General features: G+C 41.1%; 55 protein-coding genes (2 of these 55 only partly in view). 27 read left to right on the forward strand and 28 right to left on the reverse strand.

The window, feature by feature from the left end; translation table 11 throughout:
• The 7 genes from hutG to hutC all read right to left on the reverse strand — a co-directional run.
• Positions 1-832 carry the 5' portion of a formimidoylglutamase gene (gene hutG / locus AC1PJ9_RS05740; protein WP_311087288.1) on the reverse strand. It extends 89 nt beyond the left edge of the window, so 832 of the gene's 921 nt are visible here — the first part of the coding sequence; its start codon is at positions 830-832; the stop codon falls past the left edge of the window.
• A 10-nt stretch (positions 833-842) separates the two neighbouring features.
• Positions 843-2,045 (reverse strand): imidazolonepropionase, encoded by a 1,203-nt coding sequence (gene hutI / locus AC1PJ9_RS05745; protein ID WP_311087289.1) that lies wholly within the window; start codon positions 2,043-2,045, stop codon positions 843-845.
• 51 nt (positions 2,046-2,096) lie between these two features.
• Positions 2,097-3,509, reverse strand: coding sequence for an amino acid permease (locus AC1PJ9_RS05750; protein ID WP_263614874.1), 1,413 nt, complete (start codon positions 3,507-3,509; stop codon positions 2,097-2,099).
• A 64-nt stretch (positions 3,510-3,573) separates the two neighbouring features.
• Positions 3,574-5,112 carry a histidine ammonia-lyase gene (hutH, locus tag AC1PJ9_RS05755; protein ID WP_004704779.1) on the reverse strand — a complete coding sequence of 513 codons (1,539 nt, stop codon included), beginning with the start codon at positions 5,110-5,112 and terminating at the stop codon, positions 3,574-3,576.
• Between the two features lie 87 nt (positions 5,113-5,199).
• Positions 5,200-6,876, reverse strand: a complete 1,677-nt coding sequence (gene hutU / locus AC1PJ9_RS05760; RefSeq protein WP_002054061.1) for a urocanate hydratase — start codon at positions 6,874-6,876, stop codon at positions 5,200-5,202.
• Positions 6,877-7,127: 251 nt separating this feature from the next.
• Positions 7,128-7,703 (reverse strand): HutD/Ves family protein, encoded by a 576-nt coding sequence (locus tag AC1PJ9_RS05765; RefSeq protein WP_311087290.1) that lies wholly within the window; start codon positions 7,701-7,703, stop codon positions 7,128-7,130.
• Positions 7,700-8,452: a histidine utilization repressor gene (gene hutC / locus AC1PJ9_RS05770; protein WP_005066641.1), complete on the reverse strand. Its 753-nt coding sequence runs from the start codon at positions 8,450-8,452 to the stop codon at positions 7,700-7,702. Before hutC ends, AC1PJ9_RS05765 begins: the two co-directional genes overlap by 4 nt.
• Before the next feature lie 352 nt (positions 8,453-8,804).
• On the opposite strand from hutC, the gene AC1PJ9_RS05775 reads away from it, so the two are divergent.
• Entirely contained in the window at positions 8,805-9,917 is a 1,113-nt protein-coding gene (locus AC1PJ9_RS05775; protein ID WP_311087291.1) for an acyltransferase family protein, read from the forward strand.
• A 33-nt stretch (positions 9,918-9,950) separates the two neighbouring features.
• Here AC1PJ9_RS05775 and zigA read toward each other — a convergent pair whose 3' ends face one another.
• From zigA to AC1PJ9_RS05790, 3 genes are all read right to left on the reverse strand, one after another.
• Positions 9,951-11,216 carry a zinc metallochaperone GTPase ZigA gene (gene zigA / locus AC1PJ9_RS05780; protein WP_200000550.1) on the reverse strand — a complete coding sequence of 422 codons (1,266 nt, stop codon included), beginning with the start codon at positions 11,214-11,216 and terminating at the stop codon, positions 9,951-9,953.
• Positions 11,217-11,364: 148 nt separating this feature from the next.
• On the reverse strand, positions 11,365-12,045 hold the full coding sequence (gene zrlA / locus AC1PJ9_RS05785; protein ID WP_200000548.1) for a D-Ala-D-Ala carboxypeptidase ZrlA: 681 nt from the start codon (positions 12,043-12,045) through the stop codon (positions 11,365-11,367).
• A 158-nt stretch (positions 12,046-12,203) separates the two neighbouring features.
• Positions 12,204-13,592: an amino acid permease gene (locus AC1PJ9_RS05790; RefSeq protein ID WP_311087292.1), complete on the reverse strand. Its 1,389-nt coding sequence runs from the start codon at positions 13,590-13,592 to the stop codon at positions 12,204-12,206.
• 359 nt (positions 13,593-13,951) lie between these two features.
• Between AC1PJ9_RS05790 and fahA the strand changes: the two genes are divergently transcribed.
• The 4 genes from fahA (at position 13,952) to AC1PJ9_RS05810 (ending at position 17,521) form a co-directional block, all read left to right on the forward strand.
• Complete coding sequence (gene fahA, locus AC1PJ9_RS05795) at positions 13,952-15,259, forward strand: fumarylacetoacetase (protein WP_311087293.1); 1,308 nt, start codon at positions 13,952-13,954, stop codon at positions 15,257-15,259.
• Positions 15,246-15,878, forward strand: coding sequence for a maleylacetoacetate isomerase (gene maiA, locus AC1PJ9_RS05800; RefSeq protein ID WP_311087294.1), 633 nt, complete (start codon positions 15,246-15,248; stop codon positions 15,876-15,878). The genes fahA and maiA overlap by 14 nt, the downstream gene beginning before the upstream one ends.
• A gap of 16 nt (positions 15,879-15,894) precedes the next feature.
• Positions 15,895-16,443 (forward strand): VOC family protein, encoded by a 549-nt coding sequence (locus tag AC1PJ9_RS05805; protein WP_209045337.1) that lies wholly within the window; start codon positions 15,895-15,897, stop codon positions 16,441-16,443.
• Positions 16,444-16,741: 298 nt separating this feature from the next.
• Positions 16,742-17,521, forward strand: a complete 780-nt coding sequence (locus AC1PJ9_RS05810; RefSeq protein ID WP_151739225.1) for an IclR family transcriptional regulator — start codon at positions 16,742-16,744, stop codon at positions 17,519-17,521.
• A 65-nt stretch (positions 17,522-17,586) separates the two neighbouring features.
• On the opposite strand, the gene hppD is transcribed toward AC1PJ9_RS05810, so the two are convergent.
• Positions 17,587-18,642 (reverse strand): 4-hydroxyphenylpyruvate dioxygenase, encoded by a 1,056-nt coding sequence (gene hppD / locus AC1PJ9_RS05815; RefSeq protein WP_261470667.1) that lies wholly within the window; start codon positions 18,640-18,642, stop codon positions 17,587-17,589.
• 522 nt (positions 18,643-19,164) lie between these two features.
• On the opposite strand from hppD, the gene AC1PJ9_RS05820 reads away from it, so the two are divergent.
• Positions 19,165-19,638 carry a 2-thiouracil desulfurase family protein gene (locus tag AC1PJ9_RS05820; protein WP_311087295.1) on the forward strand — a complete coding sequence of 158 codons (474 nt, stop codon included), beginning with the start codon at positions 19,165-19,167 and terminating at the stop codon, positions 19,636-19,638.
• Positions 19,639-19,647: 9 nt separating this feature from the next.
• Here the strand turns inward: AC1PJ9_RS05820 and AC1PJ9_RS05825 are convergent, their stop codons facing one another.
• The 3 genes from AC1PJ9_RS05825 to pncA all read right to left on the reverse strand — a co-directional run bounded on the left by AC1PJ9_RS05825 (position 19,648) and on the right by pncA (position 22,807).
• Positions 19,648-20,991 (reverse strand): MATE family efflux transporter, encoded by a 1,344-nt coding sequence (locus AC1PJ9_RS05825; RefSeq protein WP_311087296.1) that lies wholly within the window; start codon positions 20,989-20,991, stop codon positions 19,648-19,650.
• 178 nt (positions 20,992-21,169) lie between these two features.
• Positions 21,170-22,108, reverse strand: a complete 939-nt coding sequence (locus AC1PJ9_RS05830; RefSeq protein ID WP_077163765.1) for a bile acid:sodium symporter family protein — start codon at positions 22,106-22,108, stop codon at positions 21,170-21,172.
• A gap of 54 nt (positions 22,109-22,162) precedes the next feature.
• Positions 22,163-22,807 (reverse strand): bifunctional nicotinamidase/pyrazinamidase, encoded by a 645-nt coding sequence (gene pncA, locus AC1PJ9_RS05835; protein WP_311087297.1) that lies wholly within the window; start codon positions 22,805-22,807, stop codon positions 22,163-22,165.
• A 329-nt stretch (positions 22,808-23,136) separates the two neighbouring features.
• Between pncA and dapA the strand changes: the two genes are divergently transcribed.
• The 5 genes from dapA to AC1PJ9_RS05860 all read left to right on the forward strand — a co-directional run bounded on the left by dapA (position 23,137) and on the right by AC1PJ9_RS05860 (position 26,963).
• Complete coding sequence (gene dapA / locus AC1PJ9_RS05840; RefSeq protein ID WP_004704743.1) at positions 23,137-24,030, forward strand: 4-hydroxy-tetrahydrodipicolinate synthase; 894 nt, start codon at positions 23,137-23,139, stop codon at positions 24,028-24,030.
• A gap of 15 nt (positions 24,031-24,045) precedes the next feature.
• Positions 24,046-24,645, forward strand: coding sequence for a lipoprotein-34 precursor (NlpB) (locus AC1PJ9_RS05845; RefSeq protein ID WP_077165362.1), 600 nt, complete (start codon positions 24,046-24,048; stop codon positions 24,643-24,645).
• Between the two features lie 36 nt (positions 24,646-24,681).
• The gene (purC, locus tag AC1PJ9_RS05850; RefSeq protein ID WP_002119240.1) at positions 24,682-25,401 is read left to right on the forward strand and encodes a phosphoribosylaminoimidazolesuccinocarboxamide synthase; all 720 of its coding nucleotides are present in this window, start codon (positions 24,682-24,684) and stop codon (positions 25,399-25,401) included.
• Between the two features lie 191 nt (positions 25,402-25,592).
• Complete coding sequence (locus AC1PJ9_RS05855; RefSeq protein WP_019458601.1) at positions 25,593-25,796, forward strand: hypothetical protein; 204 nt, start codon at positions 25,593-25,595, stop codon at positions 25,794-25,796.
• A gap of 327 nt (positions 25,797-26,123) precedes the next feature.
• Positions 26,124-26,963, forward strand: coding sequence for a formate/nitrite transporter family protein (locus tag AC1PJ9_RS05860; protein ID WP_311087298.1), 840 nt, complete (start codon positions 26,124-26,126; stop codon positions 26,961-26,963).
• 15 nt (positions 26,964-26,978) lie between these two features.
• Here the strand turns inward: AC1PJ9_RS05860 and AC1PJ9_RS05865 are convergent, their stop codons facing one another.
• From AC1PJ9_RS05865 to AC1PJ9_RS05875, 3 genes are all read right to left on the reverse strand, one after another.
• On the reverse strand, positions 26,979-28,244 hold the full coding sequence (locus AC1PJ9_RS05865) for a replication-associated recombination protein A (RefSeq protein WP_311087299.1): 1,266 nt from the start codon (positions 28,242-28,244) through the stop codon (positions 26,979-26,981).
• 105 nt (positions 28,245-28,349) lie between these two features.
• A complete protein-coding gene (locus AC1PJ9_RS05870) occupies positions 28,350-29,522 on the reverse strand; it encodes a PQQ-dependent sugar dehydrogenase (protein ID WP_311087300.1) in 1,173 nt (390 codons plus the stop codon).
• 108 nt (positions 29,523-29,630) lie between these two features.
• The gene (locus AC1PJ9_RS05875; RefSeq protein WP_311087301.1) at positions 29,631-30,089 is read right to left on the reverse strand and encodes a YcgN family cysteine cluster protein; all 459 of its coding nucleotides are present in this window, start codon (positions 30,087-30,089) and stop codon (positions 29,631-29,633) included.
• Between the two features lie 194 nt (positions 30,090-30,283).
• On the opposite strand from AC1PJ9_RS05875, the gene AC1PJ9_RS05880 reads away from it, so the two are divergent.
• The 8 genes from AC1PJ9_RS05880 (at position 30,284) to ahr (ending at position 35,571) form a co-directional block, all read left to right on the forward strand.
• The gene (locus tag AC1PJ9_RS05880; RefSeq protein ID WP_000490267.1) at positions 30,284-30,442 is read left to right on the forward strand and encodes a DUF1328 domain-containing protein; all 159 of its coding nucleotides are present in this window, start codon (positions 30,284-30,286) and stop codon (positions 30,440-30,442) included.
• A gap of 170 nt (positions 30,443-30,612) precedes the next feature.
• Positions 30,613-31,350, forward strand: coding sequence for a dienelactone hydrolase family protein (locus AC1PJ9_RS05885; protein ID WP_311087302.1), 738 nt, complete (start codon positions 30,613-30,615; stop codon positions 31,348-31,350).
• Between the two features lie 187 nt (positions 31,351-31,537).
• Positions 31,538-31,900 carry an HIT family protein gene (locus AC1PJ9_RS05890; protein WP_311087303.1) on the forward strand — a complete coding sequence of 121 codons (363 nt, stop codon included), beginning with the start codon at positions 31,538-31,540 and terminating at the stop codon, positions 31,898-31,900.
• 139 nt (positions 31,901-32,039) lie between these two features.
• Positions 32,040-33,074 (forward strand): A/G-specific adenine glycosylase, encoded by a 1,035-nt coding sequence (gene mutY / locus AC1PJ9_RS05895; protein WP_311087304.1) that lies wholly within the window; start codon positions 32,040-32,042, stop codon positions 33,072-33,074.
• 47 nt (positions 33,075-33,121) lie between these two features.
• Positions 33,122-33,658, forward strand: a complete 537-nt coding sequence (locus tag AC1PJ9_RS05900) for a M23 family metallopeptidase (protein ID WP_311087305.1) — start codon at positions 33,122-33,124, stop codon at positions 33,656-33,658.
• A gap of 9 nt (positions 33,659-33,667) precedes the next feature.
• Entirely contained in the window at positions 33,668-33,913 is a 246-nt protein-coding gene (locus AC1PJ9_RS05905) for a hypothetical protein (protein ID WP_001287364.1), read from the forward strand.
• A gap of 30 nt (positions 33,914-33,943) precedes the next feature.
• Positions 33,944-34,504 (forward strand): DNA-3-methyladenine glycosylase I, encoded by a 561-nt coding sequence (locus AC1PJ9_RS05910; RefSeq protein WP_263614895.1) that lies wholly within the window; start codon positions 33,944-33,946, stop codon positions 34,502-34,504.
• Between the two features lie 38 nt (positions 34,505-34,542).
• Positions 34,543-35,571 carry an NADPH-dependent aldehyde reductase Ahr gene (gene ahr, locus AC1PJ9_RS05915; protein ID WP_111855314.1) on the forward strand — a complete coding sequence of 343 codons (1,029 nt, stop codon included), beginning with the start codon at positions 34,543-34,545 and terminating at the stop codon, positions 35,569-35,571.
• A 2-nt stretch (positions 35,572-35,573) separates the two neighbouring features.
• Here ahr and AC1PJ9_RS05920 read toward each other — a convergent pair whose 3' ends face one another.
• Positions 35,574-36,998, reverse strand: a complete 1,425-nt coding sequence (locus AC1PJ9_RS05920; RefSeq protein ID WP_263614896.1) for an aminotransferase-like domain-containing protein — start codon at positions 36,996-36,998, stop codon at positions 35,574-35,576.
• Positions 36,999-37,088: 90 nt separating this feature from the next.
• Between AC1PJ9_RS05920 and AC1PJ9_RS05925 the strand changes: the two genes are divergently transcribed.
• A complete protein-coding gene (locus AC1PJ9_RS05925) occupies positions 37,089-37,463 on the forward strand; it encodes a hypothetical protein (RefSeq protein WP_263614897.1) in 375 nt (124 codons plus the stop codon).
• On the opposite strand, the gene AC1PJ9_RS05930 is transcribed toward AC1PJ9_RS05925, so the two are convergent.
• On the reverse strand, positions 37,447-38,349 hold the full coding sequence (locus AC1PJ9_RS05930) for a LysR family transcriptional regulator (protein WP_263614898.1): 903 nt from the start codon (positions 38,347-38,349) through the stop codon (positions 37,447-37,449). The two genes, AC1PJ9_RS05925 and AC1PJ9_RS05930, sit on opposite strands and share 17 nt — an antisense overlap.
• A 120-nt stretch (positions 38,350-38,469) precedes the next feature.
• Here AC1PJ9_RS05930 and dkgB point away from each other — a divergent pair, with 120 nt between their 5' ends.
• On the forward strand, positions 38,470-39,273 hold the full coding sequence (dkgB, locus tag AC1PJ9_RS05935; protein ID WP_263614899.1) for a 2,5-didehydrogluconate reductase DkgB: 804 nt from the start codon (positions 38,470-38,472) through the stop codon (positions 39,271-39,273).
• Positions 39,274-39,277: 4 nt separating this feature from the next.
• Positions 39,278-40,468: an MFS transporter gene (locus AC1PJ9_RS05940; RefSeq protein WP_263614900.1), complete on the forward strand. Its 1,191-nt coding sequence runs from the start codon at positions 39,278-39,280 to the stop codon at positions 40,466-40,468.
• A 41-nt stretch (positions 40,469-40,509) separates the two neighbouring features.
• On the opposite strand, the gene AC1PJ9_RS05945 is transcribed toward AC1PJ9_RS05940, so the two are convergent.
• Both AC1PJ9_RS05945 and dapB read right to left on the reverse strand, forming a co-directional pair.
• Positions 40,510-41,163 carry an START domain-containing protein gene (locus AC1PJ9_RS05945; protein WP_263612595.1) on the reverse strand — a complete coding sequence of 218 codons (654 nt, stop codon included), beginning with the start codon at positions 41,161-41,163 and terminating at the stop codon, positions 40,510-40,512.
• A 51-nt stretch (positions 41,164-41,214) separates the two neighbouring features.
• Positions 41,215-42,036 carry a 4-hydroxy-tetrahydrodipicolinate reductase gene (dapB, locus tag AC1PJ9_RS05950; RefSeq protein WP_002053870.1) on the reverse strand — a complete coding sequence of 274 codons (822 nt, stop codon included), beginning with the start codon at positions 42,034-42,036 and terminating at the stop codon, positions 41,215-41,217.
• Between the two features lie 184 nt (positions 42,037-42,220).
• On the opposite strand from dapB, the gene AC1PJ9_RS05955 reads away from it, so the two are divergent.
• The gene (locus AC1PJ9_RS05955) at positions 42,221-42,586 is read left to right on the forward strand and encodes a hypothetical protein (protein ID WP_263612596.1); all 366 of its coding nucleotides are present in this window, start codon (positions 42,221-42,223) and stop codon (positions 42,584-42,586) included.
• Positions 42,587-42,700: 114 nt separating this feature from the next.
• Here AC1PJ9_RS05955 and dnaJ read toward each other — a convergent pair whose 3' ends face one another.
• The 4 genes from dnaJ to AC1PJ9_RS05975 all read right to left on the reverse strand — a co-directional run bounded on the left by dnaJ (position 42,701) and on the right by AC1PJ9_RS05975 (position 48,663).
• Positions 42,701-43,813: a molecular chaperone DnaJ gene (gene dnaJ / locus AC1PJ9_RS05960; RefSeq protein ID WP_263612597.1), complete on the reverse strand. Its 1,113-nt coding sequence runs from the start codon at positions 43,811-43,813 to the stop codon at positions 42,701-42,703.
• 104 nt (positions 43,814-43,917) lie between these two features.
• Entirely contained in the window at positions 43,918-44,295 is a 378-nt protein-coding gene (locus AC1PJ9_RS05965) for a hypothetical protein (protein ID WP_002053984.1), read from the reverse strand.
• 139 nt (positions 44,296-44,434) lie between these two features.
• Complete coding sequence (locus AC1PJ9_RS05970) at positions 44,435-47,560, reverse strand: efflux RND transporter permease subunit (RefSeq protein ID WP_263612598.1); 3,126 nt, start codon at positions 47,558-47,560, stop codon at positions 44,435-44,437.
• A complete protein-coding gene (locus AC1PJ9_RS05975) occupies positions 47,557-48,663 on the reverse strand; it encodes an efflux RND transporter periplasmic adaptor subunit (protein WP_311087306.1) in 1,107 nt (368 codons plus the stop codon). Before AC1PJ9_RS05975 ends, AC1PJ9_RS05970 begins: the two co-directional genes overlap by 4 nt.
• 149 nt (positions 48,664-48,812) lie before the next feature.
• On the opposite strand from AC1PJ9_RS05975, the gene AC1PJ9_RS05980 reads away from it, so the two are divergent.
• The 4 genes from AC1PJ9_RS05980 (at position 48,813) to AC1PJ9_RS05995 (ending at position 54,855) form a co-directional block, all read left to right on the forward strand.
• The gene (locus AC1PJ9_RS05980; protein ID WP_209045381.1) at positions 48,813-49,436 is read left to right on the forward strand and encodes a TetR/AcrR family transcriptional regulator; all 624 of its coding nucleotides are present in this window, start codon (positions 48,813-48,815) and stop codon (positions 49,434-49,436) included.
• Positions 49,437-49,607: 171 nt separating this feature from the next.
• On the forward strand, positions 49,608-52,292 hold the full coding sequence (gene ppc, locus AC1PJ9_RS05985; protein WP_311087307.1) for a phosphoenolpyruvate carboxylase: 2,685 nt from the start codon (positions 49,608-49,610) through the stop codon (positions 52,290-52,292).
• A gap of 297 nt (positions 52,293-52,589) precedes the next feature.
• Positions 52,590-53,885 carry a solute carrier family 23 protein gene (locus AC1PJ9_RS05990; protein ID WP_068933368.1) on the forward strand — a complete coding sequence of 432 codons (1,296 nt, stop codon included), beginning with the start codon at positions 52,590-52,592 and terminating at the stop codon, positions 53,883-53,885.
• Positions 53,886-53,964: 79 nt separating this feature from the next.
• Positions 53,965-54,855 carry a LysR family transcriptional regulator gene (locus tag AC1PJ9_RS05995; RefSeq protein ID WP_151750262.1) on the forward strand — a complete coding sequence of 297 codons (891 nt, stop codon included), beginning with the start codon at positions 53,965-53,967 and terminating at the stop codon, positions 54,853-54,855.
• 9 nt (positions 54,856-54,864) lie between these two features.
• On the opposite strand, the gene AC1PJ9_RS06000 is transcribed toward AC1PJ9_RS05995, so the two are convergent.
• The 3 genes from AC1PJ9_RS06000 to ilvD all read right to left on the reverse strand — a co-directional run.
• Positions 54,865-55,596, reverse strand: coding sequence for a sulfite exporter TauE/SafE family protein (locus AC1PJ9_RS06000; RefSeq protein ID WP_049066739.1), 732 nt, complete (start codon positions 55,594-55,596; stop codon positions 54,865-54,867).
• A gap of 78 nt (positions 55,597-55,674) precedes the next feature.
• Positions 55,675-56,964, reverse strand: a complete 1,290-nt coding sequence (locus AC1PJ9_RS06005) for a hypothetical protein (protein ID WP_151750261.1) — start codon at positions 56,962-56,964, stop codon at positions 55,675-55,677.
• 313 nt (positions 56,965-57,277) lie between these two features.
• Positions 57,278-57,671, reverse strand: the end of a protein-coding gene (ilvD, locus tag AC1PJ9_RS06010; RefSeq protein WP_019458622.1) for a dihydroxy-acid dehydratase. The gene runs 1,436 nt beyond the window's last position; 394 of the gene's 1,830 nt are visible here — the last part of the coding sequence; its start codon lies beyond the right edge, outside the window; it ends in the stop codon at positions 57,278-57,280.

Raw genomic sequence — 57,671 nt, forward strand, 5'->3', positions numbered from 1 at the left:
CCAAAAGTTTGATTTTGCCAGTCTCTTGAATATGCTTAAAAATTGCTTCGAAAGTGGCTAAATCAATTCCTTTTACAGCTGGTGCACTGACCCCCGGTGCAACCGCAGCCGCGAAGACATCTAAATCAATCGTAACGTACAAACAGTCTACTTTTTCAATAAAAGCATCAACCGCTGCAAGCACGTTTGGTAGGTTAAAAATATTAACCTCATGATCGCGTAAATATGAACAATTCAGCGCATCGGCTGTATCAAACAAAACTTTAGTATTGGCATGGTTGGCAACCCCAATACATAAATAATTAAATTGTTTTTGATGCTGTTCTGAAAGTCGCGCTGCCTGTAAAAATGGTGTTCCAGAGGTGGCATGCTCAGCTTCACGCAAATCAAAATGGGCATCGAAATTAATAATGCCTATTTTTTTATCTGGTGCGTGGGCTTGTACATATTGGAACAGACCGCTAAAGCTACCAAATGCGACTTCGTGTCCACCGCCCAATACAATCGGTTTTAAACCATTTTGTAGGCTAGTTGCGACTTGCTCAGCCAACTCGGTTTGGGCTTGCTCTAAATTGCCATATTCGCAGGTCACTGTACCTAAATCGACCAGACTCACTGGGCGATGAACTGGTAAGTTAGCCAGTTGTATACGAATCGCATCTGGCGCATCGGCAGCACCAACTCGGCCTTTGTTACGCTTCACACCTTCATCAGAACTAAAACCAATCAGGGCAAATTCGGCATGTTGGGTTTTATTCATAATATGGTGAATACGTTGATGTGCTTCACCCTCGCCATCATGTCGGCCTTGCCATTTAAATGTGTGATTCATGTGACACCGTTTAAAAAATAACTTCTTGTCCATGCTGAACGACTCGCTTAGGCAAATCTCCGCCCAGCCAGTAAACAATTTCAGATGGATGCTCAATATCCCAAGCCACAAAGTCAGCGACTTTACCCTGCTCCAAACTACCGTGCGTTTGCTCTAAACCGAGCGCTTGGGCAGCATGAATGGTGACACCAGCTAAGGCTTGCTCTGGGGTTAAACGGAAGAGCGTACTGCCCATGTTTAGCATTAAACGTACAGAAAGTGCTGGAGATGTACCCGGATTTAAATCACTCGATAGCGCAATACGCACACCATGTTTAATCAGGCTTTCAATTGGTGGGTATTGTGTTTCACGCAATAAATAAAAGGCGCCCGGTAGTAACACAGCAACCGTACCCGACTCTGCCATAGCTTTGACATCATCTTCGGTCATGTACTCTAAATGGTCAGCCGACAATGCATGATAACGTGCTGCCAAACTTGAGCCACCTAGCGATGAAAGCTGCTCTGCATGAAGCTTAACGGGTAGACCCAATGATTGTGCCGTTTTAAAAACACGTTCAACCTGAGCAGGTGAAAAGGCTAAATGCTCGCAAAACGCATCTACTGCATCGACTAAACCTTCAGCATGTAGTTTAGGCAGCATTTCTGTACAAATATGCTCGATATAAGCATCGCTTTGGTCTTTATACTCTGGCGGTAACGCATGGGCAGCCAAACAGGTACTTTTGACCGTCATCGGTAAAGCTTCACCAATTTGACGGATCACACGCAGCATTTTGCGCTCGTTTTCGTAGTTGAGTCCGTAGCCAGACTTAATTTCGATGGTCGTTACACCATCTTGTTGCATGCAACGAATACGTTTTAGGGCTGATTTCAGTAATTGTTCTTCGCTGGCTTCTCGCGTTGCGCGTACTGTACTGGCAATACCGCCACCACTTGCAGCAATTTCAGCATAACTTACGCCTTGTAAGCGCTTTTCAAACTCAACGCTACGGTTACCACCAAATACACTATGCGTATGACAGTCGATGAAACCTGGGGTTACCCAAGCGCCATTTAAGTCAACTGTTTCGGAGTAAGTGTCGGCAGGAAGTTGTTGTTTTCCAATCCAATGGATGAGATGCCCTTCGGTAACAATTGCAGCATCTTCGATATAAGAATATTGCCCATTTTGCATGGTCGCAATATGGCAGTTCTGCCAAAGTTTTTTCATTAGCCTATCCTCGAAACTGCCCAACAGTAAAACCATTGGGCAGTTGATTTGTTAGCTTTCCATTTCTATGTTTTGCTGGACAGGCTTACTTTCCTTTCCCAAGCTTTGCTCCGGCTTTACCCAAATGCGATACGCAATGGTTAACAGAGCAAGCCATGCCGCACCTACATAAATTGCAGGACGCGAGTCTGGGAAGTAGCCCATCATCACTAAAATGAACACCATAAACCCGATTGCAAAAGCAGGTGCATATGGCCAGCCGAATACAGGGAAATCCAGTGCCTTAATTTCAGCAGTAGATAATTTACGGCGCATCGCCACTTGCGAAAGCAAGATCATGAGCCATACCCAAACTGTTGCAAACGTTGCAATTGATGCAATGATGACAAATACATTTTCAGGAATCAGGTAGTTCAGTACCACACCAATTAACAGCACGCCAGCCATAACCACAACAGTCATCCAAGGCACACCATTACGTGAAAGTTTCTTGAACACTTGCGGTGCTTGACCACGATTTGCCATACCGTACAACATACGGCCTGCACCAAATACATCACTGTTAATTGCTGAAATTGCAGCGGTTACCACTACAACGTTTAAAATATTTGCAGCAGATTTAATGCCTAAGTTTTCAAAAATTTGTACAAACGGGCTACCTTGGCTACCAATCTGGTTCCATGGGAAAATCGACATCAGTACAAAAATAGTGAGTACATAGAACAGTAAAATACGGACTGGAACAGCATTAATTGCTTTTGGTAAGGTGGTTTTCGGGTCTTGTGACTCACCTGCGGTTAAACCAATAATTTCGATACCACCAAAGGCAAACACGACTACAGATAAACATGCCACTAAACCTGCAATACCATGCGGCATGAAACCATCATAAATCCATAGGTTTTGAAGCCCCGGTACAACATTGCTGTGATCAACATGGAAGCCATAAAACATAAGGCCTAAACCACCGATAATCATGGCAACAATGGCACTGACTTTGACAATTGAAAGCCAAAATTCGAGTTCACCAAAGACTTTTACATGAATAAGGTTAATTGCACCTAGGAACATGATGAGAGACAAAATCCAGATCCACCGTGGTACATCGGGATACCAGAACCCCATATAAATACCAAACGCAGTGACATCGGCAATTGCAACAATCACCATCTCAAAAACGTAAGTCCACCCAGTCGTAAAACCTGCCAATGGACCAATGTACTGAGATGCATAGTGGCTGAATGAGCCAGAGACAGGGTTATGGACAGCCATTTCACCCAGTGCGCGCATAACGATATAAATTGCAATCCCTGCAACGATATACGCAAGTAATACTGAAGGCCCTGCCATTTTGATGGCAGTTGCCGAACCATAGAAAAGCCCAGTTCCAATTGCTGAGCCCAATGCCAAGAAACGAATATGGCGGGTGTTCAAACCCCGCTGTAGTGTGGAGTTTTGTGACATTTTAATCTCCAATCCTTGAGGAAATTTAGTTGGATTCGGCCACTCCATGTGACCGTTTTATCAATCACACTTCAGATAAACTAGGGAGCAGTTTTGGAATGAGTAACTTGTTTAGGCAACCACTCGCAAGCAATTCGCTAGCTTGTTCGATATCCGGAGCAAAGAAACGATCTTCGCTGTAGTAAGGAACTTGATCGCGCAAGATTTTACGAGCTTGTTCAAGTTTAGGCGAGCTTTTTAAACCTTCACGGAAGTCTAAACCCTGACAAGCGCCTAACCATTCAACAGCTAAAATGCCACGAACGTTGTCAGCCATGTACCAAAGACGCTTACCGGCATTCGGAGCCATCGATACGTGGTCTTCCTGATTGGCAGAAGTTGGTAAACTATCAACACTTGCAGGATGTGCTAATGCCTTATTATCGCTCGCAAGTGCAGCAGCTGTCACTTGTGCAATCATAAAGCCTGAGTTAACACCGCCATTTGCAACCAAGAATGGTGGAAGTTGTGACATGTGGCGGTCCATCATCATCGAAATACGACGTTCTGACAGTGAGCCAATTTCAGCGATCGCCAATGCTAAATTATCTGCCGCCATTGCAACAGGTTCTGCATGGAAATTACCACCAGAAATCACGTCACCTTGTTCAGCAAAAACAAGCGGGTTATCCGATACAGCATTTGCTTCAATTTCTAATACTTCAGCAGCCTGACGGATTTGCGTCAAACATGCACCCATCACCTGTGGTTGGCAACGTAAAGAGTACGGGTCTTGAACTTTGCTACAGTCTTCATGTGAATGTGCAATTTCACTCGAATCCGTCAATAAGTCACGATAAGCCGCAGCTACATCAATTTGACCACGTTGGCCACGTACTTCGTGAATACGAGCATCGAATGGGGCACGTGAACCCAACATTGCTTCAACACTTAAGCCACCACAAACCGTTGCAGCAGCAAACAAGTCTTCAGCTTCAAACAAGCCACGTAATGCATAAGCAGTTGACACTTGTGTACCGTTTAAAAGTGCCAAACCTTCTTTAGCAGCTAAAGAAATAGGTTCTAAACCTGCAACTTTTAAAGCTTCAACGGCTGGTAACCATTCACCCTTATAACGCGCCTTACCTTCACCAAGTAACACTAAAGACATGTGTGCAAGTGGTGCCAAGTCACCTGAAGCACCTACTGAACCTTTTAGTGGAATGTGTGGGTAAACTTCGGCATTAATTAAAGCCAACAAAGCATCAATTACTTTACGACGAATACCAGAGAAGCCACGCGCCAAGCTATTTGCTTTCAATAGAATAATTAAACGAACCATTGCATCATCAAGTGCTTCACCTACACCTGCTGCATGCGAAAGAACCAATGAACGTTGTAACTTTTCTAAATCTTCAGGAGCGATTTTGGTTGACGCGAGTAAGCCAAAGCCCGTGTTAATACCGTAAGCTGTACGCCCTTCATTTACAATTTTCTCAACACAAGCCACGCTTGCATCAATTGCAGATGAAGCACTTTCATCCAATTTAACTTTGATCGGGTTAAGGTACGCTTGACGTAAATCGGCTAAGGTCAATTTTCCCGGTTGGATAAGTAATTCCATGTTGGCTTCCTAATTTTTTGCACTATATTCTGCTGAGACGGTGCTTTTCACAATTGCAAAAAGCACCGCTAGTTCTTCCATGTATTTTTATTGCGTGATCATTGGCAAGTGTAAGCCTTGCTCTTTCGCACAGTTAATCGCAATTTCATAACCTGCATCGGCATGACGCATAACACCTGTTGCAGGGTCATTGGTCAGTACGCGAGCAATACGTGCAGCAGCTTCATCTGTACCATCACACACAATCACAACGCCTGAGTGTTGAGAGAAGCCCATACCTACACCACCACCGTGATGTAAAGACACCCAAGTTGCGCCGCCTGCTGTATTGAGCAACGCATTTAATAAAGGCCAGTCTGATACTGCGTCTGAACCGTCTTGCATTGCTTCAGTTTCACGGTTTGGACTTGCAACCGAACCTGAGTCTAAGTGGTCACGACCAATCACAACTGGTGCAGACAATTCACCGCTACGAACCATTTCGTTAAATGCCAAACCAAGTTTTGCACGTAAGCCTAAACCAACCCAGCAAATACGCGCTGGTAAGCCTTGGAAGCTAATGCGTTCACGAGCCATGTCTAACCAGTGATGTAAATGTTCATCATCAGGAATTAATTCTTTAACTTTGGCATCTGTTTTATAAATGTCTTCTGGGTCACCAGAAAGCGCTGCCCAACGGAATGGACCAATACCACGGCAGAACAATGGACGGATGTAAGCAGGTACGAAGCCTGGGAAATCAAAAGCGTTTGCTACGCCTTCATCTTTCGCCATTTGACGGATGTTATTACCATAGTCAAATGTTGGAACACCCATTTTTTGGAAATCGAGCATCGCTTGTACGTGTTTCGCCATCGACTGTTTTGCAGCTTTTACAACAGCTTCCGGTTCAGTTTTCGCACGTTCACGGTATTCATCCCAAGTCCAACCTACTGGTAAGTAGCCATTGAGTGGATCGTGTGCACTTGTTTGGTCAGTCACCATGTCTGGACGTACACCACGGCGAACAAGCTCAGGTAAAATTTCAGCAGCGTTACCATGAAGCGCAATTGAAATTGCTTTACCTTCTTTTGTATAGCGGTCAATACGCGCTAAAGCGTCGTCTAAATCAGTCGCTTGTTCGTCTACATAACGGGTACGTAAACGGAAATCGATACTTGCTTGTTGGCATTCAATATTTAAAGAACACGCACCTGCAAGTGTTGCAGCTAGAGGCTGAGCGCCACCCATACCACCTAAACCAGCGGTAAGAACCCAACGACCTTTTAAATCACCGTTGTAGTGTTGGCGGCCTGCCTCAACGAAAGTTTCATAAGTACCTTGTACAATGCCTTGGCTACCAATGTAGATCCATGAACCTGCTGTCATTTGACCGTACATTGCAAGTGCTTTTGCGTCTAACTCGTTGAAGTGTTCCCAGTTTGCCCAGTGCGGTACAAGGTTTGAGTTTGCAATTAAAACGCGTGGTGCATCTTTATGAGTTTTAAATACACCTACTGGTTTGCCTGATTGAACCAATAAAGTTTCGTCAGTTTCAAGATTTTTTAACGTATCTACAATTTTGTCGAAACATTCCCAGTTTCGTGCTGCACGACCAATACCGCCGTATACAACTAACTCTTTCGGGTTTTCTGCAACGTCCGGATCAAGGTTATTCATCAACATACGTAATGGGGCTTCAGTTAACCAACTCTTAGCCGTTAATTCAGTGCCGCGTGGTGCACGAATTTCTACATCACGAAATTTTGTTGTCGTTGTTGTCACAGTCGGACTCCTTCCTTTGAGCTTACATCAGCAGAACATCACTTGTCTCTGCATTTGTATAGTAATGTATTAACTTGTATATACATCCATATACTACACAAATATTTTTCGGCGTGAAGAGGGTGATCCATATTTTTTTAAAAAAATTGAATAAGCTTATGAATTAAATTAATTTATTTTTATATTAGGCATAAAAAAAGCACATATCTTTTAAATCGACATGTGCTTTTTAAGTCGTAAATGATGTCTTTTTATCGTTGAATTAACTCAATGACATAGCAGCTTTTGAGTTGTTTTTTGGGAAAACTGATTGATGTCACGCCAGCGTTTTTCCCAATTTTTAGCGTCTCGTGAGCAGCAAGCTGAACGGAATGATCATCCACATTTACTTGTGTTTCACCACCCTGATTAAAAATAAAAATCAGGTCTGCCGAGCTAATAAATGCCTGCTCCGCTGCATCATTCAACCACTGAAAACGAGCATGAAACTTTGCAGGGTCATAAATTAAATTTAAATCTCGAATTGCACCGTCGACCAGTTCACTTTGAACCTGACTCTCACCATGAAAAGCAAAAATATCGCCTTGGTTCAGCGTTTTGGCAGGAAGATCATCGACATGCAATACCATGCCCTGTCCATCAAGTACAGTAATAATTCGCTGCTTATTTGGGAACAAGGAAAATGGCCCAGAAGTGGTCACATCAGCCATCGAAATGCGCCACTCAAAGTCAGCCTCACCTTGGCTTCGCGCAATCTCTAAAGTAAAGCCCGCACCGTTTTTCCAAAGCATTTTTGTATATTGATCGGCCCTGATCAATTCAATCATGGGTTAAATTTCCCTTCGAGATAATAGCGGCTACCCGGATAAATCAAACGCGCACTTGAAATGAGTTGTTTGTTTGACCATGTACGGCGACGGATCAGTAAGCATGGTTCAGCTTTGGTAATCTTCAACCATTTACACTCTTGCGGTGATGCTAAAACTGCCTCAACAATATGTTCACCCTCTGACACAGGTGCTTTCGCCATGAGGTAAGCATTAGGCGTAATGGTTTTAAAATCTTGTTGTAGATAATCTGGAATAAGCGCTGCATCAACCAAACGATCTTCGACCTGAACAGGTACATCATTTTCATAATGCACAATAATCGAGTGAAATAATCTTTGCCCTTCGCGAGTCTGCATTAACACGCTTTGCTCTGCATTTGCATAAATTTGTTCTAAGACTAAAACTTCAGCGTGGTGCTTATGGTTTCGTGCAATAATCTCATCGGCAATATTATTAATTTGAAAAAGTGCAGTTCGGCCTTGCCCTTCAGCAACGAACGAACCAACGCCTTGAATTCGAACCAACAACCCTTCAGTCGTTAATTCACGAAGCGCACGGTTTACCGTCATACGGCTACAGCCAAGTTGATTGACCAACTCACTTTCCGAAGGAATTTTTTTATTTACAGCCCATGAACCTTCATAAATTTTTTGTGAAATCAGTTGTTTTACGCGTTGATATAAAGGAACTGGACTATCAGCTTCAATCGAAAGCTCAGCATGTTCTTGTTTTGATGTTCTGGGCATAACAAATACTCAAAAAGGCGGCAGGCAAAACAGTATTTTATTTGACATGCTATGTATATACAACCACATACAACATGTTAATTGATGAATTAAATAGATTTTAAAAAGTTTAAAAAATAAACATAGCTCGACAAGAGCTAATTTAAAGTTTTATGTAGAGAAATTCAAATATATAAAGGCTTTATAAATATTTATTTAATAATTATTTCTGCTATGCCTTGGCTCAATTCAAAGAAGCAAAAATATGGTCTTTTCTGGTTTACGAAATGATGCTTAAAATTTTTATTTAAAATAACTGATCGATAGTATTCTTCTGCCACACAGTATATTAATAAAGCTGGAAGCACATCGAATGCGTAATTATAAAATAGATATTCTGCGTGGAATGTCTATCCTGTTGGTTCTTTTACATCATTTTAATATTCCTTATAAACTTAAAGATACATGGTTAGGTTTTGATTTTTTAGGTGAAGCATTTAGCACAGTCATCGCAAGAAACGGAAATTATGGCGTCACCATGTTTTTTGTGATTTCGGGTTTTTTAATTACCCATCACACTTTAAAACGAGACAAACAATTTTCCGCAATTAACCTCAAGCATTTTTATATCCGACGGGCAGCGCGTATTTTGCCGTGTCTGATATTACTCATTTTAGGTGTAAGCATACTTGGTTCATTTGACTTAAAACCCTTTATGAACCAAGCACCCAATGGCATTGAGGTCTCTTATCCCTTAACCATATTTGCAGCTTTAACCTTCTGGATGAATATCCTGATTATTAAATTCGGTTGGGTAAACTATGCTTTGGGCGTGTTGTGGTCGCTCTCTGTAGAAGAAGTTTTTTACTTTGTTTTTCCATTATTGTGCCTGTTCACGCGAAGTAATAAGGTCTTTATTGCTGTGCTCATTGGAGTCATTTTATACGGGCCTTATTTTAGATCTCTGCATTTTGGAGAAGAAAGCGGCGCTTATTTATATCATTATTTTTCGAGTTTTGATGGCATAGCGATTGGCTGTTTAACGGCGATTTTTTCTCATACATATCGACCAAACTGGACTTATAAAAAACCTTTTTCTTGGTTGCTTATTTTGAGCATGAGCGCGCTATATTTATATGCGCCAATTAAAGAAGTCAGCACATGGGGTATTAGCTTATTTGCTCTTGCCACAGGCTTACTGATTTTGTGTTTTCAGGATCCTTCCGAAACACAGGCGCATAACCTATTTACCAAAGTGATGGTCTGGTTGGGGCAACGAAGTTATGAGACTTATCTGTTCCATCTGGTAGTACTAGGCCTTATAAAGGTTGCGTTTATTCCAGCTCAAACCGACGCTAGCATCAAAATTATGCTTTTAATTGGCTATTTGGTCCTGACTTTCATCATTAGCGCTGCTATTGAAAAATATTATTCGACACCGCTTAACAGCTATATTCGAAGGATTTTTATTAAAGACAAGTCATAAAAATAAGCCCCTTTAAAATAGGGGCTTTTTTAATTAAGCGATCAACATGGTTTCATCATCTTGCTTAAAAGGGTTCGACCAGTTCTGCCAAGCTTGTGGCCCTAAAGCCATTTCTTCATCACTTAACAGGCAACGGTCTAAGCGTTGTATTAAAGCTTGCTCATCCATTTGCATACCAATTAAAACCAGTTCCTGACGCGCATCACCTGTTTGAGCGTCCCAAACCTTTTTAATTTGTTCGATGCTGTCTAAGTCACTTGGCCAGTCTTCTTCTGCTACAGCCGCCCACCAATAACCTGCTAGGCCGTGTCGAGCCATTGCACCCGCTTGCGACCATGAATAAGCCAAGGTCGGTTCGGCAGCCAACCAGAAAAAGCCTTTAGAACGCACGACTCCCGGCCATTCAGCTTGCACCAAATCATAAAAACGCTCTGGATGGAAAGGTCGGCGCGCGCGGTAAACAAAGCTACTAATGCCATACTCTTCAGTCTCTGGCGTATGCTCGCCGCGTAACTCTTTTAACCAGCCCGGTGCTTGCGCGGCTTCATCAAAGTCAAATAACTGTGTATTTAAAATTTTATCCAAAGCGATCTTTCCAAACTGAGCAATTTCAATTCGGGCACGCGGGTTTAACGTTTTTAAAATTGCGATGAGCTGGTCTTGCTGGGCTTGGTCAATCAAATCAATTTTATTCAGCACAATCACATCACAAAACTCAATCTGATCGATAAGAAGGTCAACCACAGTTCGCTCATCTTGTTCGCCTAGTGACTCACCACGTTGTTGCAGGGAGTCGATTGAACCGTAATCTTTAAGAAAGTTAAAAGCATCGACTACCGTGACCATGGTGTCGAGTCGAGCGAATTCATTGAGAGAGTTTCCATCTTCATCTTCAAAGGTAAAGGTTTCTGCAACAGGCAGTGGTTCTGAAATACCTGTTGACTCAATCACCAATTGGTCAAAGCGCCCTTCATCGGCTAAGCGTCTCACCTCAACCAGCAAATCTTCTCGTAACGTACAGCAGATACAGCCATTGCTCATTTCAACCAGTTTTTCATCAGTTCTTGAAAGCTCAGCCCCACCTTCGCGTACTAATGCCGCATCAATATTCACCTCAGACATATCATTAACAATCACAGCAATACGGCGGCCTTCGCGATTATTTAAAATATGGTTGAGCAATGTGGTCTTTCCTGCACCTAAAAAGCCCGATAAAACAGTGACGGGAAGCTTGGCAAATGAGTTGGCGATTGCAGTGTGCATGGCTTGATCTCTTTGAATAATATTTAAACTGATCATGGCTGGCCATTGAAATATGGCCAGATCACAGGCGTAATCTATTTCTAAACCACAATAATGTTATGTTATAACATAACTATTGATCAAGTTTTTATTCGAGTTTTATTCAAGCCAATACACTTAGACTTTGAAAAAATTGCTTTTATAGTCACTGACAAATCGAGGTTCTATAGTGATGGTCAGGTCCCCATGAACGAAACCCTTGGCTATCAATATGGATTTGTCCCGAAGCATAAACACCCAGACCCATGTTAAGTGCTTGCCCTTTAGTTTCCCAGAACTGACAAAGCTTGGTTTTGGTTTGTTGAATATTAAACTGGTCTAAATCGGTAGGCTGTTCTGGCCCAATTCGAAAATCAAGCGCTGCATTAAAGACATGTCGGGAAGCATCAGCCCCACCTGCACAGCGGTTTAAAGATAAAGCTCGATAAGCCGATGTCACTTCAAAATCGTTAATTACACCATCGTCAACTAGTGCTTTTAAAATGCTAAGCGTCGGAACAATGTTGGACCAAACCTCTCTCGGCGGCACCGCATAAGGCTCCACTCCACATTTTTGCCAGTCTCGAGCTGAACGTAATAACTCATAATCTGGCACTAAATTGGCAAGTCCTTTCTGCTTAAGAAATTGCTTATAAGCCTGCACAGAATGTGCGTGATCTGCGGTTGCAATCCAAGCAATATAATCTTCAGGTTGTTGTTTTATTCTTACCACCGTTTTAGATGGCTGAGGCAAAGAGTGTGGATGCTTAGAAACCGTTGGCTTAGGTGTTTGAGTCGTACACGCGGTAAGAGAAAGTAAGATTAAACCTAAATAGGAATATTTCATAAATATGTTGTTCCTCCCTGAACATCGGGAAGCCTTAGTTATTCATTTAAGATATGTTATAATATAACAATTATAAAGTCCTTTAATTTCTGTTGTAAATTTTAAAAATAAAAAAGGACGCATTAATACGTCCTTTTTAATTTCTAACTCAGACCTGATTACATATCTGCTTCTAAAGCATGTACAGGCTGCTCAGCTTTTAACTTACGGCGTTTAAATTGATAAGCCACCATTAAGCACAAAATCCAACCCGGAATCATCATCACCGCCACACGCATATCTGGTGTTAGTGACATGACAACTAAAATTCCAAGCATGAACACGATGCAAAGATAGTTGCTAAATGGATACATGAAACTTGGGAATTTAGTGGTTTGACCTTGGCGGATCATGAATTTACGGAATTTTAAATGTGTCCATGAAATGACTACCCAGTTAATCACAATCGCTGCAACCACGAGCATCATGAGTAAACCAAATGCTTTTTCAGGGAAAATGTAATTTAACAATACACATAAAATAGTGACTGCCGCAGAAAGGATCACTGCATTGGTTGGAATACCGCGTTTATTAATACGTGCAAATAACTTTGGTGCATTTCCTTGCTGAGCAAGACCGAGCAACATACGGCTACTGCAATAGCTTGTACCGTTATAAACTGAAACCGCAGCAGTCAAAATAACGAAGTTAAGTAAAGTCGCAACACCTTGGCTGTCTAAAGAAGCAAATACCATTACAAAAGGACTGCCACCTTGTGCCATTTGATTCCAAGGAAATAATGAGAATAAAACAAGAAGCGTCGCAATATAGAAAATCAAAATACGATAGATAATCTGATTTACCGCTTTAGGTAAGGTTTTATCTGGGTCACGTGCTTCAGCCGCAGTAATACCGAAAAGCTCGATACCACCAAAAGCAAAAATAATGACTGCCATAGCCATCACCAAGCCTTTAATACCATATGGGAAGAAACCACCCAATGCCCAAAGGTTAGAAATGCTGGCTTGTGGCCCTGCCGTACCGGTTGCAAGTAAATACGAACCGAAACCGATCATGGCTAAAATGGCTAAGATTTTGACAATGGAAAACCAAAATTCCATTTCGCCAAAAAACTTAACATGCAATAAATTAATACCATTAATGAGAATAAAGAACGTTAGAGCGGATGCCCACGTTGGGATTTGCGGCCACCAATATTGAATATAAAGACCAATTGCACTTAGCTCCGCCATACATACCAGTACGTTGAGTACCCAGTAGTTCCATCCTGACATGAAGCCTGCAAAAGGTCCCCAATATTTGTAAGCAAAATGACTGAAAGAACCACTTACTGGCTCTTCTACCACCATTTCACCGAGCTGGCGCATCATTAAAAAAGCAATAAATCCTGCAATCGCATAACCCAAGATTACCGACGGACCTGCCAATTTAATCGATTGTGATATACCAAGAAACAGCCCTGTACCAATCGCTCCACCCAATGCAATCAGCTGGATGTGACGATTACTCAAACCGTGTTTCAGGTTTCCTTGCTCTTGTGTTGACATATGATTATTCTCATCCTTGTCACGTAATTTTTTTCCAATAAATTACGTATATCATAAATTGATCAGATTTTCATAGAGATTGGTGAAAAAATAATTGCGTTACTTTTCTCACAACCGCGCATGTAAGCAGAAAATGCAAGAAATAACAATTATTATGCAATGTGTAATTAAATTATGTATTGCGTAATTTGATGAATTCAGTATTATAAGAACCATGAAGCAATTGGTTGTTCTCGGTCTATATCAAACTCATAAGTAAAAAGATGATCTCACTAAAGGTTAAAACTTATATGAGTAGCTCAGTCCCTAGACCGAACTTTTATTTGTATAAGACGCGAGATGAAGACAAGGAAGCGAAAATGGAACAAAAACTAAACTCTTTTATTGAAGTTTCACCTCAATCTGATTTCACTATTCATAATTTGCCTTATGGTATTTTTAGTAGAACAGCCGAAGGCGAGCGTCAGGTCGGTGTAGCTATCGGTGATTGGGTCATTGATCTCGCTGCTCTTGAAAAGCATGGTCTTTTAAAACTTTCAGATCAAGACACATACTTTAACCAGCCTACACTGAATAAATTTATTGAATCGGGCAAAGCCAACTGGTCTAAAGTTCGTAAAACATTACAGTCTCTTCTTTCAGTTGAAAATTTAACACTTCAAGAAAACGAAGCATTACGTCAGGAAGTTCTAGTTAAGCAAGACAGCGTAACTTTACATTTACCTGTTCGCGTACCTGGCTATACCGATTTCTATTCTTCTAAAGAACACGCGACCAATGTCGGCTGTATGTTCCGCGACCCTAAAAATGCCTTGCTGCCAAACTGGACCGAATTACCTGTAGGTTATAACGGTCGTGCTAGCTCTGTTGTAGTGAGCGGAACTCAAGTGGTACGCCCATCAGGTCAAATCAAACTTCCAAATGAAGAACGTCCAGTTTTCTCAGCAACTCGTAAACTCGATTTCGAACTTGAAACAGCATTTATTGTAGGTAAACCAACGGCGCTTGGTCAGCCGATCTCGATTGAGAATGCTTGGGACCATATTTTTGGAATGGTTCTGTTAAACGACTGGTCAGCACGTGATATCCAGCAATGGGAATACGTTCCTCTAGGTCCATTCAACTCAAAATCATTTGCTAGCGCTATTTCACCTTGGGTGGTAACGCTTGAAGCACTTGAACCATTTAAAGTTGAAGGCCCGAAACAAGAACCGAAACCACTGGCTTATTTACAAGAAAATATCGCCAACAGTTACGACATTAATTTGAGTGTTGAGATTCAAACACCAAAATCAGCACAAACTGATGTGATCTGTAAAACCAACTTCAAATATATGTATTGGTCTATGGCTCAGCAGCTGACTCACCACACCATTGGAGGCTGTAACGTTCAGGTCGGTGACTTAATGGGTTCAGGTACCATTTCAGGTTCTACACCTGACTCTTATGGCAGCTTGCTTGAGCTAACTTGGAACACCACTAAACCATTAACACTTGCCAATGGTGAAACTCGTGGTTTCTTACAAGACGGCGATACGCTCATCATGAAAGGTCACTGTGAGAAAAATGGTATCCGTATTGGCTTTGGTGAAGTTCGAAACACTGTACTTCCTGCATTAGATTTTGATTTTGCAGAAACTTCGGAGCCAGATTATGAAGCTGTATAGTTACTTTCGTAGCTCTGCAGCTTACAGAGTACGGATTGGACTCAACCTTAAAAATCTCGCTTATGAAACTGCACCAGTTCATTTGGTTAAAAATGAGCAGCAAAGTGAAGACTATTTAAAGTTAAATCGCAGTGCCTTAGTGCCAACTTTAGTGGACGGCGATTTAACCTTGTCACAGTCATTAAGTATTTTGGAATATCTAGATGAACAATATCCGGAAACCAAACTACTTCCAAATGATGTGAAAGAGAGAGCCAAAATCCGTGCTTTTGCCCAAGCAATCGCTTGTGATATTCACCCGTTAAACAACTTACGCGTTCTGAAATATTTAAAAAATGATTTAAACGTTTCAGACGAACAAAAAAATTATTGGTATCAGCACTGGATTATTGAAGGCTTTCAAAGTCTCGAACAGCAACTTCAAGATTCAAACGGACAGTTTTGCTTTGGACAACAAGCAACGATTGCCGATTGCTGCCTCATTCCACAAGTCTACAACGCGAAACGCTTCAAAATCGATTTATCTGCGTTTCCAAAAATTGAATCAATTTATCAACATTGTTTGTCTATCCCAGCCTTCTATAACGCGGCGCCAGAACAACAACCAGATTGGGAATAGTAAAAGGAGTTTCAACATGACATTTGCCATTAAAAAAATACATCACGTTGCATATCGCTGTAAGGATGCGAAAGAGACTGTTGAGTGGTATAAAAAAATGCTCAACATGGACTTTATCTTAGCTTTTGCTGAAGACCATGTGCCTTCAACCAAAGCCTTTGATCCTTATATGCATTTATTCCTAGATGCTGGTCAAGGCAACGTTTTGGCATTTTTTGAATTGCCAACCCAACCAGAAATGGGCCGAGATGAAAACACGCCTCAATGGGTACAACATATCGCCTTTGAAGTTGAAGATTTAAATGCCCTGTTAGCTGCCAAAAAACATTTGGAAGAAAATGGCGTTAAAGTACTAGGCATTACCAACCACGGTATCTTCCACTCAATTTATTTCTTTGATCCAAATGGACACCGTTTAGAACTGACATATAACGATATCCATGCGGAAGAAAAAATTGCAAAAATTACTGAAGAAATGAAAACTGAAATGTTGGATGAATGGAGCAAAACTAAACGTGCTCCACACCATACTCATTTCTTACATGAAGAAGAATTAGGCGCATAATTCTTTCAAAGCAATCGTTTCAAAAGTCGGCATTGGTGGGAATAGTTTGAATGAACTGTTCTATATCAATGCCGATTTATATTGTTTAAATCTACTAAACTTCTCTCAATTTACGCTATAAATAAAAGATGAAGGTCATTGTAAGAATTGTTGATTATTAAACATGTGAATTTTGCTAATAGAAAAAGGTGATTTCTATTTTTCTATAGGCTCAGGCATGATGTAAAACGCATCAATTCCAATTTATGTTTATACATAACTGTTTAACTGCTGAAGTAAATCGATTAAGGGTATTTAAATGATTGAAGAAAAAGTATCTGGGGGGGTTCAATCACTTGAAGTTGGTTTATCCGTACTAAATGCCCTGTTAGAGCACAATCAACCGATTATTCTCAAAGACTTGTCCAGTAAGCTTGAGATGCATCCTGCCAAAGTACACCGTTATTTGGTGAGCTTAATTCGCATGGATTACGCCAAACAACTTGAAGATGGGCAATATGCCCTAGGCGATCAGGCATGGCGTTTAGGCTTAAACTGCATTCAGCACAGTGACACTTTACAGCTGGTACAGCATCTAATTTACGACTTACAAAGCAAAATTGGCTGTGGTATTCAAATTAGTAAGTGGTCACCGAAAGGCCCTGTTGTGGTTCAGTCTATTGAATCTAACCACCCTATTTCGATTGTGACAAAAGTTGGCTCGATTATGCCTTTAGTCAATTCTGCTGCGGGACGTTTATTTGCCTCTTACCTTCCTGAGCATTTTATTCGTCCTTTATTAGAAGCTGAATGGCAAAAGCATCAGGAACTGGGACTAAACATTGCCCCACACAACTGGCAAGAGTTTTTAGAACTTAAAGATACGATCCGCCAGCAACAAATGTCGGCAGCTAAAGGTGATTTACTCACAGGTATTAACGCAGTCGGTCTACCAGTATTTAACTCAAATCAAGGAATTGAGTTTTGTATTGTGGCACTTGATAGCGAAATGTTTTTACCCGTCGACCCACAAAGTAAAATTATCGAAACGCTTAAAAATGAGATTAATTTAATTAATCAATATATTAAAAGCCGCTAGACATTAGCCATAAAAAAACCAAGAGCACTGCTCTTGGTTTTTTTAGATTAGAGACAAAGCAAAACTTATTTTGCTTCTAGAACACCACGGCGAATTTGGTCACGTTCAATCGATTCAAACAGTGCCTTGAAGTTACCTTCACCAAAACCGTCGTCATCTTTACGTTGAATGAATTCGAAGAAAACTGGCCCAATCATGTTTTGAGAGAAGATTTGCAATAAAAGCTTCTTCTGACCATCTTTAGTATTACCGTCAAGCAAAATACCGCGCTGCTGTAATTCATCAGTCGGTTCGCCATGCTCAGGTAAACGATCTTCCAACATTTCATAATAAGTGTTTGGTGGTGGAGTCATAAATTGCAGACCCAAGCCTTTTAACTTATCCCAAGTCGAAATTAAGTCATCACAAATAAACGCGATATGCTGAATACCTTCGCCATTAAAATCAGCTAAGAATTCTGCAATTTGACCGTTACCTTTGTCTGAGTCTTCATTTAAAGGGATACGGATCATGCCATCTGGAGCAGTTAACGCTTTAGATGTTAAACCTGTATATTCGCCTTTAATGTCGAAGTAACGAATTTCTTGGAAGTTAAAAATCTTCTCATAGAAGTTTGCCCAATACTCCATACGGCCTTTGTAGACGTTATGAGTTAAGTGGTCAATTTCTTTTAAACCAGCGCCTTCAGGGTTACGCTGTGCATCATCAAAGAAAATAAAGTCATTTTCATAAATGTCACGGTCAACCAAGAAGATTGGCATGCCACCAATACCTTTAATTGCCGGAATGTTAAGCTCCATCGGCCCAACACTAGACTGCATTGGTTCTGCACCTAGCTCAACAGCCTTTTTAAAAGCTTTTGCCGCATCGCGTGTTTTGAATCCCATTGCGCAAGCAGATGGGCCATGCTCATTGAAAAAGAATGAAGCATAAGATTCTGGCTGATAATTCAGGATAATATTGATATTTCCTTGACGCCATAAGTACGCTTTTTTCGATTTATGCTTGGCTACTTTTGAAAAGCCGATGGTTTCAAAAATTGGATCTAATTCATTTTCTTTTGAAACAAACTCAATAAATGCAAAACCGCATAGTTCTAATGGGTTCTCTAAAATATCCATCTAGTTTCCCTCTGGTGATTACCTGATCCGTTTATTTCTCATGCTGATCTGGTCAGCTCCTTTCTCTATAGAATACGCATTTGCTGGGAGTGTGTTTGAACCGTCAAAATGCCTTAGCCCAACGCATCCTATGAGAAAAAAACCAATAATTAAAACGATGATTGAGTGAGCACGAAGCCGATGATTAATTTCCCTTCTATATGGTATTTATTTTCCATACACACAGTCCTTTCTTATCTAAAAGTACGATTGAGATTTTTCAATAAACCTTTAAAAATCGCCTTTTCCTAAAGTCATTCCTAGATTTATGGAGGCCAACATCCTTGTTGGACCTCCAATGGCCATTTACCTTAAAACAGATGCTACTAAAAACAATTAAATTATGCAATACATAATTTAATTATGAATTGTGTAATTTATTAATCAATTTACTTGGTTTGTTTGCGCCCGTTTTTGATTTCATATTTTATAAATCATTGGGTACACTCACATGGCTTTTAAAGTTCTAACGGCGGAAAACTCATGCTTTTAATCAGTGCTTGTTTAATTGGTGAACCTGTACGTTATGACGGCCGTTCTTGCTTGCACACTACGCTTCAGCAGTTATTTTTAAATAAAAAAGCCCATGCACTTTGCCCAGAGTTATTAGGCGGTTTTAGCACGCCTCGTTTACCCGCAGAAATAGCGGGAGGAACAGGTCAAGATGTGCTTGATGGGAAGGCAAAAATTACTGATTCATCTGGTTTAGATGTAACAGACTTATATTTAAAAGGCGCTTACCGCACTCTAGAAATTGCACAGCAAATAAAAGCAAGTTGTGTGGTTTTAAAAGAAAATAGCCCATCTTGTGGCAGTCAAAAAATTTATAACGGAACTTTTCAAGACGAGAAGATTACGGGTGTTGGGATTACCACAGCACTGTTACAGCGCCATGGTTTTAATGTCATTTCTGAAAACGAAATTGAAGATTGGTTAGCTACCAATCCTCAAGCCTAGCCTATTCAATCAAAGTCCTCTTAATTGCTTTCTAAAACGGAAACAGAAAGCACTCATTAGACAAGCCACTAAATAACTTATGGCAGCCATACTCCAGAAACCATAAATTCCCATTGCAGAAATCGAATGACTCCCCCAATACAGCCCTTTATAGGCCATCCACCAGCCACCACCCAATCCGAAGCATAGCACCACAACTAAAAAAATCAGCATGGGTAAAATTGAGACATCCCAACAGCGTAGCAAAGAAGTGAGTAACGTCATTAAGCCATCGAGAAAATGAGACATACATACAATCAACAGCAGTGATGCTGCCAAAATCTGTACAGCCAAATCATCTGAATAGAACGTGACAATTAAGTCCCGCTCCAACCATAAACCTAGGGACAGACTGCCACTTACTGCCATAATTACCCATATACTTTGTCTGGCAATTTTGTTGGCTTCTTCCATGTTCCCGCTGCCCATAGATCTCGACACCAAAATGCTATAAGCCGAGGCAATTGAGGAAGGAAAAATAAACATGAAGCCGCCCGTGCTCGCGACAATTTGATGGGCTGCCGACACTACACTCCCAAAAGGCAAAATCAGAATAGCAACCGAACAAAATGCAACGACGTCCATCAACGCCATGATCGCCGTGGGTATACCTATTTTTAAAATCATACGCAGACTTTGTCGGCTATCTTCGACCGACCGTTTTGGTTGCTCAATAAAAATGTAGCTTTTCTCTAGAAAAAACAGGTAATAAACAGCTAACATAAACCATCGTACAATGAGAGTGGCTAATAAAGCCCCTATGGCACCGAGTGGCGGAATTGAAAATAAAGCGACACCATAAATCAAAAGATAGGACAAAATAATTTTAAGAATGAAAAAAATGCTATCTGATAGTAAAACCTTATGCGCATTTTCAGTGACCTGAGACAAAGCTGTACATAGGCGCATCAGTAAATGCACAGGTAAAATAAATACCAAGACCCAAATACAGTTTTTAGTAATTGAAACCACATGTTCAGATGCACCAAATAATTTTGGTAAATCACGAAACAAGTAAAGCAAGCCAATACTCACCAATGCCGAACATAACATCAGCCAAATGCCTTGAATAAAGATTTGACGAATATGGGGTATGTCATGGCAACCATAAGCTTCCGAGAGCTTGAGGATCACACCTTGCAAAATTCCCATCCCAATGACATAAATCACTGTATATAAAGATAAGGTTACCGATAATGCGGCGACATGGTCATTACTAAAATGCCCTACATAAGCAATATCAATCAATCCACTTAAAACTAGAATTAAATTGCTTGAGAGCATGGGAATAAATAATTTAAAAATCTGGTTCATCAAAAAAAGCCTTATTTTTTTCTTTGCGATTTATGTTGATATTCACGTTATTTTTAGTGCATCAATCCAAAGCAAAAGACATACCAGTTCTAAATTCAGCTTCCCCTAAAATGTTCTTTAAATAAAAAAAGCCAAACTATTCGTTTGGCCTTCTTTTGTAATGTATATTTTTCTACAGTTATTCTTGTTTGTGTTTACTTGCCCAATAAGTCGCAAGCGCAGGACCAGAAATATTATGCCAAAGACTGAAAATCGCGCTTGGTACTGCTGTAATCGGAGAAGCAGCAAAATGTACTGCTGCAAGTGCCACACCTAAACCTGAGTTTTGCATCCCGACTTCTACCGCAATTGCTTTACTGTCTGCATAAGGCAATTTAAAGAAACGAGCTGCGGTAAAACCTAATAAATAACCAAACCCATTATGCAATATCACTACCGCCAAAATGAGCAAACCCGACTGTAAAATAGCTGCTTTGCTCCCACCAATAATGGCTGCCACAATCGCGACAATTGCAATAACTGAAACTAACGGCATAACTTGAATATAGGATTCGACCTGACGTTTAAGCCATGTTCGCAAAATCAGACCAATCACAATAGGCAGTAGCACCACCTGTAAAATTGAAATAAACATCGAAGCTGCATCAATCTTTAACCATTGGCTGGCCAGCAGATAGAAAATTGCAGGAGTTAATACAGGTGCTAAAAGTGTTGATACCGATGTGCAGGCGACCGATAAAGCCACATTACCTTTAGCCATATAGGTAATCACGTTTGAAGCTGTTCCGCCTGGGCAACACCCCACTAAAATAACGCCGACTGCAATTTCAGGCGGTAAATTAAATAATTTACATAGAACATATGCTAAACCGGGCATCACCACAAACTGGGCAACCACCCCAATCAACACCGCTTTAGGGCTTTGCAATACCCCTTTAAAGTCATCTACGGTCATGGTCATTCCCATACCGAGCATAATAATCCCTAAGATCCATGGGATATACGCTTTAAGCCAGACAAAAAACTCAGGTTGCCATAGCGCTAGAGCCGCAAAAACGATGACCCATAAAGCAAACGTTTTTTGAACAAATTGAGTAAAACGTAATAATGCAGACATGCTGTTCATCCATATCAAATCGCAATTAAAGCCCAAACAACATGAGCACTCTCTCTAACATTCACTCAACAAATCAGTCGATTGAATACGGACAACACCCTGTTGCTGCATCGCTTGCCATGCCTGTTCTAAAGAGCCGTTCAGATTAATACCCTTACAGGCATCTTCAATCACTAAAGTTTTAAAGCCGAGTTGAACTGCATCTAAAGCAGTCCATGCGACACAAAAGTCCGTAGCAATTCCGACCACATAAACCGTATCAATGCCGCGCTCTTTTAAGTAACCCGTTAAACCCGTCATTGTGCTGTGGTCTGCTTCCATAAAAGCCGAGTAGCTATCAATATGAGCATGAAAGCCTTTTCGGATAATCAGCTGGGCCGTTGGGATATTCAAATCTGGATGAAATTCGGCATCATGGCTACCTCGTACACAATGTTTAGGCCAAAGCACTTGCGGTCCATAATCGAGCTCAATGATTTCAAATGGCTGTTTACCCAAATGGTTGGTGGCAAAAGAAATATGATTATCTGGATGCCAATCTTGTGTCAGAACGACATTTTCAAAACAACGCGCCAATTGGTTAATGGTTGGAATAATTGTATCGGCATCGGCAACTGCTAAATTTCCACCCGGTGTAAAACCATTTTGTACATCAACTACGACTAAAGCCGAATTTTGTGGTTGTTTCTTCATTTTCATGCCATCTTAAGTCCCATTCGGGAAAAATATGCATTTTATCTTGCCATAAAAAAGACCGTAGCAAGTAAGGATTCGCAGAATTGAACCATATTGTCATATTTACTGTCTTTTACTTGAAATGATCAAATTGGCATTCTATGTTTTGCTCAAGTTTACATAGGGTTTATCAGTTAAGCATATTGTTCTTATGCGTCTGATCAGTCATAATTTGCATAATTGTCATTCAACAATCTGTTATTGTTAGAACTGGACAATCAAAATACTGCAACCATCCCACATTTTGTTTTTCTTACCTCAGATTCGGATGGATAAATAGGATATTTTTTAAAATGACTCAGCAAGCACAGACCATTCAAGGCTCAATCGTCGCAATTGTCACTCCCATGTTGAAAGATGGCGGTGTAGATTGGAAGGGTCTTGAGAAGCTGGTTGAGTGGCACATAGAACAAGGTACAAACAGTATTGTAGCCGTCGGTACAACCGGCGAAGCCTCAACATTGAGCATGGAAGAGCACACACAGGTTATTAAAGAAATTATTCGTGTAGCCAATAAACGTATTCCAATTATTGCCGGTACTGGTGCAAACTCAACCCGCGAAGCAATCGAATTAACTAAAGCAGCTAAAGACCTCGGTGCTGATGCCGCTTTACTTGTAACACCATACTATAACAAACCAACCCAAGAAGGCCTTTTCCAACACTATAAAGCGGTTGCCGAAGCTGTTGAATTACCTCTTATTCTTTATAACGTACCGGGTCGTACAGGCGTAGACTTGTCAAACGATACAGCGGTACGTTTAGCAGAAATTCCTAACATTGTAGGTATTAAAGACGCAACAGGCGATGTGCCTCGTGGTAAAGCTTTAATCGATGCTTTAAACGGCAAAATGGCTGTTTACTCAGGTGACGATGAAACTGCATGGGAACTTATGCTTCTTGGCGCAGATGGTAATATCTCGGTTACTGCAAACATTGCACCTAAGGCAATGAGCGAAGTATGTGCGGTTGCAATTGCTAAAGATGAGCCACAAGCGAAGACGCTTAACAATAAGATTGCAAATTTACACAATATTCTATTTTGCGAATCAAACCCAATTCCTGTGAAATGGGCACTACATGAGATGGGACTGATTGATACTGGTATTCGTTTACCACTCACTCCTCTCGCTGAGCAATATCGCGAACCTCTCCGCAATGCCCTAAAAGATGCGGGAATTATTTAATAAGAGCAATTTATGATGCAATTACGTCTTGGTTTAGTCCTTGCAGTTTCAGCCTTAAGTTTAGCTGGCTGTGGTCGCTTCGCACTCAATAATCACTCTTTAGATTATAAAAAAGCAAAGCAACTTGCCCCGCTTGAGTATCCTGCCGATGCAACTGTACGACCAGCGACGCCTTTGTATCCTGCACCAACAGTAGACCAGCTCGCTATCGATCACGCACCGAAGTTTGAAAACAAGCGTGGCAATCGTTTTGCATTGCCTCGCCCTGAACAAACTCAAGGTGATACAGCAGATACATCTGCTCAATCAGGTAGCGCGCTTAGTCGCCCTCAACTTGTAACAGATGGTAATAAAAACCCACTGTTAAAAATTGATGGAAGTACCGCTGAAATTTGGCAATACACCAAAGCAACCCTAAGCACGTTAAATTACAACATCATCGCTCAAGGTAGTAATCAAGCGACGATTAAAGTAAATGACAAAACTTATGTGCTTAAACTGACTGGTGTTGGCTCTAGTCATAGCCTTGCTCTCTTTAATCCAGACAACACTTTTGCAAGCCCTGAAGTTGCGGCAGAAGTGTTAAACCAGATTTACCAAAATTGGCCAGCCTAGTCGTTTACTAGGCATTTTTTTTTAAAAGGTTCCCTCATGTTAAAACAAACCTTGCTCTATACTGGTAAAGCAAAATCTGTATATGAAACAGACAATGCCGACCATCTGATTTTAGTCTTTCGTGATGATGCCTCTGCGTTCAATGGCGAAAAAATCGAACAACTAGATCGTAAAGGCAAGGTGAACAACCGTTTTAACGCCTTCATCATGGAAAAACTTGCTGCTGCGGGTATTGAAACGCATTTTGAAAAATTGCTTTCTCCAACTGAAGTTCTTGTTAAAAAACTTCAAATGATTCCTGTTGAATGCGTAATTCGTAACTACGCAGCTGGTTCTCTATGCCGTCGTTTAGGTGTAGAAGAGGGTAAAGAACTTACTCCTCCTACATTTGAATTGTTCTACAAAGATGATGGCCTAGGCGATCCAATGGTTAACGAATCTCAAGCGATTGCTTTAGGTTGGGCGACTGCTGAACAGTTAGAACAAATGAAAGTGTTAACTTATAAAGTAAATGATGTATTAAAAGCATTATTTGCTGAAGGCAACATGATATTGGTGGACTTCAAACTTGAATTTGGTGTTTTCCATGACCGTATCGTACTTGGTGACGAATTCTCTCCAGACGGTTGCCGTTTATGGGACAAAGACTCTAAGAAGAAACTCGACAAAGACCGTTTCCGTCAAGGTTTAGGCGGTGTTGTTGAAGCTTATGAAGAAGTTGCAGCTCGTTTAGGCGTAGATTTATCTGACATCTAATTAGCCAGACTTTATAAGAAACCGAGCTGAATTGCTCGGTTTTTTATTTTCTAGGCACTAAAATTCAGGAAAAGTAGACAGATTTGTATATTTAATTAAATTATTACTTGCACAATATAAAAGCAAAGCACTAAAATCTAAAAAAACATTAATTACATCACAATAATTAAATTTAAAGTATGGTGAACCCTATGGAACTACTTAAGCCTGAAAAGAGATTAATGAATCACTCAATACATTTTGGTGAAAATCCATTAGTGATTTTATCTAATTTTAGCGACTCTGCTTTGAAACAAGGTTGGAGCGAAGCTGAAGTGGAAACCGTCATTTCTGAAGCTTCTCAAGGTGACTATATGAAACTCATACGGACTTTGAGAACATATACCTTACTTTAATTATTGTTACTGCTGTTATCTGATTTGCTGTAAATCTTTAGCGTCAACCCTATACTGATTTCTGACTTCTTCATCATAATTGCTCCCCTTTGACTCAGGCGGCAATTCGTCTTGTCATCCAAAGTTTTATCGACCTCTTCTTATATTTAGCTGTCCTATCTGGTTAATTGCTTTTATTCGCATAGTATTTTGCTTAGCGTCGTATCTTTCAATTTATAAAAAGATACATAAAGCTGTTATGAATCAACTAGATTTATTCTGAATGCTGCCTTAACAATAAACAAAAATAATAAGTAGAAAATATTTATTCTATGAGGAGTAGGCAGGATGGACCATGAAATAGAGGAAAAAAAGGTCGAGCAAACCTTAAGCTGGCGTGAAAAAATGGCAGTTGAAGAACATGAAAAACTGTCACCCCGTTTAGTCTATGAAATTATCCGCCGTGATGGTGCTGAAGAGCTGGATCGGCCAACGGCTGCACTGGTCTTTTCAGGAATTGCGGCAGGTCTAGTCATCAGTTTTTCTTTTGTGTTTAAGGCGATTATCGCTTCTTATCTTCCAGCTGATGCTGTCTGGACCGATTTAATCACCAATGTTGGTTATACCATTGGGTTCCTGATCGCTATTTTGGGCCATATGCAACTCTTTACCGAAAATACCATCACCACAGTTGTACCTCTATTCAAGCCCTTTACTCTCGAAAAATTACAAGCTGTAGGCCGATTATGGGGAATTGTGATTTTATGCAACCTCATTGGAACAGCTTTATCGAGTTTATTTTTCTTAACTACTCACCTGTTTACACCCGATATTGACAAGGCACTAGACGAGCTAGCACATCATGTTGCGTCTTTTTCTGCGACCGAAAACTTGCTGAAAGGTATTATGTCAGGGCTGTTAATTGCTGCACTAGTCTGGATGCTGCCTTCAGTTAGCAATAAATTCCTACTCATCTTTTTCATGACATATTTGATAGGACTCGGTGACTTTACCCATGTAGTAGTAGGTTCTACCGAAATTTCTTATCTAGTTTGGCAAGGAGATGCCTCTATTAGTGAATATATTTTTAATTTCCTGATTCCAACGACTATTGGAAATATTATTGGTGGTACAGGCGTGTTTACCCTCCTGATTTATGGTCAGGTTACTGAGGAATTGGAACAATAGCAGGACTCAATAAAACTATTGTTCCTGCTGCCATCTGCGTTGCTGTAAGCGTTCGCCTTCAACCTCACGCTTATTTCTCGCGGACTCGTAGAGTTTGGTTCCCTTCAACTCAGGTGGCAAATAGTCTTGCAACACAAAATGCTCTGGGTAATCATGAGGATAGAGATAATTGATGCCATAGCCTTGCTGTTTCATCAGCTTGGTTGGTGCATTTCTCAAGTGTAAAGGCACTGGTAAATTTGCCGTTTTATCGGCAAGTTCCAATGCTTTGTTAATTGCTAAATAAGTACTATTACTTTTTGCACTTGTTGCTAAATAAACCGCGGTTTGGCCCAAAATAATTCGACCTTCAGGCATACCCACTGCTTGAACAGAGCGGAAACATTCACCTGCAAGCAAAAGCGCATTTGGATTCGAGTTTCCAATGTCTTCTGAGGCTGCAATCAACATGCGTCTTGCAATAAAAACTGGATCTTCTCCTCCTTTAAGCATACGAGCCATCCAGTACAGAGCTGCATCTGGATCACTACCACGAATCGATTTAATAAATGCAGAAACGAGGTCGTAATGCTGCTCACCCGATTTGTCATAACGTGCAATGTTTTGCTGGGCAACTTTTACCACCACAGCATTGGTAATGGTATTTTCAACTTCTGGCTCAAATGTACTTGCAATTAAGTCTAGTAAATTAAGTGCTTTACGGGCATCACCTGCCGCAAACTGTAAAAGAGCATCGTACTCTTCAATGTGAATGTAGCGTTCTTTTAAGAATTTATCGGCTTGGAGAGCATTGTTGAGTAACGTCTGAATTGCTTCGCTGTCTAAACTGTTTAAGGTATAGACCTGACAACGTGATAAAAGTGCACTATTGACTTCAAAAGACGGGTTTTCTGTGGTCGCACCTATTAAGGTAATTTTTCCTTTTTCTACAGCCCCTAGTAGTGCATCTTGCTGTGATTTATTAAAGCGATGGATTTCATCAATAAAAACTACAGGTGTCAGTAAATCCCCACTTTCTGCAATCACTTCACGTAATTCTTTTACGCCCGTGTTCAGAGCAGACAAACTCACAAATGGGCGGTCTATTGCTTGCGCCAAAAGCAAAGCAATTGTTGTTTTACCAACGCCTGGCGGTCCCCAAAAAATAATAGAAGGTAAATGCCCCTGATCAATCATTTGACGCAGTGGTGCGTGTTCACCTAACAAATGATCTTGCCCAATAATTTCAGACAAATCTCTCGGGCGCAGGCGTTCAGGAAGTGGAATATGGGTGTCTGACATCTCAAATAGCTTTATCGTCTTTTCACTATAGTCTATTGTGTCTCACAGAAATCTACAATTTGAATCTATGAGACACATCCTTTATTTATAGGCTAACTCGAGGCCTTAAACGAGTTTCTTACTCAGCTTCAATAGACGGGCTTTTGGACCGTCTTCAATTACCCAAATTGAACCGTCTTGTGCTTCATGTAACCCACGAATACGTTGCTTCATTTCTAATCTCTGCACTTCTTTTACGGGCTTATGCTCTAAATCTACAACAACAATTGCTTCTGAAGATAACCCGCCAATTAAAGCTTTATTTTGCCATGCGGGAAATTGTTGTCCGCGATAAATAATTAAGCTCGACGGTGAGATTACAGGAGTCCAGTCAATTTCTGGCGCTTTAAACTCTGGGTGCGTGTGATGATCTGGAATAGGCTGACCGGAATAATGATCTCCATTTGAGACAATTGGATAACCATAATTTTCACCTTTGGTAATAATATTAAGCTCATCGCCACCTTTAGGCCCCATCTCAACCACCCAGAGCTGTCCTTGGCGATCAAAAGCCATACCTAAGGGATTACGGTGTCCCAGTGACCATATTTCCGCAGTGACGCCGCCTTGCTGATAAAAAGGGTTACCTACGGCGGCTGAACCGTCATCATTTAAACGCAGAATTTTACCCAAGTTACTTTTCATGTTTTGAGCAGGGTCAAACTTTTGGCGCTCACCTGAACTCACCCAAAGCTTACCATCTGCGTCAAAAAGCATACGATGCCCATAATGGCCTTGCCCTGAGACTTTAGGTACTTGCTGCCAAATTTGCTTTATATCGGTGAGTTTTGGTTGATTGGGGTTAGATAAATCTAATTTTGCATGTGAAATCACTGCACCAGATCCGCCTTGCCCTTTGGCTGCATAACTGAGATATATCCAGTGATTTTTGGCAAAGTCTGAGTGTAGAGCAACATCCCCTAAACCACCCTGTCCGCCATAGTTCACCGCTGGAACACCCTGAACATCTAGCACTTGTCTATTTTGGGGATTAAAAATTTTTAATTTGCCTTGTCGTTCAGTGACGAGTAAACGTTGGTCCGGCAAGCTCGTAATCGCCCAAGGTTCATTAAAATGTGCAACTGCCTCTATCTGATAAGTTTGTTTGGCAACACTGGATTGCTCTGTTTTTGCAGTTGTATTTTGTTCAGGATTTTTTGAATTAGTATTATTGGAGCCACAGGCCATTAACAATAAGAAGCTACTGCATAACAAGGGGGCTGCTAGTCGTCTCATCATTTTTATCTCCTTTTGCTTTTATTTTTATATAACGGAGATCATTAAAAAATTTACGATAAAAGTGTTACTTTATTATACGCTGTAATTAAAATGCCCATCGGGAGCGTATTAACGCACCCAACGCACTACATAATCTTCTAAATCATCTTCATGTACATCAGTTTCAGGAATACAACGTCCTGCAACCGACTTTTTCGCCTTAACGACGCTTTGTCTCGTACCCGTATTTAAATAGTGCCAAGAAGGTAAATTCTTGCCTTCATTCAAACGTTTATAAGCACAGCTCGATGGTAACCAGTGAATGTTTTTTAAGCTTTCTGGCGTCAGTTGCAAACAGTCAGGTACTTGCTGCTGACGGTTTGAATAATCCGAGCAACGTCCTGTGCTGCAATCGAGTAACTTACACGCTACCTTGGTGTAAGCAACTTCATGGGTATCTTCGTCTTCTAGCTTAACCAAACAGCATAAACCACACCCATCACACAAAGCTTCCCACTCAGCCTGTGTCAGCTGCTCTAGCGTGTAATTTTTCCAAAACATTGGACGAAGTGAGGTCTCAGTAGACATAAGTTTTTAACAGCTATATAGATAAAGCAAAGTGAGATTATAGCATTGAACTACACTGGGCTTAAGAAAATAAGCCGTATTTTTGGCATCACAAAATGATTGTTTAATATACATTTCAACCACATAAACGACACATTTCGTGCAAAAAACACGCTATATAGTAAAAAGACAATGAAAAATAAGGAGGACAGCATATGTTCCGTTGGGCAATAATTTTTGCAGTGATTGCACTCATTGCCAGTCTATTAGGGTTTGGTGGTGTTGCAGGGTTATCTAAAGACTTTGCCGTGATTTTATTAGTGATCGCTGTAATTCTCGCTGTTATTGGTTTTATTTCGCGAGGCCGAACCTAATTTAATTATGACCATATCAAAAAGAAGGAACTCGTTCCTTCTTTTTTATTGGCTGATTATTTCTATGTTTTTCTTTTGATGTAGATTTTTACATAGTTATTCATATGACTTTTATTTTTTATGCTTTAATCAAGCGTATTTAAATCAAGTTAAATTTCAGGATTAATGTCATGAGTACAGCAATTAAAACCCGTGAAATTCAATATACTGCACCAGATGGCAGCCATTTAATTGGTTACTTTGCAGCTCCAGAGAGTGAAAGCCCTGTAGCTGGTGTCATTATTGGTCCTGAGTGGTGGGGTCGTAACGAATACACTGAACAACGTGCGCGTGAACTTGCTGAACACGGTTATGCTGCGCTTGCAATCGATATGTATGGCGATAAAAAAGTGACTACGACTGCAGCTCAAGCTTACGAATGGATGATGCAGACATTTGAAGAGTTAGACACGGTGACTGACCGCGCTAATGCAGGGCTTCAAACTTTAGCTGCTCAACCAGAAGTGAATAGTGAAAAACTTGCAGCGGTAGGGTTTTGCTATGGTGGCAAAGTAGTACTCGATCTAGCTCGCTCAGGTGCTCCTCTCAAAGCAATTGCGACATTCCATGGCACATTAACACCTAAGGCTCCTGCTCAAAAAGGCAACATTCAAGGTGAAGTTTTAGTTCTACATGGTGAACTAGACAGCATGGTCACCTTAGAAGATGTTGCTAATTTTGAAAAAGAGATGCAAGCTGCTGAGGTTAAACATGAAGTAGTGGTTTTAAAGGATGCTAAACATGGCTTTAGTAACCCGCTTGCAGATGAAAGAGCTAAAGCGAATGGTGTCGACCTTGGCTACAACAGCGAAGCGGAAAAACAAGGCCTTGCTAAAATGTACGCTTTATTAGAACGTACTTTAAAATAAAAGAAGCAAATTTGGAGCAAATGGTTCTTTTTTCGCATTTGCTCCCTTAAATCTTTATGACTTTGCAATATTTTTCCTGTATTTTTTAAACCATACTTCAATAAATATACTCCCGTTGAGCTAGAGCAAAGCCTAGTCTTATTTCCCGCACTCGGGGTTTAATGGAATAACATGAGAGGATACAACAATGACTGACAAGAAATGTCCGTATTGCAATTTTGATGAATATGACATCATTGATAAGAATGAATTTGCTGTAATTTTACCTGACCCAAATCCGTTGTCTAAAGGCCATTGTGTTGTAACGCCACTACGCCATGTAAGCTCGTTTTTTGACATTACCTCTAAAGAACATGAAAGCTTACTGACACTTCTTGAAATTGCCCGTCATGAAACACAGCTTCGTCATCAACCAGCTGGTTTCCATATTGGCTTTAATGATGGTGAAGTATTTGGCCAGACTTCCGACCACTTCCACATTCATGTCATTCCTTACTATAAAAACCAACCGTTGAAACTTGATCAACGTTGGGGCGTAAAAGCGGATTAATCCTTTTTATGCTGGACAGAGACTACTCGTTTTAAAGTAGTCTCTGTTTGAACAGGCTCGTTCTGATTGCTTGCTTTAAACAAAACTTCTCCCCAATTTCAGCTATAATTTAGCCCTTACTTTTCTTCTATAGCTGTTCATGCCTGAATTTTCTTTTTCTGATGCCCTCTTAAACTGGTTCGATCAACATGGTCGTCATGATTTGCCTTGGCAAGTCGCAGATGATCCATACAAAGTTTGGGTTTCTGAAATTATGCTACAGCAGACTCAGGTAAAAACAGTTCTGCAATATTTTGACCGCTTTATGGAGCGCTTTCCAACGGTAGACGCTTTAGGTCATGCAACTTGGGATGAAGTCGCCCCTTATTGGGCAGGTCTTGGCTATTACGCTCGTGCCCGCAATTTGCATAAAGCCGCTGGTCTTGTAGCACAGCAAGGTAAATTTCCTGAAACCCTAGAAGAATGGATTGCACTACCTGGCATTGGTCGCTCGACCGCCGGCGCGCTCATGTCTTTAGGTTTACGTCAGTACGGCGTGATTATGGATGGCAACGTGAAACGTGTTTTAGCTCGCTTCTTTGCTATTGAAGATGACTTAAGCAAACCACAACATGAACGTGAAATGTGGAAACTCGCTGAAGAGCTTTGCCCGACACATCGCAACCATGACTACACGCAAGCGATTATGGACTTGGGCGCAACCATCTGTACGCCTAAAAAGCCTCTTTGTTTATATTGTCCAATGCAAGCTCATTGTCAGGCTTACCAGCAAGGTTTAGAACAAGAATTACCTTTTAAAAAACCGAAAAAAACACCTCCTGTAAAAACAGCAGATGTTCTTATTATTCAGTGTGAAGATGAGTGGTTCTGGCAACAACGCCCAGCTCATGGCCTATGGGGTGGTTTATTCTGTTTACCTATTTTAGAAAATGAACATGAACGACTGAACATAAGCCAGCAATTTAAACTACAGCCTCAAGCTCAAACTTTTCAGATCAGCCATAGCTTCACTCACTTTACATGGTTACTTAATGCTCATGTGTTCCACGTGGAACCTGATCAAAAAGAACATCTGGCGATTGAACTTGAAGGCCAATGGCTGAGTCCAGAACAGGCCATTGCCAAAGGTGTACCAACTGCTATGAAAAAATTGATCTCGACAAGCCGTTCATGACATAGTGGTCAAAATAATTTTGATATAACTATGACAGGGAGTATTTTGTGCGACGTTTTGTTTCTCATTTCTCACTTGGCTTTCTTATTATTCTATTGGCTGCCTGTGCCAGCGCACCTAAAAAACCTACACCACTGTCAGCCGCTCAAATTAGTAAGCTCGAGAGTATGCAGCTTCCAAATCGACTTCCAGTTCCGGTAAAAGGTGTCGATCGAGACGAACTAAAAGACACGTGGGGAGCTGCTCGGAGTCAGGGCCGTAGCCACGAAGGCATTGATATTTTGGCTCCACGTGGAACCAAAGTGTATAGCACAACCGAAGGACTAGTTGCCGATCTTCGTAATAACAACTTGGGTGGCAAAGTCATCTGGATTTTAGGCCCAGCGGGAACATGGCATTATTATGCTCATCTTGATGGTCACAAGCGTGGCTTAAGTGTTGGTGACTATGTCAAAAAAGGCGATTTAATTGGCTATGTCGGCAATACGGGCAATGCACGTTATACTTCACCTCATCTCCACTATGGTCTTTATCTAAATGGTAAAGGACGTGGTGCTGTTAACCCTTATTCATATTTACGCTAGGAACATTTTATGTCGGAAGCGCTGATCAATCGCTTAGTAGAGTTTGCCGAATCTGGCAACCAGCAAAAGATCATTTTAAATGGCAATAGCTATCAAGGCTGGATCATGGAAATCAGCGATGATGCCCTACTGATCAGTACCGGTTTTTCAGATAAAGTTGGCAAAGATTTTTGGCTAAAGTTTGAAGACTTAACTCAAGCCGAACTGTATTATTGGGATACTCGCCCAAATGAATGGGTGCTATTTAAACTTTAAAATTCCAAGATAAATATAAGGAGCATCATCATGAAAACTCAACGCTGCGGATGGTGTTCCGATGATCCACTCTATATTGCTTACCATGATGAAGAATGGGGTAAACCCGAACACGACGAAGCACGTTTATTTGAAATGCTTTGCCTCGAAGGTCAGCAAGCTGGTTTATCTTGGATTACCGTACTAAAAAAAAGAGAAAGCTACCGTCAGCATTTCTTTAATCATCCGATTGCAGAAATTGCTTCATTCACTGATGATTTTTTAGAACTAAAATTATCAGATGCAGGTTTAATTCGTCACTTAGGTAAACTTAAAGCCATTCGTGACAATGCGATTGCTTGGCAAGCGCTCAAAGCACAAGTCGGTGATGTCCCTACATGGCTTTGGCAGTTTGTAGATGCAGTTCCTCAACATAATGATGTTGTAGATTATCGTAAGGCCCCTGCTCAAACTGAACTGAGCGTAAAACTTTCTAAAACGCTTAAAAAGAATGGTTTCAAATTTGTCGGCCCAACCACCTGTTATGCTTTTATGCAAGCAGTAGGTATGGTCGATGATCATGAAAACGATTGTCAATTTAAAGCTTCATAACCCACCAGAACGGTTCAAAGCCGCTTAAGGAGTTTCCGATGAGCAATAATACGATTCAGGCTTATGCTGCAATGCAGGCAGGTGAAAAACTGGTTCCTTACCAATTTGATGCAGGTGAATTACAGCCGCATCAGGTTGAGGTAAAAGTTGAATACTGTGGTTTATGTCATTCTGATATTTCTGTTTTAAACAATGAATGGCGTTCGACCGTCTACCCTGTGGTTGCGGGTCATGAAATTATTGGACGAATTGTTGCTTTAGGTTCAGAAGCCAAAGGTCTACAAATCGGGCAACGTGTCGGCATTGGCTGGACTGCTGAAAGTTGCCAAGCCTGTGATGAATGTATTGGTGGTCAGCAAGTACTTTGTACAGGCGGAAGTGTTGCAACAATCGTGGGGCATGCTGGTGGTTTTGCCGATAAAGTCCGTGCAGGTTGGCAGTGGGCTATTCCCCTCCCTGACGATTTAGACGCTGAAAGTGCTGGTCCTTTACTTTGTGGCGGAATTACCGTTTTTGACCCGTTGCTTAAACATAAAATTCAAGCAACACATCATGTCGGTGTGATTGGTATTGGCGGTTTAGGTCATATCGCCATTAAGCTCCTTAAAGCTTGGGGCTGTGAAATTACTGCTTTTAGTTCTAATCCAGATAAAACTGAAGAACTTAAAGCAATGGGAGCAGATCATGTCGTGAATAGCCGCGATACAGACGCGGTAACAGCACAAAAAGGGAAATTTGATTTATTGCTCAGCACAGTAAACGTGACGCTAAACTGGCGTGCTTTCATTTCTACGCTAGCACCCAATGGTTCTTTGCACTTCTTGGGTCTCACCCTAGAACCTGTTCCTGTTTCTGTAGGTTCACTTATTAGCGGTGCTAAATCAGTAACTGGCTCACCTACAGGCTCACCTGCTGCACTACGTCAACTTTTGAAGTTTGCTGCACGCAAAAAAATTGCGCCTCAAATTGAGCTGTTTCCAATGTCACAGCTTAATGAAGCAATTGAACGTCTACACTCAGGTCAAGCACGCTACCGTATTGTGCTTAAAGCAGACTTCGCAGAATAAAACTAACTCAACCCTTTCATCTGTTGTCGTGACCAGTTCGCCAAGTCTTTAATTGCTTGGCGGACATCTGCTGTTAACTCATGCCCTGCATTTAAACGAATGAAGTGCCGATAGCGTTCATCCTCACCAAAAACATGGCCTGGTACCACGGTAATTCCTTGAGCTTGTGCAGTGTAATAGAGCGCCAAGCTATCTACACTTTTAGGCAACTGTATCCATAATGCATAGCCACCTTCGGGCTGGCTCAATGCGATTGGAATGCCTTCAAAGGCTTTTAAAATACAGCTACGGTATTCTTCAACTTGTCGCATTAAATTTGGTCTTAACTGTTCTAAATGCTCTCTGTAAGCACGACTATAAATAAAATCAGCTAGGCCTAATTGTAGTGGTGTATTCACCCCGATATTACTTACTAGCAGCTCAAGCTTTAAATTTTCTAACTTTGTAGTTAAACAAAACCACCCTACCCGATACGCACTCGACAAAGACTTAGAAACTGAACCACACCAAACCACATACCCTTCGCGATCCCAATATCGAATAGGCAATAGTCGCTCACTACTGTAGCCACATTCACCAAAAATATCGTCTTCAATAATAAAACATTGATACTTTGCAGCTAATTCAGCAATCTTCTTTTTCTCTGTATTGCTAAAACAATATCCTAAAGGGTTCTGGTAGTTCGCAGTCATTAAGCAAACTTTAGCCAAACCTTGCTGCATTAAGGACTCTAAACGCTCAAGATCAATGCCACGATGATCGGCAGGAATCTCAACAATCTGTCGTTTTAAACTTGCTAATAACTGTAAATGACCATTATAGGTAGGTGTAGGAATAAGAATACTATCGCCCACTTCAGTGAGCTTCTGAATCACTAAAGACAAAGCAGGCATACAGCCATTGGTAATAAAAATATCTTCCGGCGCGATATAAATACCATCTTCACGCCAATGATCAGAAAGTGCTTTTCTTAATTGCTCGTGCCCTTGTTTATTACAATAAAGAAAGTCTTGTGGCTGACAATTTTTTAAAGCACGTTGAATAGAACGACGTAAACCCTCTATCGGAATAAAGTGCGGCGTTAACTGAATCGAACCCAACGGTACAAGATGACTTTGTAAAGCAGCTTCCTGAATCTGGTTATGCAACTCCAGATTTGAGACATGTCGAGGCAAAGATAAAAAATCCGGGCTATCCGGAATAGGACTAGATTGGGTACGAGCAACCACAAAGTAACCCGACTTCGGCTTTACATAAATAAGTCCCCTCGCCTCAAGCAATTCATAGCAACTTTTTGCCGTACTTAAGCTAATGCTGTGCTGACGAGCGAAATCTCGTAAAGAAATAAGCTTCTGATGAGGTTTAAGCTCATCTTGATAAATACGATGTGCTAATTGATTGGCAAGAACCTGATATTGAAAAGTCATTCTGTGCTGCTTTTTTAAAAATTTCTGTATCTGTACTGGTTTATAGAACACCTTTAGGCTATGGAAATCAACTCAAAGAGTAGTAAAGCCATGAAATTAAAAGCTATATTATTATTTACTATTGTTTTAGCGGGTTGCCAACCACAGCCCAAAAATGAGCAGCACAGACACACGGTTTGCCAAAGCCTCATAGAAGGTTATTTAAAAATGACCAACCAACAGGACTATAAATTAGAACAGCGCACTGATAATGAGACCTATACGATTTCTCATTATGAATATAAACGTAATAGCTCAAACGAAGTTGTCATGGTGAATTCGGTCTATTCAAAATTATATTTTAGTTGCCGAGAACAACAACAAAGCTATTTCTTATCTCAACATTCATCACAAGGACAAACGACTCCAATTTTAGAAGTTCATTTTCCAAGTGATGCTTACGGTAGGTTTAGAGACAGGTTTTAAAACCATCTTTTAATTGATCTGCCAAAAACTCAATAAATAAACGGATTCGTTTTGGTAGATGCTCTTGTTGATAATACACAGCATGGATGCTTTGATATTGATGTTCTATTTGATCTTCAAATAACGCAATCAATCGCCCTTCTTGAATATCTTTCCAAATTTCAAATTCAGATAGCCGTGCAATACCATGTCCTCTAATTGTGAGCTGGCGTACAGTCTCACCACTTGAAGCTTTAATGTTTGCTTGTGCGAAAAAATATTCATTACCAACTTTAATTGGCCAGCTATTAATATAGTCAGGTCTGGTAAAACCAATTAAATCATGATGTTCAAGTTGTTCAGGTTGTGTCGGTGTCCCCTTAATCGCTAAATACTCTGGACTTGCCACAATATATAAACGACTCTTGCACACTAACTTGGCATGAAGACTCGAATCATTGAGTTCCCCAAATCGAAATGCCACATCGGTCTTATGTTGTAATAGATCAATCACCTGATCATTACTATTTATTTCGATTTCAATGTCGGGATAGCACTCACGAAACTTATGCATTAGTGGTGCAATGACATGTAAGACAAATGGCGTTGCCGAATCAATACGAATCAGTCCCGCAGTACCCTGATCAGACTTTTGTAACTCTTCTTCAGCAGCATTCAGCTCATTTAAAATTTTACGAGCCTTTATCAGAAACTGCTGCCCTTCTTGGGTGAGTTTTAACTTACGTGTTGTTCGCTCTAACAAGGTCACACCTAACTTTGCTTCCAAACGTGTCAAAGAGCGGCTTATTCCTGAAGGTGTCTGTTTTAAATGTTCTGCTGCGGCTACAAAGGAGCCTGTATCAACAATTGTGATAAAGGCAACCAGTTCTTCAATTGTTGATTTCATGGCTTATTCTATTATTGACTAATCATCAAAGATATTTTGCTTATTCATCTATTTTTTCGCAACAATAAAAAAAGCAAAATGCACCTCAAGTTAAATGATTATTCAAATTTAGGTAAACACATGAATATTCCACGTTTTGGTCTAGGTACTTTCCGTCTTAAAGAACAAGCAGTCATTGATTCTGTTAAAACTGCTTTAGACGTAGGTTACCGTGTCATTGATACTGCTCAAATTTATGATAATGAAGCAGCGATTGGTCAAGCGATTGCTGAAAGCGGTGTATCACGTCAGGACTTGTTTTTAACTACAAAAATCTGGGTAGATAATTTTGCTCAAGATAAGTTTATTCCAAGCTTAAAAGAGAGCTTAGAAAAGCTTCGTACTGACCATGTCGATTTAACTTTGATTCACTGGCCAGCACCGGATTTAGGCGTTTCGATTCCTGAAATCATGCAGCTTTTACTTGAAGCAAAACAGCAGGGCTTAACTAAACAAATTGGTATTTCAAACTTCAATATTGCACTTACTCAACAAGCAATTGACACAATTGGTGTAGAGCATATTGCAACAAACCAGATTGAACTAAGTCCTTATCTTCAAAACCATAAACTTGTAAATTTCTTACAAGAGAAGAAGATTGATGTTACCTCATATATGACGCTTGCGTACGGCAAAGTGCTTCAAGACCCTGTTTTAGCTGAAATTGCAGCAGCCCATAAAGCAACGACAGCACAAATTGCATTGGCATGGGCATTGCAACTTGGTTTTGCAGTTATTCCATCTTCGACTAAACGGGAAAACCTGATTAGTAATTTAAAAGCACAGGATATCGAGTTAACTTCAGCTGAAATGCAAATGATTGCTGAACTTGACCGTAACAGTCGTGAAGTTAGCCCAGAGCCATGGGCACCAGTTTGGGACTAAACTCATGAACACTCAATCAAATACGGCGTTCTCGTTACTGGCATTGGCAATTGGTGCCTTTGCCATTGGCACCACGGAATTCTCTCCAATGGGATTACTTCCGAATATCGCTCATGATTTAGGTATTTCAATTCCAACAGCCGGAATGCTAATTACGGGCTATGCACTTGGCGTCATGCTAGGTGCCCCATTCATGACCCTGTGGTTTGGTGGTTTTGCTAGACGTAATGCACTGATTTTTCTGATGGCAATCTTTACGGTGGGTAACCTAATCGCAGCGTTTTCACCAAGCTATATGAGCTTATTAGGTGCACGTCTCATCACAAGCCTTAACCATGGTGCCTTCTTCGGGATTGGCTCTGTTGTAGCAGCGAGTATTGTACCCGCGCACAAACAAGCCAGTGCTGTGGCAACCATGTTTATGGGTTTAACCATTGCCAATATTGGTGGTGTACCTTTGGCAACATGGGTTGGGCAAAATATTGGCTGGCGTATGTCGTTCCTTGCGATTTCCTTGCTTGGTGTGATTACCATGCTCGCTTTATGGAAAGCATTACCGCAAGGTATGGTTGCCCAAAAACCAAATGTGAAAGCTGAGTTGAAAGTATTAACACGTGGCCCTGTGGTACTTGCATTACTTACCACCGTACTCGGTGCAGGTGCAATGTTTACGCTTTATACCTATATCGCGCCAAGTTTGACTGAGTTTACTCATGCTTCACCTACCTTCATTACTTTTATGTTGGTGTTGATTGGTGTCGGTTTCTCAATTGGTAACCATTTAGGTGGTCGCTTTGCAGACTTGTCTATCAACAAAACTCTGATTGGTTTCTTGGTTCTGTTGATTGTAATGATGGTGACTTTCCCAATCCTTGCACAAAGCCAGATTGGAGCAGCGATTGCCTTAGTGATCTGGGGTGCCGCAACCTTTGCTTTAGTACCGCCATTACAAATGCGTGTAATGTCAGTTGCTCATGAAGCACCAGGGCTTGCCTCTTCAGTAAATATCGGTGCGTTTAACCTAGGTAACGCAGTCGGTGCAGCAGCAGGTGCGTTAGTGCTCGATTTAGGTTGGGGTTATAGCGCAGTATCATTTGCTGGTGCATTACTGGCGGGGTTAGGTTTGTTACTGGTTTTATTCCAAATCAAACATGAAAGTAGCCCAGCTCGAACTTTACAGCAATGTTCAGATTAATAAAAAAAGCGCCTGAAATCAGGCGCTTTTTTTATTGCTTATTATTTTAAAATATCGGGCAATTTAGGTTGCTCATAAATCGGGTTCATTACTTCCCGCTTCATTTTAAGCAGCATTTGATACGGTTGCTGCTGAACAAACATATTTACAAAGCTTAAAGGAATTGAACCGGCTGGGTCAGCGTAGCCACTGGTGGTTACTTTAACTTTGTTATTCGCTAGTTTCTGGAATGTCCATTCACCTTCATAACGAGTTAAACGAACCACATCAGGTTGAATCGGATAATTACTATTAATTGCTGTGTTCTTAATCGTAATAACGCCATTAGCGGCTTTACTCATTTTTCCTTTCACCACAACATCGCGGTCTTTTAGGGGAAAAGGAAAATCTAAAACCATATATAACGTAAATTCACCCTTTTTCTCATCCTGAGACAGCATTTCAACTTTACCCATATAAGGCACCCATTGCGCTGCGCGATTTACATCTAAAATCACCGCAACAGCACGTTCAATAGGTACATCAAAGGTTGTTTCAGCTTTGTATTGAAAGACTGGGTTATCAGCCTTTTGATAGGTCCACACTTTAATATGATTACGGTCAAGGCTAAGTTTCGCCTTGTCTGTAGAGGCAGCCCCTGCATAGAGGCTGCTTAAGCAAAGAAGAGTGGTCAAAGCAATTTGTTTTTTATTCATGTTCTGCTCTATCTTGTTTTTCTCGCCACATATGCGACGTATACAGATGGTTTACACCTGTACGTCGTTCAATCCTAAAACATCTTTCATGTCGTATTTGTGCGCTTCACGACCTACAACCCATGCAGCAGCTCGTACTGCACCAGCAGCAAAGTTCATACGGTTCGTGGCTTTGTGAGTGACTTCAACACGCTCACCCTCACCAATAAACATGACAGTATGTTCACCTACAATATCGCCACCACGGATGGTTTCAAAACCAATCGTTTGACGATCACGTGGACCGGTATGCCCTTCACGACCATAAACAGCAACTTCTTTTAGGTTACGGCCTAAAGTATCAGCAATCGCTTCACCCATCATTAATGCTGTACCTGACGGCGCATCTACTTTATGACGGTGGTGAGCCTCAATCACTTCAATATCTACTGTATCGCCAAATACTTTTGCTGCAAGCTCAAGTAACTTGATTGATACATTTACGCCAACAGAATAGTTTGCAGCATATACAACAGGTATATGTTTTGCCGTTTCATCAAGCTCAGCTTTTTGTTCATCGGACATTCCCGTTGTCCCGATCACGATAGCTACCCCAGCTTCACGACATAGCTTTAGATGCTCAGATGTTGCAGCAGGAGTCGAAAAGTCAATTACAACGTCACAGTCTTTAAGAACCTCCGCCAAGCTTCCAGTAAGCTTCACTCCAATTGAACCAATTCCTGCAAGTTCACCAGCATCAGCACCGATTAAAGTACTTTCTGGGCGTACAACAGCGGCTCCCAATTGATAACCTGCTTGTTGAACTGCCTGAATAAGTATACGACCCATACGGCCGCCTGCACCCAAAATACCAATGCGTGGAGCTGCTGACATAATCCTTCCCAATCTTGTGTTTTACGTAATTGGCTTACTATATCAAAACTCTTTGCTCACAATAAAAAGTAAAAAATATTTTTTAAGATGAACCGAAATTTAATCAGTTTTCACAAAAGTTAAAGAATTGATCTGCACACTACGGACCCACGAATGAAAAAAAGATGACTATAAGGAGTTCAGCATGCATTCGAAAATTATGGGCTTAATAGCCGTTATGGGGATGATGAGTTCAGTAGCATTTGCAGAGCCTGCAATCCAACCTGGGGACACATTAGAAAGCTTATCTAAAGCACGCATTACCACGAACGTAAATACTCAAGCAGCAACACCTACACCTCAAACAAGCGTAGCAAGCAATACCACTGCTGAAGTTAAAGTTGAAGATATCGACCCGATCATTGAAGAAAAAACCGCAGAAGTAGAAACAGTAAAAGTAGCTGTAAAACCAGTTACTCAAGCTACTGTTGAGGCTGTAGTAGCTCCAGTTGCATCAAGCGAACTTATTGTAAGTGTTGACGATATTGATGTCGCTCACCCAACAGAGTAATCGGTAGTTATTTTCTTTTAAGCAGAATAAAAATAATAAGATGAATCAGCGCAATAAAAAGGCGGATATTTAATCAATATCCGCCTTCTTTTTAATTTACGATCTAATCAAGCATTAATCGAATAAACGATCAAAGAATGATTTTTTCTTTGGTGAAGAAGCACTGTCTTCGCCATCGAAAGATGCTTGTAATTCTTTGAGTAACTCGCGTTGACGAGACGTTAAATTAACTGGTGTCTCTACCACGATACGGCAAAGTAAATCACCCACCATGCTGCTACGTACAGGGCGAACACCCTTACCACGTAAACGGAATAATTTACCTGTTTGAGTTCCCTCAGGGATCTTCAAACTAACGCGGCCTTCCAAAGTCGGGATTTCAATTTCTTTACCAAGTGCAGCATCAGCAATGCTTACTGGTACGTCCATATATAAATCGGCGCCATCACGTTGGAAAATTTCGTGTTCACGAACAACCACTTCAACGTACAAGTCACCAGCTTGACCATCACGGATCGCTTCGCCTTTACCACTTAAACGAACGCGGTCGCCATTATCTACACCCGCTGGAATAGTAACTTCCAATGTTTGCTGGCGATCAGCTACACCTGAACCATGACATGCATGGCATGGGTTTTTAATAATTTTGCCTTGGCCACGACACGTGCCACAAGTTTGTTGTACAGAGAAGAAACCTTGCTGCATACGTACTTGTCCTGAACCATGACAAGTTTTACAGGTTTCTACATCTTTTGGATTTTGAGAGCCTTTACCATCACACACATCACATGGTGCCGGAGCAGTAAAGGTAATTGTTTTCTTAACCCCTTTTACAGCTTCCTCAAGGGTAAGTTCCATGACATAGCGTAAGTCTGAACCGCGACGTTGGCGTTGCTGACGTCCGCCGCCACCAAACGCTCCACCAAAGATATCACCGAACTGGCTGAAAATATCTTCTGCACTGAAACCACCAAAGCCACCACCAGCGCCACCAAAGCCGCCTTCAAATGCATTATGTCCCATACGGTCATACATGCTGCGCTTTTCGCTGTCCGATAAAATCTCATAAGCTTCGGAAGCTTCTTTAAACTTTTCTTCTGCTTCGGCATTGTCAGGGTTTCTGTCAGGATGATATTTCATCGCCAATTTACGATAGGCTTTTTTGATCTCATCATCACTTGCGGTTTTTGAAACGCCTAAAACCTCATAATAATCACGTTTAGCCATGTTTGGCGGTGCTCCTCACGGAAATTTTATCAATACTCTATTGCCGACTAAATGGGGGGCTTTAGCCGAATTTACAAGGGGAAAACTTTCAAAAAACAGATATATTAAAAAACTGCCTTATTTTTTAAATATTTAGACAAGCCTTTTAACCATGCATTTAATAAAAATAACCAAGCAATAGCGCTAAAAACCACACCAGCAACTGTTGATGCCGTTACCCAAAGGTTGCTGTTCCATGCAAAAAAGAAGAGAGGAATAAACCAAACAACAGCAAAAACTGACATGAAGAGGAATAGAATACCATTGCGCATAATCCAGAGCGCATGAGCATGAATCCAAACTTCCGCATCATCCACAACAGCTACTTTACGAGCGACCAGATAAGCAAAGGCCGCAAAAATAACCGTAAACAATGCAAGAAACATGAACGCATAAGAAATTACAATATAACGGCGATGCTGTTCGATATGGTCTTGCCCCATCTGTATTTCACCTCAATTCACTGCACTTTGCCTATTTTTTATGCAGTGAAATAATCCTGTATTTTTTGTGTAAAGACAGGTGCTACTATATTGGACTTTTCAATATTTCGCACCTTTATTCACAAAAAATTTATGTATTTTATGCTGTTTTTTTCACCTTAAACCACGCAGCATACAATGCAGGTAGGAAAAACAATGTCAGCATGGTCGCTACAATCAGTCCGCCCATAATTGCAACGGCCATTGGACCGAAGAAAATACTTCGCGAAAGTGGAATCATCGCTAGCACTGCTGCCAAGGCCGTCAGAATAATTGGACGGAAACGGCGTACCGTTGCGTCAATAATCGCTTCCCACGTTGGATGCCCTGCTTGCCGATCTTGTTCGATCTGATCAATCAAAATAAGCGAGTTACGCATAATCATGCCGGACAAGGCAATGGTTCCTAGCATGGCCACAAAACCAAATGGCTTATTGAATAAAAGTAAGAATAGAACTACCCCAATTAAACCTAATGGTGCGGTCAAGAACACAATCGTTGCTCTCGATAAACTCTTCAGCTGAATCATGAGTAATGTCATGACCACTGCCAAGAACAGTGGCATACCAGCATTGACCGAACTTTGCCCACGTGCTGACTCTTCTACAGTTCCCCCGACTTCAACGAGGTAACCACTTGGTAGCTCAGCGCGTAACTTGTCCATTGATTTAGCTAACTCGCCCACAACAGTCGCTGGCTGCAATTTGGTACGAATATCTGCACGCACAGTAATCGTTGGTAAACGGTTACGATGCCAGATCAGGCCATCTTCAAACTTATATTCAATTTTCGCAATCTGGGCTAAAGGTACAGTTGTTCCATTGGCTGTTGGTACCGCTAAACTTGCCAGTGAAGCTACTTCAACACGCTCAGCTTGATCACCACGTAAGCGGATCTCAATCAGTTCACGCTTTTCACGATACTGTTCAATTGCACTGCCTGTAATTGAAGCATTCAGGAAATTCGCCAAATCCACACTAGACACACCCATTTGTCGAGCACGGTCTTGATCAATTTGAATTGCAATAATCTTACTCGGCTCACCCCAGTCTAAATGCACATTGGTGGTATTCGGGTTTTCACTAATGACCTTAGCAACCTGCTGCGCCTCTTTACGTACCAGATTGAGATCTTCACCTGACACGCGATATTGCAACGGATAACCCACAGGTGGACCATTTTCCAGTAATGACACACGAGTACGAACTTGTGGAAGCAGCTGTTTAATTTGAGTTTCTAGCGAGCGACGAATTTCATCACGGTCATCAAGTGAAGTGGCTAAAACCACAAACTGTGCAAAGCTAGCTTGTGGTAATTGCTGGTCTAACGGTAAATAAAAACGCGGTGAACCTGTACCCACATAGGCCACATAGTTATCAATACCTTTTTGTTTAGACAGGAACTGTTCAACCTTTTTCACCGCTTGTTCTGTAGCGGTTAACGAAGCGCCTTCTTCAAGTTTTAAATCGACTAAAATCTCGGTACGGTTTGAAGGCGGGAAAAACTGCTGAGGAACCATTTTAAACATCAGCACAGAGAGTACGAATATCCCAACTGTTGTCGCAATTACAGTTTTACGATAGGTCACGCAAAACTCGACCATTTTCCTAAAACGTAAATAGAAACTAGATTGATAAGGATCGTAATGGTGGTCCTGTGAAATCTCGATAGTTTGTGGTTGCGGTTTTTTCGTTAATCTTGCCCATAAACGAACATACCAAGGTGCTTGATGCCCAGTCTTGGTAAAATCAGGCAGTAGTTTTTCACCCAAATAAGGCACAAATAAAACTGCGGCAACCCAAGACACCAATAAGGCAATGGTCACTACCTGAAAGATTGAACGCGTGTATTCACCTGTACTAGACTGTGCAGTAGCAATAGGTAAAAAGCCCGCTGCCGTAATGAGTGTCCCTGTCAGCATTGGAAATGCTGTGGTTTTCCACGCAAATCCGGCGGCCTTAATTCGACTATAGCCCTGCTCCATCTTAATGGCCATCATCTCGACTGCAATAATCGCGTCATCGACCAACAAGCCTAAAGCTAAAATCAGAGCGCCCAGAGAAATCTTATGTAGCCCGACATCGAATATATTCATGCCGGCAAAAGTCATTGCTAAAACCAAAGGAATGGAAAAAGCGACCACTAAACCTGTACGGAAACCTAAAGAGAAAAAGCTCACTAACAAAACAATAATGACTGCTTCAGCGAGTACCTTCACAAACTCATGAATACTGCGTTGTACTGCTACAGGTTGGTCCGATACCTTCTGTAGTTTCATACCTAAAGGCAAAGTCTTTTGCAGCTGGGCAAATTCGGTTTCTAGGTTTTTCCCCAAGGCAATAATGTCACCGCCCTTACGCATTGATACGGCAAGGCCAATACCATTTTCACCCATGAAACGCATACGTGGCTGAGCTGGTTGACTAAAACCGCGGTAGACATCAGCGACATCACCAAGTTGAATGGTTTTGTTGCCTACCAGTAACGGCGTTTTCTTAATTTCATCAACGCTTTGTAAATGCCCACTTACACGAATTTGAATACGGTCCGTACCGGTTTCAAAGAAACCAGCGCTTGCCATACTATTTTGCTTTTGTAAGGCTTCTTGAATTGCAGAAAGAGGAATACCGAGCTGAACTGCTTTGGTGTTTGAAATCTCAATCCAGATTTTTTGGTCTTGTAAGCCAACCAATTCGACTTTGCTAACATCCTTGACGCGTTGCAGCTGTAATTGCAAACGATCGGCATATTCTTTGAGTAGTGCATAGTCAAAGTCCTTGCCTGTCAGTACATAAATATTACCGAAAGTATCACCGAACTCATCATTGAAAAAAGGACCTTGTACACCGCTTGGGAGTTCAGTGCGAATGTCATTGACCTTTTTACGAACGTTGTACCAAACATCAGGAATCTGTGCCGACTTCAATGAATCCTTGGCAAAGAAAGTAACCATTGACTCACCTGGGCGGGAGTAGGCCATAATCTTTTCATACTGCCCTGTCGTCATCAGCTCCTTTTCAATCCGGTCAGTCACCAGCGTTGAAACCTCTTTGGCAGTCGCTCCAGGCCAGTAGGTTTTGACGACCATCACTTTAAAGGTAAAAGGCGGATCTTCACTCTGTGACAGTTTTGAATAAGAGATTGCACCGATAATGCCAAGCAACAGCATGAAATAAAGGACAATGCCTTTATTATTCAGTGCCCATTCCGAGAGATTGAATTTCATGGCTTCGTTGCCCCCTGAATTTTCACCGCACGGTTTTCACGGTCAATCGGGTGAATCTTCTGCTTATCGCGTAGCAAATGAACCCCACCAATCACAACCCAATCATTTGGTGTTAAACCAGTTAACACGGATACACTATCTCTGCCATATGCCCCAACTGTTACAGGTACTTTACGTAAAGTTTGGTTGGCATTGACTACCCATACATAAGCTTGATTATCTGTAGCTGAAACACTCGAAAGTGGAACACTCATGACATTAGTTTGAGTCGAGCTAAAAAATACGCGTGCACTTTGTCCAAGCTGAATAGCAGATTGGCCTTCTTTAAGTGCTACTTTCACCGTAAAGGTACGAGACTGATCAGCCGCTGGAGAAACTTCACGTACATATCCGGCAAATTTTTCATTCGGTTTAGACCACAAAGTTATCCATGCCGCTTGGCCAACTTTAATCTCGGCAACTGCTTGTTCTGGTACGCCGATGACCACCTCACGCTCACCATCAATCGCCAATTGATAAGCCGCTTGTCCTGCTGAAACGACTTGTCCAATTTCAATATTACGCGCTGTAATTACCCCGTTTTTATTAGAAACGAGTTGGTTATAACCAGTTTGGTTTGCAGAAACTTCATAGTTAGAGCGGGCTTGTTGTAACGCTGCTTGTGCCGCGTCGTACTGATTTTTAACCGTATCAAATTGTGAACGGCTTACTGCATTGACAGGTAATAATTGTTGAAAACGTTTAAGTTCATCTGATGCTGTTTTCGCTGCTGCTTGTGCATTCTGTAATTGAGCTTTGGCAGCATTTAATTGTAGCTGTGCATCTGCTACATCGAGTTTTGCTAATACTTGTCCAACTTTAACTCGGTCGCCCACATCGACATAGCGAGCTGTAACTTGTCCACCCACACGAAATGCCAAGGCTGTTTGTTGTCGAGCCTGTACATCTCCTGCATAGCTTTTTAATTCGTTTAGTGTGGTCGAAGGCTGCGTCACCATCACATAGGGTATTTCTTCTGTTTTGGGAGCCTCTTTACTACACCCCATTAATGTGACCGTGCAAACAATCACCATACTCATGATGAGAGGTTTTAACAGATTCATATCTTATCGCTCTTATTCAAACTGGTTTTTTAAGGCACAATATGTTTGCATCATAGTTCGTTTATTTTTTAATTAATATACCCATGGGTACATTAATTAAAGAAAAACTTATAAATATTTATTTTTTTAAACTTTTATTAGAGGGTTTTGTGCAAACAGTTAATCAAAGTGGTCGTCCTAAAGATCTGGAAAAGCGTGCTCGTATCCTACAAGCCGCTAAAGCTATTTTTTTAAAATCTGGCTATCACGGTACCAGCATGAACCAGATTGCACAGGAAGCCGGCGTTACTAAACTCACGGTTTATAACCACTTTCAAGACAAAGCAAACCTGTTTATCTGCGCAATTACAGAAACTTGCGAAGAGACGCTAGGCACTAAACCATTTGAATTAGATGCATCGGCAGATTTTTATCAAACACTCTATACGGTGTGTTCACGTGCCTTACAAATTATTTATTCACCTGAAGCATTAAAGCTTGAACATGTGTTATTTGAGCTCGCAGCAGAACAAAGCCCTTTAGCTGAACAATTTTTCACGGCATCCCATACCCGACTTCAAAATCTGTTAGTTGCGTTCTTCCAAAAAGCAGCTGAGCTAGGTTTTATTCAGGCCGATGATCCGGTTTATCAAACAGAGCTTCTTTTAACGTTGTTGCTTGGTGTACGTCACCATAAGGTTCTACTTAGAATTATTGCTGTACCCAATGCGCAAGAGTTAGACCATATCATTCAAGATGCAATTCATCTATTTCTGCTCAAATATCGGAATTAAACCAAAGTCCGATTGCCAAAAGTTGCACTGAGTGCATGTCATCTTTTAAGTCACCATTAGCGAATTAAATGTTATTTTTTAAGCAAAAATTCACATTTTCTTACGCTCAAAGCTTGGAATGTTTGTTAATCGCGCTATATTCGATAAGAATAAGAACAGGAGAAAAATAGCATGGTTCAGCAAATCGATGCGCCACTGCGTGAGGATGTCCGCTTACTTGGCAATTTGTTAGGTGAAACCCTAAAACAACATGCAGGACAAGAACTGTTTAATCAGATCGAGCAAATCCGTGCGCTTGCCAAAGGTGCACGTGATGGTCAAGCTGAAGCCGAAAAGCAATTAGAACAATTATTTTTAGAACTGCCCGATGAAGAGCTATTACCTCTCACCCGCGCTTTTTCTCATTTTTTAAATTTTGCCAATATTGCCGAGCAATACCATGTAGTGCGTAGCCGCAGACAGGCAGAGTTTGATTCGGAGGCTAATTCTCCAAATCCACTTGTCCACTTATTTCAAAAATTTAAAGATAAAAGTATTTCGACGGAAAAACTGTTCCAGCAAATTTGTGACCTTAATATTGAACTGGTACTTACGGCACATCCAACCGAGGTAAGCCGTCGCACCCTCATTCAAAAATATGACGATATCAATGCTTGTCTTTCACAGCTTGATCAGCAAAAACTTACTCCACGTGAACGCCAAAATGCACTTGCGAACTTAAAACAACAAATTAGTTCGGCTTGGCAAACAGATGAAATTCGTCGGCACCGCCCAACTCCAGTCGATGAAGCAAAATGGGGCTTTGCAACCATTGAGCAAACACTTTGGAATGCTGTACCTAAATTTATCCGTGAGTTAAATGAATTAGTTCAAGACAATTGCCAACTCAATTTACCACTTAATATTGCACCAGTGCGCTTTGCATCTTGGATGGGTGGAGACCGTGATGGTAACCCGAACGTTACTCATCAAATCACTCAAGAAGTGCTGTGGTTATCACGCTGGCAAGCTGCTGACCTTTACCTCAGAGATATTGAAAACTTACGTTGGGAACTTTCAATCCAGACGTGTTCCGAAGAAATGATTCAAGCGATTGGTAGCCAACATGCAGAACCTTATCGCGAGTATTTACGTGCAACACGCGAGCGTTTAAAAGCGACTCGTCACTGGTTAGCGCAGCGTCTACAAGGTTTAGAAGCAGATGACAGCAATGTCATTAAAAGCAAAGATGAGCTGTTACAACCATTATTGTTGTGCTATCGCTCTTTAATTGACAGTAACCTTCCAGAAATTGCGAATGGTCAACTTCTCGACTTTATCTACCGTGTGAACTGTTTTGGTATTGAATTACTTAAACTCGATATTCGCCAAGAATCAGGGCGCCATCGCCAAGCCATTTCAGCCATTACTGAGTATTTAGGTTTAGGTAATTTTGAGTCATGGACTGAGCAAGCGCGCCAAAACTTTCTCATTCAGGAACTACAAAGTAAACGCCCACTTCTACCGAAATATATTAATGAACCTGAAGGGAGTTTGATTGGCCACCCAGATGTTCAAGAAGTATTTGCAACTATGCGTACTTTGGCTGATCAACCGCCTGAGTCGTTAGGGGCTTATATTATTTCGATGGCTGAATATCCGAGCGATGTTTTGGCTGTATTGTTATTGCAAAAAGAAGCAGGTATTCAGCACCCTTTACGTGTCGTGCCTCTGTTTGAAACTCTAAAAGATTTAGATGGCGCTGCCACTACCATGAATACGCTGTTCAATATGCACTGGTATAAGCAGCACATTCAAGGCAAACACGAAGTCATGATCGGTTACTCCGACTCTGCAAAAGATGCCGGATTTATGTCTGCCAACTGGGCGCAATATCGTGCTCAAGAAGAACTGACTGCTATTGCTCGTACACACGGCGTACAGTTGACCCTATTCCACGGTCGTGGCGGCTCAATTAGCCGTGGTGGTGCTCCAACCCAACAGGCACTATTCTCACAGCCACCAGGTTCAATCTCTGGCGCAATTCGTGTGACAGAACAAGGTGAAATGATCCGCTTCAAATTCGGTCTAGAAGGTATTGCAATGCAAAACCTTGAAATCTATACCGCAGCAACACTTGAAGCGACACTGTTGCCACCACCAGAGCCTAAAACCGAATGGCGTGAACTCATGAACCGTATGACAGATCATTCTGTGAAAGTTTATCGTCAAACAGTTCGTGAAAACCCACATTTTGTGAAGTACTTACGTACTGTCACACCTGAGCTTGAGTTACAAATGTTGCCGTTAGGCTCGCGTCCAGCAAAACGTAAAGTGAGTGGCGGCATCGAGTCTTTACGTGCCATCCCATGGGTATTTGCTTGGACACAAATTCGTTTGATGTTGCCTGCATGGTTAGGTACTGGCGCTGCCATTAATGAAGTGATTGCTGACCAACAAAAAGCAACACTTGATGAAATGCTTCAGCAATGGCCTTATTTCCAAACGCTCATTGATATGCTGGAAATGGTATTGTCTAAAGCCGATGCCAACATTGCACTCTACTACGAGTCCCATTTAACTGAAGATGAAGATTTAAAAGTATTGGGCAACCAGTTACGCCAACGACTAAAAGATGCTGTACAAACTTTATTAACTCTAAAAGATGAGTCAAAACTTCTTAGCAATAATGATGTTCTTGATCAATCTATGCAGGTTCGTAAACCATACTTACTTCCTTTGCATCTTTTACAGGCTGAACTCATGAAACGCCGCCGCGATTACCTAGCGGAGCGTCAGGCAGAGAATACTCCTGTTGACCATGCGCTGATGGTAAGTATTGCGGGTATTGCTGCTGGTTTACGCAATACGGGCTAAGCTTTTTTACCAATCGTTTGACAAAGCAGTACATCACCGATGTGCTGCTTTTTACTTGCAAAGTTCCTCATTTTTCATAAATTTTCCCCGATTTTTTATTTTTTTAAAAAATTTTTTAAAATCATAAAATTAAGCTTTATTATAAAAAAATAACTAATTCCGCATATTTAGAATTATTAATATTATACCAATCGTTAAAAAATAATTACTTTTCTCCCATATACTTCTCTCTAGAGATTAAATGCTTTCCCAAGAAAGGGTATGATTGCACCAATTAAAGAATAATGAGCTTATTTTATGTCCAACTGGTTTCCAAAATGGCAGCCTTACCAAGGTGATGTTGACCATCGACCGGTCTCTACCAATGAATATCTCCCACCAGTTCAAAGTGCCGTTTTAGGTATCCAACATGCATTTGCCATGTTTGGAGCTACTGTTTTAGCGCCGCTACTCATGGGTTTTAATCCTAACCTTGCTATTTTAATGTCCGGTATCTGTACCATCCTGTTTTTCTTAATTACAGGTGGTCGTGTTCCAAGTTACTTAGGATCAAGTTTTGCCTTTATTGGTGTGGTTGCAGCAGCGACTGGGCACATTACAGGTTCGGGTGCCAATCCAAACTTATCTATGGCGTTAGGTGGAATCGTAGCGTGCGGTATCTTTTACGCACTCATCGGTTTCATCGTAATGCTTACGGGTACACGCTGGATTGAAAAACTCATGCCGCCTGTAGTGACTGGCGCAATTGTGATGATTATTGGTCTAAACCTTGCACCTGTTACCATTAAAGGCGTTGCAGGCCAACCATTTGAAATGTGGATGGCATTAATTACTGTGCTTTGTATGGGCAGTATTGCAGTCTTTACACGTGGCCTACTACAACGCCTACTTCTGTTGGTTGGTTTAATCTTGGCTTATGCAATTTATGCCATCACCACCAATGGTTTAGGTTTAGGTAAACCAATCGATTTTAGCCAGATCTCACAGGCTGCATGGTTCGGTATTCCAAGCTTTTCACATCCTACTTTTGATACCAAAGCTATGCTAATTATTGCGCCAGTTGCACTTATTTTAGTAGCAGAGAACTTAGGCCATATTAAAGCTGTTGGTGCAATGACTGGCGAAAACCTAACACCGCAATTAGGCAAAGCATTTGTTGCAGATGGTTTGGCAACAACGCTTTCTGGTAGTGTCGGCGCGCCGGGGATGACCACTTATGGTGAAAACATTGGTGTGATGGCAGTCACTCGTGTGTACTCAACTATTGTTTTTGTGATTGCGGGTGTCTTCGCAATTTTCTTAGGTCTATCTCCAAAATTTGGCGCGGTAATTAGTACCATTCCAAGCGCAGTTTTAACAGGCGCGTCTATTGTCGTGTTTGGTTTAATTACCATTGCCGGTGCAAAAATCTGGATTGAAAATAAAGTTGATTTTTCTAACAATAAAAACCTGATTGTTGCTTCTGTGACGATTATTTTAGGTGCTGGTAACTTTGAATTATTGTTCGGTAATTTCAATTTAGGTGGTATTGGTACCGCAACTTTTGCAGCCATTATTCTCAATTGGTTGTTCAGTTTAAAAGATAAAACTTAAATTCAAAAAGGCAGCGTAAGCTGCCTTTTTTCATTCCGATTTAGTATGATGATTTTTTGCGCTTCAATACGTTCCTATCATGCGTTTTGATTTTTTTGATTTACAGCTGGTTCTTCATATTGTCTCTACAGGTAGCCTAACTAAAGGTGCTGATCGCTCTGCTATTTCACTTCAAGCAGCGAGCGAGCGTATAAAAAAACTCGAACAATATTTTGAAACACCTTTATTTATTCGCCAAACTACAGGTGTAGAGCTCACCACAGCGGGACATGCTTTTGTAGAACATGCTCGTCAGCTTTTAGCTCAAAAAGATCAACTCGAACAAGAAATGCAGCGCTTTAAGTCATCTACAACACAAGCCTTAACGCTTTGGTGTAACTCTTCAGCTCAAAGCGAATATTTGCCTCCGTTATTACCGCAATATTTAGTGCTTCATCCTGAAATGAATATCGATTTGCACGAAGCAGAAAGCTCAGAAATTGTAGATGCATTAACCCAAGGAATTGCGAGCCTTGGCTTGGTCTCAAGCTTTTTCGATACCCAACATTTGCAAACTAAAGAATTTGCGAGTGATCCTCTAGTTTTGATTTGTCCTGCTACACATGAGTTAGCTCAATATCAAAAGCTAAATTTGGTAGAGGCTTTAAGCTATGGTTTTATTGGCCTTAAAGCCCACCACTCTTTGCAACAGTCCATTGAAACTCAAGCGAAATTATTAGGCTTTAACATACAGTACCGTTTGCGCTTACCTAACTTTAGCGCAATTGCTGAAGTCGTTGCCAAAGGCGTGGGTATTGCGATTATGCCTGCCCGTGCGGCGCAGCGCCTGCAATCGGACTATGATTTCCACTCCATCCAATTACTCGGCGCATGGGCAAACCGAAAACTACTTTTAGCAACGCAAAATTTCAGCCAGTTGCCTAGCAGTTATAAGCAATTTGCAGATTTTCTATTAGAGCATCGCCCTTAGAAATTTGGCTCAGTGCAAAATCATATAAAGCCCTAACGACACCAACCCTATAAAAAAGATACGGCGAAATAACTGCTCATTAAGTCGATAACGGATTTTTTTACCGATCCACATTCCAATGAGTGCAGCCAACAATGCAGCAAAAGATAAACGATAGTCCAGTGTTACTCCAGACATCGGGTTATGGTGTAAAAAGACTGCAAGACAAATGGTAGAAACCGTAAACGTTAATCCCAAAGCCTGAACCAGCTCGTCACGTTTTAAATGTAAAGACTGCAAATATGGCACTACAGGAATGATAATAACGCCTGTGGCTACGGTGACTGCCCCACCAATATATCCAATAATCGGCGATAACCAGCGCTCATGTTTCCCTAAGTGTGGAAGCTTTTTGACACACAGTCCATAAAGCCCATATAAAGCCAACATACAGCCTAATAAAATCTCACTACTGTGCCCGTGACTTTGACTTAAAGTGGGTAGAAAGCTCCATATTGAACCAACCACAATGCCTACGAGCAAAGTCCAGAAACGGCGAATAAAAGCCCAAACATGCCCCTCAGCAAAAAGCTGCCAAACATTGGTGACCATTGAAGGAACAATCAAAAGAGATGCAGCCTGAAAAGGGCTCATTGCGATGGTGAGTAAACCCATTGATACTGCGGGCAAACCTAGGCCAATCATGCCTTTGATCATGCCAGCAAAGGCGAACACCATCATAATAATTGCTAAAAAAGTCACTGTTTATCTCCGATTCCCTACATGGTTATGCTACGGAAAAAACAGGTTTTGCCCTATTCTTGTTTTTAGGAGTAGGCCTCAATTAGAGGTTGAGGCCGTTTTGTATTTTTCTTCTAAAACATTACTAAAAATACTTTCAATCATCCAAACTCGGTACAAGCTATTAAACACATAGCTTTGACCATCAATACGTAGCTCTAAAACCGGCAGATCAGGCTGATGCTTGTCTTTGCAAAGTGCATCATTGTGTTCCAAGAGAGAAGGGACATCCTGTTCGGTTAAATGCTCAATGCCGAGTTGCTGCTGTAACTCTTGAAAATGCCTCTGGAAAGATAGGTCTTTTCCTTTCGTCCAAACTGCCTGCAAAATAGTAAAAATTGCATCGAGTTGCTGACTTTCCGGCACACTATAAAAAAGCTTTGCCATCTCAAGCGTACTTTCTTCTGTAGGGCGGCAAAAAGGTGTAAAAGCCACTTCAGTACGTTTAGAAACACGGGTTGCCAAACTCCAGTCAAACCAGTCTCGACCTTGGTAACTAAGCGGATAGACTTTTAACTGAATATCATAATAGTCTGCGAGTTCTTCTTTAATATACGCAAGAAGTAACCAGCTCATTGGATCTTCTAAAGCAATAAATACATCAAGCTCAGGATGAAGAGCCTGAATTTCATTGAGTGCTTCAGCATCATTAATCAAATGTTCACGCCATTCGATATGATTAATTAAAAAAATCGGAATACCTGTCAGTAACTTTTGTTGTTTTAAACGACGGGTTAGACGTAATAAATCATCCACTGCGTGATATTTACGTCCACCAAATTCAAAGTACGCTGCCTGTACAGGCTCATCTGTAAAAATACGTTCTGGAAAGTGCTGTGGCATCTGATGCTTCACCGCCATGGCATGTAAAGTACGTAACTTTCCATATTGCTGTTGCCAAAGCATGTGAAAGATATCTTCAAGTAAATGGAAGAAGTTCTGACCTTGTAATGGGGTTCTTTTTAGTATGACTGTGGCTTGTTTTAAAGCTTCTTGGCTTGGGATTTCTGGGAACTCATCAAAAGCAAATCGATGCTGATTTGCTAAAATCTTGGCATCATTTAAACAATAATTCTGCCACTCCTCATGCGTCATGCTGTTTGGAGGTTCAGAAGCTGTATGAGAAATAATAATTTTTAAAGGTTTAAGCTCATCACTTAAAATTTCATCTAGCTGAGACAATTGCTGAACAGCCAGATAGCTATACACATCATCAAGTCGTAAATAAATACTTAAACCATTTTCCGTGGGTAACACCGCTTGACGAGAAGGTTTTTGGTAAAACCAGCTCGATCGGATAGGGTCAAACCAACGGCGTAGCAGTGACATGAGTAGTGCCTCTAAAAAATAAATCCTAAGCGAGATCAAAAGTTATTTGATCATAGTGCAAGGTTAAGCAGTAGTCGAGATAGAAAAATGACTACCTAAGTTCGCGCAGAAAATATGTCATGTTATTTCGCGAGTTTCTGCATAGGTGAAGATTTTATCACCATTTTATGACAAACCCATAGAATGATCTGAAAACACCTTTTTCTACAAGCGGATTTTTTTTACCAGACATAAAAAATGCACCCATAACATGATAGCAATTCATCGTGTTAATGGGTGCATGTTTCCTACTCAATTATTAAAATTGAATATTTTATAGAACGCGTACCGCTCCTTTTGCCGCACTTGTTGTATGCATTGCATAAACTTTTAACGCTTTTGATACTTTACGTTTACGTTCTTCTTTCGGATGCCAGCCTTTCGCTTCCTGAACTGTACGGCGGTGCGCCATAGTCGCATCATCAACGTTTAAGTGAATCGTACGGTTTGGAATATCAATTTCAATGGTATCACCATCTTCAACTAAACCAATTGCACCGCCTTCCGCAGCTTCCGGCGAAACATGTCCAATTGAAAGACCTGATGAACCACCAGAGAAACGACCATCTGTCACCAATGCACAGTCTTTTCCTAAACCTTTCGATTTAAGATAGCTGGTTGGGTAAAGCATTTCTTGCATACCTGGACCACCACGTGGACCTTCGTAA

This window comes from Acinetobacter sp. 70_2 (assembly GCF_056736115.1).

Bases quoted from the DNA above. Each gene is read 5' to 3' on its own strand.
- AC1PJ9_RS05910 (WP_263614895.1), top strand. From the start codon at position 33,944: ATGAAAACTCAACGCTGCGGATGGTGTTCCGATGATCCACTCTATATT.
- AC1PJ9_RS05890 (WP_311087303.1), top strand. From the start codon at position 31,538: ATGACTGACAAGAAATGTCCGTATTGCAATTTTGATGAATATGACATC.
- AC1PJ9_RS05865 (WP_311087299.1), bottom strand. From the start codon at position 28,244: ATGTCAGACACCCATATTCCACTTCCTGAACGCCTGCGCCCGAGAGAT.
- AC1PJ9_RS06005 (WP_151750261.1), bottom strand. From the start codon at position 56,964: ATGTCACTGCTACGCCGTTGGTTTGACCCTATCCGATCGAGCTGGTTT.
- dapB (WP_002053870.1), bottom strand. From the start codon at position 42,036: ATGTCAGCAGCTCCACGCATTGGTATTTTGGGTGCAGGCGGCCGTATG.
- purC (WP_002119240.1), top strand. From the start codon at position 24,682: ATGTTAAAACAAACCTTGCTCTATACTGGTAAAGCAAAATCTGTATAT.
- pncA (WP_311087297.1), bottom strand. From the start codon at position 22,807: ATGAAAATGAAGAAACAACCACAAAATTCGGCTTTAGTCGTAGTTGAT.
- dkgB (WP_263614899.1), top strand. From the start codon at position 38,470: ATGAATATTCCACGTTTTGGTCTAGGTACTTTCCGTCTTAAAGAACAA.
- AC1PJ9_RS05855 (WP_019458601.1), top strand. From the start codon at position 25,593: ATGGAACTACTTAAGCCTGAAAAGAGATTAATGAATCACTCAATACAT.
- AC1PJ9_RS05925 (WP_263614897.1), top strand. From the start codon at position 37,089: ATGAAATTAAAAGCTATATTATTATTTACTATTGTTTTAGCGGGTTGC.
- AC1PJ9_RS05750 (WP_263614874.1), bottom strand. From the start codon at position 3,509: ATGTCACAAAACTCCACACTACAGCGGGGTTTGAACACCCGCCATATT.
- AC1PJ9_RS05860 (WP_311087298.1), top strand. From the start codon at position 26,124: ATGGACCATGAAATAGAGGAAAAAAAGGTCGAGCAAACCTTAAGCTGG.
- AC1PJ9_RS05920 (WP_263614896.1), bottom strand. From the start codon at position 36,998: ATGACTTTTCAATATCAGGTTCTTGCCAATCAATTAGCACATCGTATT.
- zigA (WP_200000550.1), bottom strand. From the start codon at position 11,216: ATGATCAGTTTAAATATTATTCAAAGAGATCAAGCCATGCACACTGCA.
- AC1PJ9_RS05830 (WP_077163765.1), bottom strand. From the start codon at position 22,108: ATGTCTGCATTATTACGTTTTACTCAATTTGTTCAAAAAACGTTTGCT.
- AC1PJ9_RS05930 (WP_263614898.1), bottom strand. From the start codon at position 38,349: ATGAAATCAACAATTGAAGAACTGGTTGCCTTTATCACAATTGTTGAT.
- hutI (WP_311087289.1), bottom strand. From the start codon at position 2,045: ATGAAAAAACTTTGGCAGAACTGCCATATTGCGACCATGCAAAATGGG.
- mutY (WP_311087304.1), top strand. From the start codon at position 32,040: ATGCCTGAATTTTCTTTTTCTGATGCCCTCTTAAACTGGTTCGATCAA.
- AC1PJ9_RS05790 (WP_311087292.1), bottom strand. From the start codon at position 13,592: ATGTCAACACAAGAGCAAGGAAACCTGAAACACGGTTTGAGTAATCGT.
- AC1PJ9_RS05905 (WP_001287364.1), top strand. From the start codon at position 33,668: ATGTCGGAAGCGCTGATCAATCGCTTAGTAGAGTTTGCCGAATCTGGC.
- hutC (WP_005066641.1), bottom strand. From the start codon at position 8,452: ATGCCCAGAACATCAAAACAAGAACATGCTGAGCTTTCGATTGAAGCT.
- maiA (WP_311087294.1), top strand. From the start codon at position 15,246: ATGAAGCTGTATAGTTACTTTCGTAGCTCTGCAGCTTACAGAGTACGG.
- AC1PJ9_RS05845 (WP_077165362.1), top strand. From the start codon at position 24,046: ATGCAATTACGTCTTGGTTTAGTCCTTGCAGTTTCAGCCTTAAGTTTA.
- AC1PJ9_RS05820 (WP_311087295.1), top strand. From the start codon at position 19,165: ATGCTTTTAATCAGTGCTTGTTTAATTGGTGAACCTGTACGTTATGAC.
- AC1PJ9_RS05875 (WP_311087301.1), bottom strand. From the start codon at position 30,089: ATGTCTACTGAGACCTCACTTCGTCCAATGTTTTGGAAAAATTACACG.
- AC1PJ9_RS05870 (WP_311087300.1), bottom strand. From the start codon at position 29,522: ATGATGAGACGACTAGCAGCCCCCTTGTTATGCAGTAGCTTCTTATTG.
- AC1PJ9_RS05965 (WP_002053984.1), bottom strand. From the start codon at position 44,295: ATGGGGCAAGACCATATCGAACAGCATCGCCGTTATATTGTAATTTCT.
- AC1PJ9_RS05990 (WP_068933368.1), top strand. From the start codon at position 52,590: ATGTCCAACTGGTTTCCAAAATGGCAGCCTTACCAAGGTGATGTTGAC.
- AC1PJ9_RS05975 (WP_311087306.1), bottom strand. From the start codon at position 48,663: ATGAATCTGTTAAAACCTCTCATCATGAGTATGGTGATTGTTTGCACG.
- AC1PJ9_RS05810 (WP_151739225.1), top strand. From the start codon at position 16,742: ATGATTGAAGAAAAAGTATCTGGGGGGGTTCAATCACTTGAAGTTGGT.
- dapA (WP_004704743.1), top strand. From the start codon at position 23,137: ATGACTCAGCAAGCACAGACCATTCAAGGCTCAATCGTCGCAATTGTC.
- dnaJ (WP_263612597.1), bottom strand. From the start codon at position 43,813: ATGGCTAAACGTGATTATTATGAGGTTTTAGGCGTTTCAAAAACCGCA.
- AC1PJ9_RS05940 (WP_263614900.1), top strand. From the start codon at position 39,278: ATGAACACTCAATCAAATACGGCGTTCTCGTTACTGGCATTGGCAATT.
- AC1PJ9_RS05995 (WP_151750262.1), top strand. From the start codon at position 53,965: ATGCGTTTTGATTTTTTTGATTTACAGCTGGTTCTTCATATTGTCTCT.
- hutH (WP_004704779.1), bottom strand. From the start codon at position 5,112: ATGGAATTACTTATCCAACCGGGAAAATTGACCTTAGCCGATTTACGT.
- AC1PJ9_RS05765 (WP_311087290.1), bottom strand. From the start codon at position 7,703: ATGATTGAATTGATCAGGGCCGATCAATATACAAAAATGCTTTGGAAA.
- ahr (WP_111855314.1), top strand. From the start codon at position 34,543: ATGAGCAATAATACGATTCAGGCTTATGCTGCAATGCAGGCAGGTGAA.
- AC1PJ9_RS05885 (WP_311087302.1), top strand. From the start codon at position 30,613: ATGAGTACAGCAATTAAAACCCGTGAAATTCAATATACTGCACCAGAT.
- fahA (WP_311087293.1), top strand. From the start codon at position 13,952: ATGGAACAAAAACTAAACTCTTTTATTGAAGTTTCACCTCAATCTGAT.
- AC1PJ9_RS05970 (WP_263612598.1), bottom strand. From the start codon at position 47,560: ATGAAATTCAATCTCTCGGAATGGGCACTGAATAATAAAGGCATTGTC.
- AC1PJ9_RS05825 (WP_311087296.1), bottom strand. From the start codon at position 20,991: ATGAACCAGATTTTTAAATTATTTATTCCCATGCTCTCAAGCAATTTA.
- AC1PJ9_RS05945 (WP_263612595.1), bottom strand. From the start codon at position 41,163: ATGAATAAAAAACAAATTGCTTTGACCACTCTTCTTTGCTTAAGCAGC.
- hppD (WP_261470667.1), bottom strand. From the start codon at position 18,642: ATGGATATTTTAGAGAACCCATTAGAACTATGCGGTTTTGCATTTATT.
- AC1PJ9_RS05805 (WP_209045337.1), top strand. From the start codon at position 15,895: ATGACATTTGCCATTAAAAAAATACATCACGTTGCATATCGCTGTAAG.
- AC1PJ9_RS05955 (WP_263612596.1), top strand. From the start codon at position 42,221: ATGCATTCGAAAATTATGGGCTTAATAGCCGTTATGGGGATGATGAGT.
- zrlA (WP_200000548.1), bottom strand. From the start codon at position 12,045: ATGAAATATTCCTATTTAGGTTTAATCTTACTTTCTCTTACCGCGTGT.
- AC1PJ9_RS05880 (WP_000490267.1), top strand. From the start codon at position 30,284: ATGTTCCGTTGGGCAATAATTTTTGCAGTGATTGCACTCATTGCCAGT.
- AC1PJ9_RS05775 (WP_311087291.1), top strand. From the start codon at position 8,805: ATGCGTAATTATAAAATAGATATTCTGCGTGGAATGTCTATCCTGTTG.
- ppc (WP_311087307.1), top strand. From the start codon at position 49,608: ATGGTTCAGCAAATCGATGCGCCACTGCGTGAGGATGTCCGCTTACTT.